The organism is Streptomyces huiliensis (assembly GCF_020037025.1).
Classification (GTDB): domain Bacteria; phylum Actinomycetota; class Actinomycetes; order Streptomycetales; family Streptomycetaceae; genus Streptomyces; species Streptomyces huiliensis.
This window is the reverse complement of the sequence record NZ_JAIQLH010000121.1, coordinates 1-43,394: the sequence shown is the minus strand read 5'-3', so window position 1 is coordinate 43,394 and position 43,394 is coordinate 1. Positions and strand designations below refer to the sequence as shown.

Genomic DNA, 43,394 nt, shown 5'->3' with positions numbered 1-43,394 from the left:
CCGGGTGCGTACGAGCCGTACCCGGCCGCTCCCTGGGCACGAACCGGCCGCCGGCGGTGAGCACGACCTCGTCCTCGTGGCCGGGCGCGAGGAGTTCGCGCGCCCGGCGTTCGGCGTCGGCGGTCGGATCGCCGGTGCGCGTCAGGGCGATCCGGCGGGTGTCCAGGTCCGGGTGCTCGTTGGCGAGGGTGCGGGCGGCGCCCCAGAGGGCGGCGGCGGCCGGGTCGGGATCCGCACCGGGCCGGGGAGCGCGTCGTGCGGGTGGGTGACCAGCCACGGCTTCGGCCCGGGGCCGAAGTCCCGGCGTCCGCGGGCGGCGGCCAGGGCGCCGAGCGACGTGATCGTCCGGGCGGCGTGGGCGGCCGGGGCGGCCGGGCCGGTGCCGGGCGCGCGGCCGACGAGGACGACGACGTGCCGCATCGACGCGTCGCCCGGCGGCGCGGCGTCGAGCAGCGCCGACCACTCCTCCGCCGTGCCGCCCGCGCGGAGCCCGCCGGTGAGTACGCCGCCGAAGGAGACGGGGAGGCCGGCGCCCGGCGGGCCCATATTCATTCTTCGCCCGGAAGAGGTCGCCAAGCCGCTCGCGAAGGGCGTTCATCCTTCCGGATGAAATGGCGTCAAATGCCGTGACGAACAAGCGCGTTGCCAAGGGTGATGCATGGCAGGGGACCCGCCCTCGTGACCGGCGCACCGGCCACCCCGCGGTGCCCGGCATCGTGAGACACGCCGGCACTCGGGGACGACGGACCTCCGGAAGGACGTCACCCATGCCCGTGCTCGTCACCGGTGGTACGGATTCACCGGCAGCAGGCTGCTCCCGCCTCCTGACCCAGGACGACGACACCCCCGTCGTCGTCCTCGGGGACGGCGGCAGCCCGGAGCGGAGGAACGCCTGGGCAGGTCAGCGGGTCCGCCGGGTGCCGCCGCTCGTACGCGGCCATGCCCGCGCCCAGAAGCCGCCCCGGTCCGGGCGCGGTCCAGAGGAAGCGGTGTCGGAGACACGGTGACCTCCTTCCGATGTCGAGGGAAGTGTCCCGGCCCGCCGCCCCGCAGACAGGAGGGTGCCGGGCAGTGCCGCGGGGCCGTGAGACGATCCGTCCGCCCGGCACCGGGCACCCGACCGCGGAAGGTGACGATGTACGCGATACCCCTGGGCGACGAGGGCGCCGCACTCGGCCCCCTCGAACCCTGGCAGGCCGACGAGTTCCTCGCCCACATGGACCGGGGGAGGGAGTTCATCGGCCAGCACAACGGACTGCCCGACGTCGTCACCGACCTGGAGTCGAGCCGGGCGTTCCTGCGTACGTACGCGGAGCGGGCCGCCGCCGACACGGGACGCATCTGGGGCATCAGGACGGACGGCGTCCTCGTCGGCGCCGTCATCTTCCGGAGCTTCGACGTCCGCCAGGGCACGGCGGAGGCCGGCTGCTGGCTCGAACCGGCGGGGGTGGGCCGGGGGTTGGTGACCCGGGCCGTGCGCGCGATCGTCGACTGGGCCGTCGAGGAGCGCGGCATCCACCGCGTCGAGTGGTGGGTCTCCGCGGAGAACGCGCCGAGCATCGCCGTGGCCCGCCGGCTCGGGATGACGCGGGAGGCCGTGCTGCGGCAGAGCTTCGCCTACCGGGGGGAGCGGCACGACGAGGAGATCTGGTCGGTGCTGGCGCCGGAGTGGCGGGCGATCAAGGAGGCGGTCAAGGAGGCGGCCCGGGCGGGGGAGTGAGGCCGGACCGGACCGCCCGCGCCGGTTCGTTCCCGCCCGGTGGCCGGCCCGGTGCCGCTCGTCCGGTCGGTCACCGGCCCGGTGCGGTTCCTGCGGCTCCCGCCCGGTCCGCTTTCCGACGGGCCCCGGCTGTCCGGCCGTCCGGCCGCCCTCAGCCCGTCGCCGCCGCCCCCGTCCCCGCCGCGAAGATCCGCTCCAGGTGGTAGTCCACCGTGCGCCGCACGTCGGCCACGCCGCGGCGCCCGTGCAGGACGTCGATGCCCAGCCCGATGACGCCGGACACCAGCAGGTCGGCCTCCCGCCGCGGGTCGACCGGGGGCAGGCCGGCCGAGCCGGCGGGGAGCCGGGCGAGGAGCGCGGTGACCATGTCCTCCAAGGGCTGGGCGTCGTGGAGGAAGACCGCGGCGAGCGCCGGGTCGGTGAGGCTGCGCGCGTAGTAGGCGGCGTGGACGCGCAGGGCGACGCGGCGCCACTCGTCCAGCGGCAGGAACTCGTCGAGGACGGCCCGCAGCAGCGCCCGCGGGTCCGACGGCCGGCGCAGCGCCCGGACCCGCGCGTCGGCCTGCCGCGCGCTCTCCTCGTGCAGCATGCGCAGCGCGGCGACGAGCAGGTCGTGCTTGCCGGCGAAGTGGTACTGGACGACGCGCAGGGACACCCCGGCCTCGGCGGCGATCTCCCGCATGCTCGCCGCGTGCAGCCCCCGCTCGGCGGCGACGCGCCAGACCGCCTCGGCGATCTGCCGCCGCCGCCCCGACGGTACGGCCGGGCGCGCGCTCTCCGGCGCGGGCTCGGGCGGGTCCTTCCGCCGCCGGTAGGCCCGCGCCTGGCAGCCGCGGGAGCAGTACACGGGCGGCCGGCCCCGGCCGGCCGGGGCCAGCGGGGTCCGGCACACCCGGCACGTCGACACCTGCTTTTCGTCACGCACGCACTCAGGATAGCTTCAAGAAAGTGTGCGGTAATGTCTGATTGACCTGCGGGAACCCGGGTTTCCCGGTCGAGGCGCGGATACGCTCGTAACGTACGCACGGAAAAGCGAGACGCGGGAGCGGCGATGGACGAGGGTTGGTACCGGCTGGGCATGGTGGTGGCGTTCACGCTCGGCCTCTGGGAAGGCGTGATCGCGATCGTCTACCGCGCCTTCACCGACAAGGAGGCCGGCGTGATGACCGCGGTCAACCACCTCCCGAGCCCGTGGTGTTACGCGGCCGGCGCGGTGGTCGCCGTGGTCGCCGTCGTCGTCGTGGGGGCGCTGGACCGGGGCCGCAAGCGGCTCCTGGAGCGCCGGAACGCCCCGAGCGGCGTCTGACCCGTCGGGGCGGGTGGTCCGCGTCAGCGCAGGCGCCGGACGCGCAGGACGTGGTCCACGCGGTGGCCCGCCTCGCCGTCCGGCCCGGTCGCCTCCGTGCGCACCGGCTCGCGGACCTCGACCCGCCAGTCGGGCGACGGCAGGCCCATCGCCGCGAGGAGTTCGTCGGCGGTCGGGAGGTGCACCTCCGCGTGGGCGTCCCGCTTCCACGACGGGCTCTCGCTGTGGCCCACGAAGAGGAGGTCGCCGCCGGGCGCCACCGCCGCCGTGGCGGAGCGGAGGATCCGCCCGACCGGCAGGCCCAGGGGGGAGTGCAGGAACTGGAGGGAGACCAGGCCGTAGCCGCCCTCGGGGCGGGCGGGGAACGACACGCCCAGGTCGTGCCGCTGCCAGGTGATCCGGTCCGCGACTCCCGCCTGGGCGGCGTGCCCGGCCGCCCGTTCCAGCGCGGTCGCCGAGACGTCGACGGCGGTGACCTGCCAGCCGCGCTCGGCGAGCCAGATCGCGTCGGCCCCCTCGCCGCACCCGAGGTCCAAGGCCGTGCCCGGCGCGAGCCCGGCCGCCTCCCGGACCAGCAGTGGGTTGGGCCGGCCGCTCCACACGCGGTCGCCGCGCCCGTAGAACTCCTCCCAGAAGACCTCGGGAGTGGGCTTCGGCCGAGTGTCCGACATACGGGGTCCTTCCCTTCTCGTCACGTCGCCGGCGCCCTCACCGCGCCCGCGTGCCGCCATGGTCGGCGCCCGCCGGACCACCGGGCAAACCTTGTTGCGGAAACGGCAAAACCCGCGGCGGGCGCACCGCCGGTTCCATAACCGTGGCTTCTCCCAGGTATCCCCATCAGCTCTTGGACGCATGGCCGGGGAGGCCGCCATCGTGGTGGGCATGCAGATCACGACGCGGCCTGCCGCCTCCCCGAGCCCCACCGGCCTCACCGGCCCCGTCTTCCGCCCCGGCGACCCCGGCTACGCCGAGGAGGTCGCGGGCTTCCAGACCGGTTACGTCCACCGGCCGGACCTGGTCGTGGGAGCCGCCGACGCCGAGGACGTCCGCCGGACCGTCCGGTACGCGGCCCGGCACGGCCTGCCGGTGGCGGTGCAGGCGACCGGGCACGGGCGCTCGGTGCCCGCCGAGGGCGGCGTCCTGATCAGCACCCGCCGGATGGCGCGCGTCGCCGTCGACCCGGCGGCCCGGACCGTACGGTTCGGGGCCGGGGCGCGCTGGGGCGCCGTCGTCGAGGCCGCCGCCCGGCACGGACTCGCCCCGCTCAACGGCTCGGCACCGTCCGTCGGCGCCGTCGGCTACCACCTCGGCGGCGGCATCGGACTGCTCGCCCGCCGGTACGGCTACGCCGCCGACCACGTCCGCGCCGTCGAACTCGTCACCGCCGACGGCCGCCGGCGGCGGACCGTCCCCGGCGACGACCTCTTCGCCGCCGTGCTCGGCACCGACGGCAACTTCGGCGTCGTCACCGCCATGGAGACGGCCCTCTTCCCCGTCCGCACCGTCTACGGCGGGCAGCTCGCCTTCGACACCGCCCTCGCCGGCGAGGTCCTGGAGACCTGGCGGACCTGGACCGCCGGCGTACCCGAGGAACTGACCTCGGCCGTCACGCTGATCCCCTTCCCCGACCTCCCCGAACTGCCCGCCCCGCTGCGCGGCCGATACGTCGCCACCGTCCGGATCGCCTTCGAGGGGTCCGCCGAGGAGGGCGAGCGCCTCGTCGCCCCGCTGCGCGCGGTCGGCGCCCGGATCAGCGACGACCTGCGGGAGATGCCGTACCGCGACTCCGCCGCCATCCACCGCGATCCCGAGGAGCCGCACGCCTACGCCGCCGTCGGCGCCATGCTCCGCGAACTGCCCGCGCGCGGGGTGCGCGCCATGCTGGCCGCCGCCGGCCCGGACTCGCCCGTGCCGTGCGTGCTGAGCGTCCGCCACCTGGGCGGCGCCCTGCGCCGGCCCGGCCCCGCCGGGATCGCGGTCGACCACCGGGACGCCGAGTTCCTCGTCCAGGCCATCTCCGAGTACCGCCCCGAGGGCGCCGGGGGCGGGGGCGACGCCGCGACCCGCGCACGGCACGGCCTGCTGTGCGCGGCCCTCGCCCCCTGGACTCTCGGCCAGAACCCCAACTTCCTCTACGGCGACGGCCCGTACGCCGACGAGCGGCGGGTCCGCGAGCTCTACGCGCCCCTCACCCACAAGCGCCTCACCGCCCTCAAGGCCGTCCACGACCCGGCCAACATGTTCCGCTTCAACCGCAACCTGCGCCCCGAGTGAACCTGCCGCCGGACGCCGCCGCGGTCGCCCCCTGCCGGGCCGCGGCGGTGCCTGGTAACTTCTGGGAAGTTGATCACCCGTATGTCCTTCGAACGCAAGAACGTACGGGTATCAACCGTTTGCGAACGGATCCCCGACTCCCCAGTCCGAAGGACGCTCCCTTGCTCCGCCGTTTACACCGCCTCACCCGCCGCGCGACCGTCTCCGCCACCCTCCTCGCCCTCCTGCCGGCCGGCCCGGCGCTCGCCGCCGGGGACGCGCCCGGCACCCCGCACCTCGACGCCGTCGAGCGGACCCTGCGCCAGGTGTCCCCCGGCCTGGAGGGCGACGTCTGGCAGCGCACCGCGGGCAACAAGCTCGACGCCTCCGCCGCCGACTCCTCCGACTGGCTGCTGCAGACCCCCGGCTGCTGGGGCGACGCCGGCTGCGCCGAGCGCCCCGGAACCAAGCGGCTGCTCGCCAAGATGACCGAGAACATCTCCCGGGCCCGGCGGACGGTCGACATCTCCACCCTCGCGCCGTTCCCCGACGGCGCCTTCCAGGACGCCATCGCCGCCGGCCTCAAGGCGTCGGTCGCCGCGGGCCACCAGCCCCGGGTCCGCGTCCTCGTCGGCGCCGCCCCGATCTACCACCTCAACGTGCGGCCCTCGGCGTACTACGACGATCTCCGCGCGCGGCTCGGCCCCGCGGCCGGCGCCGTCACGCTGAACGTCGCCTCGATGACCACCTCCAAGACCGCCTTCTCCTGGAACCACTCCAAACTGCTGGTCGTGGACGGCGAGTCGGCGATCACCGGCGGCATCAACGACTGGAAGAACGACTACGTCGACACCACCCACCCGGTGACCGACGTCGACCTGGCACTGACCGGCCCCGCCGCTTCCACCGCCGGCCGCTACCTGGACACCCTCTGGGGCTGGACCTGCCGCAACAAGGGCAACATCGCGAGCGTCTGGTACGCCGCCTCCGAGGGCGCGTCCTGCATGGCCGACCTGGAGAAGGAGGCCAACCCCAAGCCCGCCGCCCCCACCGGTGACGTCCCGGTGATCGCCGTCGGCGGCCTCGGCGTCGGCATCAAGGACCGGGACGACACCTCCGCGTACCGGCCCGAGCTGCCGTCCGCCCCCGACACCAAGTGCGTCGTCGGCGTGCACGACAACACCAACGCCGACCGCGACTACGACACGGTCAACCCGGAGGAGAGCGCCCTGCGCGCACTGGTGGGCAGCGCGGAGAAGCACGTCGAGATCTCCCAGCAGGACCTCAACGCCACCTGCCCGCCCATCGCCAAGTACGACGTCCGGCTCTACGACACGCTCGCCGCGAAGATCGCGTCCGGCGTGAAGGTCCGGATCGTCGTCAGCGACCCGGCCAACCGGGGCACGGTCGGCAGCGGCGGCTACTCGCAGATCAAGTCCCTGACGGAGATCAGCGACGTCCTCCGCAACCGGCTCGCCCTCGTCACCGGCGGGCAGGACCAGGCGAAGAAGGCCCTCTGCTCCAACGTCCAGCTGGCGAGCTTCCGGAGCGCGAAGAGCGCCAAGTGGGCCGACGGGCACGCCTACCCGCTGCACCACAAGCTGGTGTCCGTGGACGGCTCGGCGTTCTACGTCGGGTCGAAGAACCTCTACCCGTCGTGGCTCCAGGACTTCGGCTACATCGTCGAGGACCGGACGGCCGCCGGGCAGCTCGACGCGAAGCTGCTGGCCCCCGAGTGGGAGTACTCCCGGGACACGGCGACCGTCGACTACCAGCGCGGCGTCTGCTCGCTCTGAGGCCCCCGCCGTCCAACTCGCCTTCCCCGGCCACCCGTTCGGCAAGCGAACGGGTGGCCGCACCCTTTCCTCACCCGTTCGTGGCGCGATTTCCCGTCGCGCGCCGCGGGGTGCGACCATGCGCTCCTCCCGAACCGATCAGTGAGCAATCCTGGAGTTTCCATGGCACGACATGGGGGAAGCGCGGTCCGCCGCTGGACGGCGGTGCTCGCCGCGTCCGGCGCGGCCCTGACCGTCGCACTCCCGACCGCGTCCCACGCCGCCGACGGCCCCACGGGCGTCGGCGCCAAGGGCGCGTTCCTGCTCGACAGCGGCGCCGGAAAGGCGCTGTGGAGCAAGGCGGCCGACGTCCGGCGGCCGATCGCCAGCACCACCAAGATCATGACGGCGGTGGTGGCCCTCGACGGGCGCCCCGCCGACCTCGACAAGCAGGTCACCGTCAAGCAGTCCTACCGGGACTACGTGACCCGCCACGGAGCCAGCACCGCCGACCTGCGCACCGGCGACAAGCTGACCGTGCGGCAGCTCCTCTACGCCCTGATGCTGCCCTCCGGGTGCGACGCCGCCTACGCCCTGGCGGACGCCCTCGGCAGCGGACCCGACGAGGCCGCCCGGACCAGGTCGTTCGTGGCCAGGATGAACGCCAAGGCGGCCCGGCTCGGCCTGCGGAACACCAAGTTCGACTCGTTCGACGGCATCACCGCGGGCGGCGGCTACTCGACCCCCCGCGACCTGGCCGCGCTCACCCGGCACGCCCTGGGGAACAGCACGTTCACCACGGTCACCAAGGCGATGAGCACCCAGCAGAAGGCGCTCAACGTCAACCGCCGGTACACCTGGTACAACACCAACAAGCTCCTCGGCTCCTATGAGGGCGTGTTCGGCGTCAAGACCGGCTCCACCCGCGCCTCCGGGCCCTGCCTGGTCTTCTCGGCCCGGCGGGACGGCCGGACGGTCGTCGGGGTCGTCCTCGACGACGCGGCGAGCCGCTACCCGGACGCGGCGCGGATGCTCGACTACGCGTACCACAAGCACACCCCGCTGAAGCTGCGGCGGCTGCCCGCGGCGGCACACGAGGACTGAGCGCCCGGCGCCCGGAACGGCGAGCGGTCCGGCGCCCCGAGGGGGGACGCCGGACCGCTCGTCCGTACGCGTACGCCCGGCGCTACCCGCCGGCCCGGGGCGCGGGGAGCGGGGCCCACGCTCCGGAGGCCCGGCTCCGGTGCCCGAGGTGCTCCACCGGGTGGCAGTAGTCCAGGCCGGTCAGCGGCTCCCCGCCGAAGAAGCGCAGCAGCAGGTCGACGATCTCCGTGGGACGCTCCAGGTGCACGAGGTGGTCCGCGTCCTTGAAGGCGGTGAACCGGGCGTCCGCGCACCGGGCGGACACCTCGCGGCTGAGCGCCGGCGTGGTCAGCGGGTCGTGCTCACCCGTCGTCACCAGCACCGGGACCTCCACCGCCGGGCCGCCGGGCGGCTCGGCGTGGGCCAGCAACCGCCGTGAGTTCTCCCGGTACTTGTCCATCCCCTCGGCGGTCAGCTGGTTCAGGGCCTGGGTGAGGCAGCGGATCACGGCCGGCCGACGGGCGACCGTGATCCGGGGGTCCCGGCACACCATGGTGCCGATGACCTGGTCCACGAACTCCGCGTGGCTGCCCCGGTCCAGCATCCGGATGGTGAGCTCCACCTTGGCCCGCACGTGGTCCGTCAGCCGGGACATGGTGCCCACCAGGGCCAGCCGCTCGGCCCGCCCGGGGTTCCGGCGCACCCACTCGTGGGCCACCGCGCTCCCGTAGGAGGCGCCCACCATGTTGACCGGATAGGGAGCGATCTTCGAGAGGAGCCCGTCGAGGGCGCCGGCGAGGAAGTCGATGCCGTGGTGGGCCGGCAGGCGGTCGGAGGTGCCCCAGCCCGGCAGGTCCACGGTGATGACGCTGGCGGCCTCCAGGAGCCTCCGCTCCAGCCTGCCCCAGCCGCCCTGGTGCTGGAAGGCGCCGCCGACCAGGACGATGGGCGCCATCCTCGGCTCCGGGTGGTGGACGATCCGGCCGCTGTACCCGAAACCGCCGTATGTAAGCGGAATGACCTCTTCCGAGAGTGCGGTAGGCGTCATCAGAGCCGGTCTCCGTTTCACGATCGTCGCCGCGCGTCGGGAACGTCCCCGCGACCCGCGCGGCCGGGATCTCGTGGGTGCCATCACCAGTGCAATGGGTGTCTTCACCAGAGGAACGAGAGCCGATGGGAGGACGTTACTCCTGACGGGCGTCCCATGGCCGGTACGACCCGGCCGGTCACCGGCCCAGTCCGCGGATCTCGTCCCGGAGGAGGGCGGCGAGCCGTCCGGCGAGCGCGCGGCGGCCGTGGTCGGTGATCACGGCCAGCGTGGCACCCGCCGTGTCCCGCGTCATGGTCAGCGCCAGCGGATGCCCCGGGCTCAGCGGCGGCAGCAGCGAAAGCCCCGTCAGCCCGGCCGCGCCCAGGGCCAGCGGCCCCGACCGCTCCGCCAGGCTGCTGCACAGGACCGACGCGTACAGCGGCGAGTCCACGTAGCGGCCGAGCGCGTCGGTGACCGGGCCGTGCCGCCGCGGCGCCGCCGCGACCGCGAGCGCCTGCGCCCGGGCCCGTTCGCGTAGCGCCGCCCGCCGGGTGAAGCCGTCGGTCGCGGCCAGCCGCCGCCGCGGCCCGCCGGCCACCGGCAGCGGGACGCGGACCGTCGCGTAGTGGTTGCCGAGCACCGCGGCCTCCCCGGGCGGCCGGACGTCCACGGGCACCATCGCGCAGACGCCCGGCAGCGACGGCAGCCGCCCGGTCGCCTCCGCCGCCCGCAGCGCCCCGGCCGCGCCCGCCAGGAAGACGGCGTTGGCGGACGCGCGCCCCGAGGGCAGCGCGTTCCGGGCGGCGTCCAGCTCCGCGCCGGTGACGCGTCGCCAGGCGACGGCCCGGTGGGTGTCCACCGGCCCGTGGAACGGCAGCGGACGCGCCCGGGGCAGCAGGTCGGAGAGGGCGTGCAGGCGCCGGCGGCGCGCGGGGCCGACGGTTCCGTACGCGGGCGGGGGGACCGGACCGACCGGGCCGTCGAGCAGGTCCCGGACGAGGGCGAGCAGCGACCGGCCGTCGAGGAGGGCGTGGTGGGCGCGGAGCAGCAGCGCGAACCCGTCCTCGCCGCCCGCCCCGGGCAGCAGGTGCAGCCGCCACGGCGGCCGCTCGGGGCCGAGCGGCCGGGCCAGCAGCCGGGCGACGCGCTCCTCGGCCGGGCCGTCCTGCGCGCCTTCTTCCGGCCCCACGACGTGCCGGACCGGGTCCGGCCACACCCCGGACGTCCACCGCGGCCACGCCGGATGCGCCGCGCCGCCGACGGTGAGCCGCAGCCGGTCGTAACCCGACCAGCGCTTCTCCACGAGCGACCGGAGCCCGTCCGGCGTGGGCGCGGGCCCCGCGAAACGGGCGAGCAGCGCCACGGTCATGCAGACGGCCCCGCTGCTCTGGTGCCGGTGCAGCCAGGCGTCGAGCGGGGGCATGGGCACGCAGTCCCGTACGGCCGTCGCCCCCCTCACGGCGCCATCGCCGCCACCGCCCGCGCCACCGCGCCCGCGCCGTCCTCCCGGGCCAGCCGCCCCGCCAGCTCCGACGCCCGCGCGGCGAACCGGGGTTCGCCGGTCGCGCGGGAGAGCGCGTCCGCCAGCCCCCCGGCCGTCAGCCCGGACAGCGGCAGCGCCCCCGGGCTGACGCCCAGCCGCACCAGGCGCGACGCCCACCAGGGCTGGTCGGTCAGGTGGGGCACCGGGACGGCCGGTACGCCGGCCCGCAGCCCGGCCGCCGTCGTCCCGGCGCCCGCGTGGTGCACCACGGCGGCCGTCCGGGGGAGCAGCCAGCCGTGCGGCAGCGGCCCGACCGTGATCACGTCGTCGCCGGCCACGGAGAGCCCGGCCCAGCCGGCCTGCACGACGCCGCGCAGCCCGGCCTTGCGCAGGGCGCGGGCCGTGACGTCCCCGAGCCGCTCCGGATCGCCGGGCATCATGCTGCCGAACCCCACGAACACCGGCGGGGGACCGGCGTCGAGGAAGTCCGTGATCAGGGAGGGGGGTTGCCAGGACGGGCACTCGTGCGGCCACCAGTAACCGGCCACCCGCAGCCCGGGACGCCAGTCCGGCGGCCGGGGGACGACCGCCCGGCTGTAGCCGTGCCAGATCGGCCAGCGGCTCTTCTCCCGCTCCCGGCGCAGCAGATGGACGCTCCGGCAGGTCAGGCCGAGCCGCGCGTGCAGCCGCCGGTTGGCCGCCGCGTAGAGGGCGTCGGTCACGGCGTTGACCGCCCGCGCCCGCAGCCGGTTGGCGTACCCGGGCGGCTGCCAGGGCAGCACGCAGGGGGGGAACGCCGAGGTGGGGGCGTCGGGTTGGAGGAAGACGCCCATGCTGCGCACCCGGTGGTAGCGGGCCACCACCCGGCCGATGGGCGCGGCCAGGGTGGACAGCAGGACGAGGTCGGCCTTGGGGTCGACGGCCGTGAGCATCCCGTCCACCAGCCGCACGGCGGCCTGTTCGGTGGCGCGAGCGAGGTCGCGCAGCGCGCGCGGTGAACGTCGGGCGCCCTGGAACGTGTTGTGGGCGGCGAGCAGCTCCTCGAACGGATCCGGCTCCAGGGGCCGGGTGCGGAGTCCGCAACAGGTCACCGTGTCGGCGAATTTCGCGTGGGTGACGAGCTCCACCTCGTGCCCTTCGGCGACGAGCCGGTGCCCGAGGCCGGTGTACGGGATGACGGACCCCGTCGTGCCCGCGGTGATGATGTCGATGCGCAATGTTCCGGCCTTCCGTGCTTCCGGGCCCTCCCCGGCCGCCGGGACCGTCCGGCGTGTCACGAGGCGTGTGCCTGCCGGAACAACGACGCGGCACCCGGCCGGATACGGCACGGGTGCCACCCTGGGCGCAGATGTGCGGTTTTCGCGCGCCGGGGCGGTCCGGCGGGCGCCCGCGGACCTGACACACCACGGCCCGAGTGCCGTCGGCCGCGTATGCGTCCCCGTCACACCCGCCGGCCGTCGAGCACCCCGCCGAGCATCCCGTCGAGCAGCCGCGACAGCGCCCAGGAGAAGTCGGCGCGGGGGTCGTCGGCCGCCGGGCGGTGCGCACCGCTGGTGTGGCCGGTGGGGTGTGCGTTGAGGAGGTGGCCGAGGAGCAGGTTCCACAGGACGCGGTAGGCGCGGGCGGCGTCGTCCGGCGGGAGCCCCGCCGCGGCGAGGGCCGCGAGGGCGCCGTCGGCGAACGGCGCGGCGGCGTCGACCGCGTGCTCGCCGTCGGCGATGATCCGGGCGGCCCAGGGGTGCCGGGCCAGGTGGTCGTGGGCCGCCAGCCAGTGCTCCCGGAGACGTTCCCGGGGTCCGCCTTCGTCGCCCTGGCGCGGCAGCCGGACGGCCACGTCCTCGGCCAGCAGGGCCAGCAGCTGGCCCCGGTCGGTGATGTGCCGGTACAGGGACGCCTGGCCGGTGCCGAGCCGTTGCGCGACCTGACGGACCGTCAGGGCGCCGAGGCCGTCCTTGTCGGCGATGCGGCGCGCGGTGGCGACGATCAGGGCCCGGGAGAGCGGACGCCGTCGGCCGGGGGCTGGTGATGTCACACCGTCACCTTACACAGCGGAGGGTGACGGTCCCGAGGTCGCGACTGCTTGCGGGCGACATCTACTTAACTTAGCCTTGCCTAACGCGAACGATGTTCGCATGGGCTCGAACTCACCTGTCCCTTACCGTCGCCCGAACCGTCGGCGGCGCCGTCGGCAGCCAGCTCGCCGCGGCCATCCTGGCCTCGCGGACCGTGTCGCACAGCACCGTCCCCGCCGCCCACGGCTACACCGTCTCGTTCTGGACGGCGGCCGGCGTCGCCGTCGCGGGGGCGCTGCTCCTGCTCGCCGGACGACGTCCGGGCGGCACCGGACTCGCCCCGGCGGCGGCGGACCGGACTCGGCGCCTGGCCGGGCCGTCCACCGTCCCGGGCCCCGCGGCGTGCTCCCCGCGCCCACCGGCCTCGCGCCCCGGCGACGGCCGGCCGGCCCCGGGGTGTGGGCCGACGGTGCGCCGGGACCCGCCACCCCGGCCGCCGGGGCTCAGTGCGCGGGCGGAGAGCCCGACCGCCCCAGCCCGTACACCCGCCGAGCGTTCCCCGCGCCGATCAGTTCCGCCACCCGCGCCGCGTCCGACGCCGACCAGGCGCCGTCGCCCACCCAGCCGGCCAGCAGCCGGTCCAGGCCGCGCCGGAACAGGGCGGCGCCCACCACGTACAGCTCGGGGAGGCCGTACGCGTCGGTCGAGAACATCAACTTGCCGAAGGGGGCCAGCTCCAGGGCCTCCGCGAGGACCGCCTCGGCCCGGGCGCCGCTGTACGACAGGGCCAGTCCGAGGTCGGCGTAGACGTGCGGGAAGGCGTGGGCGAGGTAGGCCGCGCCGCGGTGGTACGGGTAGCAGTGGAGCAGCACCAGGGCGGAGCCCGTGGGGCGGACGGCCCGGGCGAAGTCGGTGAGCAGGGACGGGTCGCAGCGGTGCAGGCGCAGGTCCGGGTCGCCGAAGCCGGTGTGCAACTGGAGCGGCAGGCCCGTCTCGGCCGCGGACCACAGCAGGTGGCGGAGGAGCACCGGGTCGGACACCCGGCCGCCCGGGGCCCGGTGGGCCAGCCACCGGTCGGCCGCCAGGCGCACCTCCGTCCGGCCGGGCGGGTTGGGCTCGAAGTCCAGCCCGTAGCGGTACGCGGCCACCGACTTGAAGGCGACGGCCCGACCGGCGGCCGCCTCCACCGCGTCGGCGAGGCCGGTGAGGAAGCCCGCCGGGCCGTCCGCCGTGTCGGCGACGTGCTCGGCCAGCCGCTCGAGGCGCACCACCTCGTGCCAGACGGCACCGCCCATGCGGGCCAGCTCCTGAGGGGACGTCAGATCGCCGGGGATGCCGGTGTCCACCACGTAGTCCGTGATCCCGGTGGCGCCGAGCAGCCGCCGGGCCGCCTCCGCCGGGCCCAGCTCGCGCCGTCGCTCCAGGTACTCGGCGGGCGCGCAGTGCGGGTCGAGGCCCAGCAGCGGCGGGCACCAGCGGCGGACGGCGTAGCCGAGCTGGCTGTCGAAGAAGCTGGTGCCGGGCGCGGCGGGCGCGTCCGACTCGCTGAGGAAGGAGACGAACGCGTCCGGGCCGAGGTCGGACCGGGCCACACCGTGGCAGTGGTGATCGACCAGGGCGGGCAGGGCGAGCGGCGGAACGGCGGTGCTCATGTCAGTACCGCCCCCTGGTCGCCGCGGGGAGCTCCTCGGCCGTCGCCCCTTCGTACCGCTCGATCTCGCCGCGGCGGACGGCGGCGACGGCTCCGAAGAGGGGGTCGCCGAGCGCCTCGCGGAGCACCTCGGAGCGGGTGAAGCGGTCCAGCGCGGCGGCCGGCGAGTCCGGCAGCCGCTCGTGCCCGCCGCCGAGCGCCGGATCGCCCGCGACCGGCGGCGGCAGCGTCGCCCCGGCCGCGATCCCGGCGAGCCCGGCGGCGATCACCGCGCCGGTCACGAGGTACGGGTTGGCGGCGCCGTCGAAGCACTTCACCTCGGCGTTGGCCTGGTCCTCGGCCTCCGGCGGCCCCGGGACGAACCGCAGGGCGGCCTCCCGGTTCTCCGGCCCCCAGCAGGCGTACGCCCCGGCCCAGTGCGAGGGACGCAGCCGGAGGTGGCTGGCGGGGGAGGGGGCGCCCAGGGCCAGCAGCGCGGGGAGTTCGCGGAGCACGCCGGCGAGGAACGCCGCGCACTCCGCCGTCATCCCGCAGGGGCCGTCGCCGCCCCGGCACAGGTCGCGTTCCTCGCGCAGCAGGCTCAGGTGCAGGTGCGCGCCGTTGCCGACGGTGTCGGGGGCGACGACGGGCCCGAACAGCGCGTCGAACCCGTGCGCGAGGGACACCGCGCGGACCGTCTCCCGGACGAGCACCGCCAGGTCGGCCGCGCCGACGGGATCGGCGGGGGCCACGGACACCTCGAACTGGCCGGGCGTGTACTCCGGATGGAGCTGGAGCACCTCGACGCGCTGGGCGGTGAGCGCGTCCAGCACGTCCCGGAGGTAGTCGGACAGCTCGACCACCCGGGCCATGCCGTACGCCGGCCCCGCGCCGGGCGGCGGGCCGCCGGAGCCCGGCCCGGCGCGGCCGGCGACCACCCACTCGGTCTCGAACCCCATCCGCAGCCGCAACCCCCGCTCGGCCGCCCGCGCGGCCATCCGGCGGGCGAACCGCCGCTGGCAGGCCGCGTACGGGCGCCCGTCCTGCTCGAACCGGTCGACGGGCGCCCAGGCCCAGCCGCGCTGGGCGGCCAGCACGGTCAGCCGGTCGAGGTCGGGGAAGAGGCGCAGATCGCCGTCGGGGCCGCCGATGTGGGGGCTGGTGACGCTGGAGTCGTCGGTGAGGTAGACGTCGAAGACGGGCGACATCCCGACACCCCACCGCGCCGCGTGCGCGAGCCGGGCGGTGGGGACGGCCTTGACGCGGGTGATGCCGGCGTTGTCCACCCAGGTGAGCGCGACGGCCTGCACCCCGAGCGCGGTGAGCCGCGCGGCCTCCTGCCGGGCGGCCGACTCCGCGCGTTCCCGTTCCGGCCTCTGCATGTTGGGCTCCTCCGCCGGCGTAAGGGGTGGGGGGCGACGGCGCCCGGGTGGCCCGCCGTCCGTCGCCTGGATCCTCGGCCGGATTCTTCCGTATTTCACCTCGGAAGGGGGCCGTTCGGGGGAAGCGGACGGGGTGTGGCGGCCGGTCCGCCACCGGCCTCCGGCCCGGCGGTCTCCGCCGGTCGGCGGGGGTCGGCGATGGTCGATATCGGACGTGACCTGCCCGCCGCGACGATCGGAACTGGTCGCCGCGCTCGCGGATCCCTCCGGGACCGGCCCCCGAATCCCCGTCCGCCCGCCCGGACCTGAGGCCGCGACGGCTCCCGCGCCCCGGACGGACCGGACGGCGGACCCATCGGTTGCGGGACCGGATACCTGCCCTGAGGCTGGAGCCAAGATCACCGATCCAGCTCGGGTGCCTGTCCCCGGGGCGGGCTTCGCCGCGCCCGCGGGCACCGGGCGTGAGGTGCCGGACCGGCCGCCCGCCGCCGGGCCGCACCGTTGAGGAGTCAGCATGTCGGAAATCCGTGGCGTCCTCCGGCGCGGCCGCGGACGCCACCGGCGCCGCAAGAGGGTGCCGCTGAAGACGGCCGCCGCCGCGGCCGTGCTGGTGGCAGGATCGGCCTTCGCGGTGAACGCGGTGGACGACCGCCCGGAGTGCGAGCCCCAGGCCAGGCCGGGCGGCGCGCACGACGACCACCGGCACGGCACGGCCATGGGCACCTGCGGCACGCGTCCCGCCGCCGCGCACGACCGGCCGGTGGGCCAGGGCGCCCCCGAGGGCGCCGACCACCACCCGGCAGGCGGCCGGCAGGCCCAGGCCCTGGTCCCCGACCCCGCGGCCGGCTACGACCGGGAACGCTGCGGCAACACCTCCGGCCGGGTGCTCCTCTCCCTCGACGACTGGGCCTACAGCGACCCCGAACGCGCCACCCGCATCGGCGCCCAGCTCCAGGCGCAGGGCGTCCGCGCCGCGTTCTTCCTCATCAACAAGTACGCCTCCCAGTACCCGCAGATCACGACCACCCTCCGGCAGCAGGGCCACTGGGTCGGCAGCCACACCTGGTCGCACCGTCAGCTCACCCGGCTGACGGACCAGGAGCTCCAGGACGAGCTGCGCAACGGGCTCCCCGGCAACTTCCTGCGCCCGCCCTACGGCGACGTCGGCCCGCGCGAGACGGAGGTCGCCGCCGGCCTCGGGCAGCGCGTCTGCAACTGGACGATCGACACCTACGACTGGCAGCAGTCCGACGGCGCGTTCCGGGACGCCGAGGCCATCCGGACCACCGTCCGCGAGGCCACCCCGGAGGAGAAGAACAACGGGGTCATCCTCGGCCACCTCTTCAGCAGCTTCCCCGACGCCCTCCCCGGCATCATCAGCGACCTCCGCGAACAGGGCTACCAGATGTGCCGCAACACCGGCCCCACCACCGAACAGGTCCCGTACCCCCTCCAGTGCTGACGCGGCACCAAGCCTGTCACGCGGAGGCCCGTCACGCGGACGACAACAGCAGGGCGCGCAGCGGCCCCCTGCGCGCCCGCGCCACCCAGGGCGCGCCCCGCGCGGCCGACACGGTCAGCGGCGCGGCCAGGGCGACGCCGACCAGGGCGCCCGCCGCCACGTCGTGCGGGTAGTGGACGCCCACCCAGACCCGCGAGGCGGCCATCACCACCGCGGCCGGGACGGCGCCCGCCGCCAGCACCCGGTCCACGACCCAGAGCGCCGCCGCCGCGGCGAAGGCGACGACCGCGTGGTCGCTGGGGAACGACCAGTCGCCCGGCGCGGGACACGCCTCCAGCGCGAAGCGGCCGGGCAGCGACCGGCACGGCCGGTCCTCCCGCACCAGCTCCTTGAGCGCGAGGCTCACGCCGTACGCCAGCGCCACGATCAGCGGCACGGCCAGCGCCCGCGCCATCACCGGCGCGTCCGCCCGGCGCGCCCGCCACCAGGCCGCCGTCATCAGCGCCGCGAACGCCGCGAGACCCAGCGCCGACCAGGCGGAGGCGGTGTCGTTGAGCAGCCAGGGGGCCTCACGTGCCGCCCGGGTGACGGCCGTGTAGAGGCCGCCGTCGATCCCGGATCCGTCGAAGGCCAGTGGAGTGACCGTCATGTCCCCCCTCCCCGTAGTGGCTCCCGCCGTCCGTCCGCTCCCACCCGCCTACCCGCGCCCGTCGCCGCCGCGCCGGCCGGCCGCCGCCCGGCGGCGGGCGCGCAGCAGCTCCACGGCGAACGGCAGCAGCGAGAGCACCACCACCGCCGCCACCAGCGGCAGCAGGTACCGGTCGACGTCCGGCACGACCGACCCCAGCGCGTACCCGGCCAGCACCAGCCCGGCGGTCCACAGCAGCCCGCCCGCCACCTGCCACGCCAGGAACGTCCGCCGCGGCACCGCGAGGGCGCCGGCCAGCGGGTTGAGCACGGTGCGCACCACGGGGACGAACCGGGCCAGCACGACCGCCCGGGCGTGTCCGTACCGGCCGAGCAGCTCCTCGGCCCGCGCCGCGCCGTCGAGCAGCCGCCGGTTGCGGGAGCGGGCCAGCAGCGGCCGCCCGCCGCGCCGCCCGATCAGATAGCCGCACTGCGCCCCGGCCAGCGCCCCGGCCGCCGCGCACACCAGCACCTCGGCGAGGTCCAGGTGCGGCCCGGAGCGTGTCCCGGGCCGGCAGAGCAGGCCGGCGGTGAACAGCAGGGAGTCCCCGGGCAGGAAGAAGCCGACCAGCAGGCCGGTCTCGGCGAACAGGACGACCGCCACCCCGACCGCCCCGAAGGACGACAGCAGGGAGGAGGCGTCGAGGAGGTCGACGGCGAGGGCGGCGGGCGGAGCGGGCGCGAGCAACACGGCTGAGCGGCCTCCGGCGGTCGAGGGCGGTGGCCCGCCCGCGACGACGGTACGGGCCGGACGTCTCCACAGCGGTGGACGGTCCACCGGAGGTGGACGGTCTAGGGGGTGTCTGATGGATCTCCGTGGGGAAGGAGCGGCGTCCGGTGCGGCGAGAGCACGTGCCGGGCGTCGCGACGCCGCGGAGATCCATCAGGCACCCCCTACGCGACTGTAGACGATCCGGACCGGCCGACGGGTGCCTTGACCGACTCCATAGGTGTCGCGGCCGCCTCCGCGCGGGCGTGGGCCACCGCGCCGCGAGACCCCACATCGTCCCGCGCGCCCCACCGGAGAACGGTGCGCCCTCAGGGGAACGGCACGGGGCCCGCCGGCCGTCCGGCGGGCCCCGCGTACCGGACGACGCGTCAGCCGAGCGCGATGTCGTCCGCGAGGACGGCACCCTGCCCGAACCAGCCGTGTACGTAGACCGTCACCCGCCCGGTGGAGTCGGTCGTGAAGGGAACGGACAGCCGGGTCCAGTCGCCGGCGGACGCCCAGCGGCTCGCGTTCGCCCCGCCGGAGACGCCGAGGAACGCGTAGTCGCCCCGCACCCAGCCGGTGAGCGTGTACGAGGTGGCGGGGGAGAGGGTCAGGGTCTGCCGGCACTCGCCGGTCCCGCCGCCCGCCGGCGCGGTCCGCAGCGCGTAAGAGCCGCCGTGCACCGGGCTCTTGACCACCGAGGCGCCGCCGTCGCACGTCCACGGCCCGGTGCCGCCCGACTCGAAGTCGCCGTTGACCACCCGGCCCGGCGTGCCGCCGCCGGTGACGGTCAGGGCGAACGCTGCCGTGTGACTCCCGGAGGGCGCGGTGCCGGTCACCGTCAACGGGTAGGTGCCGGGCGCCGCGTCCTTGGCGACGGTGAACGTGAGCCGCGCCGACTCGCCGGCGGTCACCGACGACGGGCTGAACTCCGCCGTCACGCCCTTCGGCAGACCGCTCGCCGCGAGTCGCACGGTCTGCGCGGGCCCGGACACCGCGCGCGTGGCCACGGTCGCGCCGGCGGTACCGCCCGGCGGGACGGAGGCGGCACCGGGTGAGACGGCGATCGAGAAGTCCTGCTCCGTCGACCCGCCGCCGGTGAACGGCGCGAAGGTGTGGGTGAAGTACCAGGTGTCCTGGACGATCCCCGAGCACGTGTCGGAACCCTTGGTACCGGGGCAGCCGCCGTTGTCGCGCTGGAGCGCCCAGAACGAGAGGGTGTTGATGCCCTTGCCGACGGCCCAGTCGTAGACCTTGACCGCGTCCTGGGTGGTGAACGTCTCGGCCGGCCCGTAGTCGTCGATGCCCGGCATCTCGGTGACGCCGACCATCGCCCACCGCTGGGCGTCGCTCTTCCCCGGGTACAGGGCGCCGAGTTGGGTGTGCAGGCCCTCGGCGGCGGTGACGGTGTCGGCGGCCATGTCGTGCTGCGCCCCGTCGTAGTAGTCGAACGTCATGATGTTGACGACGTCCACCCGGGCGCCGTTGTCGACGGCGTTGCGGAGGACGGCGAGTCCGCTGTCCGCGAGGCCCCGGGTGGTGGTCGGCAGGGTGTAGGCGATCTGCACGGTCCGACCGTTGGCGGCGGCCCAGTCCTGGACCTTCTTGATCGCCTTGTTGCGGCGGTCGATCCCGGCGGTGTTGGTCAGCGAGTTGTCCTCGATGTCGAGGTCGAGCCGGGTGACGTCGTAGGTGGTGATCACCTTTTCGAACGCCTCGGCTATGCGGTCGACGTCGGTACAGCTGTCGGCGAGTTCGGTGCCGCCGTTGTCGGCCGCGTACCCGCCGAAGGACGGTATGACGTCCCCGCCGCGGGCGCGGATGGCCGTGATGTCGGAGCCGAAGACCGACGGGTCCACCGGCTTGCCGGTGTCGCCGTTCCAGTAGGGCGTGCAGGACCCCTTGGCCTCGGTCTGGAGGAAGGCGAGGGTGAGGTGCTTGGCTCCCGACTTCTCGGCGAGCGCGGCCGGGCTGTCGGAGCCGTACGTCTCGAAGTAGGGCGCGAAGACCCGTGGGGGTAAGGGGACGGCGGCGGGGGCGGCGGTCGCCGTGCCGGCGCCGCCGAGTGCGAGTCCCGCGCCGGCGAGCGCGGTGGCCAGCGCGGCCACCACGGCGCGGAAGGGCTGGCGTCGTCTCAACGGATACTCCCGGTGGCTGAGTGGTGCACGGGGTGGGGGCGGTTGCGCGCTGAACATCGTTGGACTGGACCAGAGTTGCGTCAAGGGGCCAGGGCCCGGGAATTCCCGTCCGCCCGGCGGAGGGGGAACCGCGGCCGGACCGGAAATAGGCGTGCCCCCGGCCGGGGGCACGAAAAAAAGAATCCCCCCGGCCCGGCACGAGTGCCGGACCGGGGGGAATCCCCTGGGACCGCGGGGCTTTCGTCAGCCCTTGTGGTAGCCACCCTTGTCGTAGCCGCCGTTGGCGGAGCCGTTGCCCGACAGGATCGGCAGTTCGTCGAGGATGTGCGACAGCGGGTCGTCGCCGTCGCTGATCGTCGAGTTGTCGGCGCACACCTGCTCCTGCTCCGACGACAGGATCGGGATGTCCTGGAGGCCGATGTTGATCAGGGCCACGATGTTCTGGACGTTGACCCTGCCGAAGCCGAGGCAGAGCTTGTTGAGCGAGCCCTGGATCAGGCTCATCTGCGGGCTTTCCTTGCCACCGGTGTGGGTGTTGCCGTAACCGACCTTGGCGCCGTTCGCGTTGGCGGTGTCCTGCTCGTCGGCGCCGACTGCCATCGCGGGAGTGGCCATGACGCCGATTGCGGATGCCGTGACCGCGGCCGTGGCGATTGCCTTCTTGAGCACGTCTATGCCTTTCGATCGAAGAGGTTCTTTCCCGCTGGGAAGCGAACTGAGTAACTGTGACCTTTTGGGGAAGTTCCGGCATTTCACTCGTTCGCCCCATTGCCGTCTTTCGGCCTACCGGGAGCGGAACCGGCGGCGGCCGCGTGCTCACCCGGTCGGGGGCTCCGCCCGCGTGTCCGGTCACCGGGGGACGCCTGTGGGTGAAGCCGTCCGGACGCTGTGCGTCCGGCTGGTAGCGTGCGGTGCGCGGCGGGTCTTCCGGCCGTCGGCCCGCTCGGACGGCGCCCCCACGCGACGCGCCGGGCGGGCCTGCCGTACGTTTCCCGGCCCTCGGGGCGGTCCGCGCCCGCGATCACTTTCCGTGTCGGCCGACGGGTGTGACGAGGGGGACACCGCGGACCGGCCGGTGGTCGTATACCCTCGTTCGTGTGAATCTGCTTGTAAAGCGACGCCACGTGGACTTCCTGCGCGTCACGAGCATGTCCTGTCGCCTCTCCGGCTGACCCGCGCCCGCCGCCGCCCGTCCTTCTCGACCGGGCCGGGGCGCTCTCCGCGCTGATCTCGCGCGTTTTTCGTATCGCTTTTCGTACCGCTCGCACTTCGCACCGGGCACTCACCCGCTCCGACCGCGCGCGCCCCGCTCCGCCCTGCCCGTATCCGGGCGGCGGTGCGGGGTGCGCGGGGCCCCCGGGCGTACCCGGGCCCTCACGCTGTGGACATCTCATGAACGACAAGCTCCCCGTCATCGACCTCTCCGCCGCCTCCGGCACCCCCGAGGACCGCGCCCGCCTCCACGAGGCGCTGCACTCCGCCGCCCGGGACGTCGGCTTCTTCCACCTGACGGGCCACGGCATCGGCGACGACGAGACCGCCGCCCTGCTGCGCACCATGCGCGAGTTCTTCGCCCTGCCGGAGGCCGACCGGCTCGCCATCAGCAACCTCAACTCCCCCCACTTCCGCGGCTACACACGCATCGGCGACGAGCGCACCGGCGGCAGCCGGGACTGGCGGGACCAGCTCGACATCGGGGCCGAGCGCGCCCCGCGCGTCCCCGCCGCCGACGAGCCCGGCTACTGGTGGCTGGACGGCCCCAACCAGTGGCCCGCCGCCCTCCCCGAGCTGCGCACCGCCGCCCTGCACTGGATCGACCGCCTCAGCGCGGTGGCCGAGCGGCTGCTGCACGAGCTCCTCACCGCCATCGGCGCCCCCGCCGACTTCTACGACGACGCCTTCGCCGACCGTCCCCACCTGCACCTCAAGCTCGTCCGCTACCCCGGCAGCGCCCCCGACGGCTCCGGCCAGGGCGTCGGCGCGCACAAGGACTACGGCTTCCTCACCCTGCTCCTCCAGGACGAGGTCGGCGGGCTCCAAGTGGAGGGCCCCGACGGGGACTTCCTCGACGTCCCGCCGCTGCCCGGCGCCTTCGTCGTCAACCTCGGGGAGCTCCTGGAAGTGGCCACCAACGGCTACCTCAAGGCCACCAACCACCGCGTCGTCAGCCCGCCCGGCGCCCGTGAGCGCTACTCCGTGCCCTTCTTCTACAACCCGCGGCTGGACGCCCGCATCGAGCCCGTACCCTTCCCGCACGCGCACCGCGCCCCCGGCGTCACGCAGGACACGACCAACCCGCTGTTCGCCGAGTACGGCCGCAACGAGATCAAGGGCTGGCTCCGGGCCCACCCGGGCGTCGCCCGGCGCCACCACCCCGACCTGCTGGCCCCCGTGCCCGTGGGGTGATCTGGATCACTCCATGGCCCCCTCGCGTTCCGCCCGACGATTTATAAGGTGAGCGGGCGGAATCACCCGGGGTCCTAAGGCCCCGGGCGCTTGGGGGTGGGGATCATGGATGTTGTGGGGATCAGGCATGCCCCGGGGGTCACGGATGTCCCGGGAGCCATGGGTATCCCGGGGGCCATGGATGTCCCAAGGGCCATGGGTGGCCCGGGGATCACGGAGGCTCCGGGGACGCTGGGGACGGGGATCGGCTGGCGGCCGGAGATCGCGGACGACATCGCGGAGCTGCCGGGTGTCGACTGGGTCGAGGTGGTGGCCGAGAACCTGTGCCCCGGCCACCTGCCCGAGCCGCTGCGCCGGCTGCGCACCCGCGGCCTGCCGGTCGTACCGCACGGCGTCTCGCTCGGCCTGGGCGGCGCCGAGCGGCCCGACCTCGCCCGGCTCGCCGCCCTCGCCGACCTCGCGGAGGCCCTCGGCTCGCCGCTGGTGAGCGAGCACATCGCCTTCGTGCGCTCCGGCGGCGGGCTCCTCCCGTCGCACCGCCTGGAGGCCGGGCACCTGCTGCCCGTCCCGCGCACCCGCGACGCCCTCGACGTCCTCTGCGCCAACGTCCGGCTGGCCCAGGAGGCCCTGCCGGTCCCGCTCGCGCTGGAGAACATCGCCGGTTATCTGTCCTGGCCCGACGAGGAGTTCACCGAGGGCGCGTTCCTCGCCGAGCTCGTCGAGCGGACCGGGGTCCGGCTCCTCGTCGACGTCGCCAACCTGCACACCAACCACGTCAACCGCGGCGAGGACCCCGCCCGCGCGCTCGACGAGCTGCCGGTGGAGGCCATCGCCTATGTCCACGTGGCCGGCGGCCACGAACGCGACGGCGTGTGGCACGACACCCACGCCCACCCCGTCGGCCCGCCCGTTCTCGAGGTCCTCGCCGACCTGTGCTCCCGCGTCACCCCGCCCGGCGTGCTGCTGGAACGGGACGACGACTTCCCCTCGGCGGACGGCCTGGCCGCCGAACTCGACGCCGTCCGCGCCGTGACCGCCCGGACGGCCTGCCGTGCCGGATGACCTCGACGCCGCCCGTCGGCGGCTCGCCCGCGCCCAGCACGACCTGCTCTCCGCCCTCGTCGAGGGCACCCCGCCGCCGCCCGGCTTCGACCCGGACCGGCTGGCGGTGCAGCGCGACGTCCTGCTGGCCAAGCGCCTCCGCGTCGTCGCCAAGACCGCGCCGGAACTCACGGGCATCCTCGGCGGCCGGTACCGGCCGCTGTTCCTCGCCTACGCCGCCGGCCGGCCCATGGAACACGGATACCGCGCGGACGCCCGGGACTTCGCCCGCCATCTGCTGCGCACCGCCGCGGTCTCCGGCGAGCCGGCCCGCCGGCTGACGGAGTGGGCGGCCGCGACGGAGGAGACCACCCGGCCCGGGCCGCTGCGCCGGCTCACGACGGCCCTGACCCGCTCGCGTACGAAAGGCGGCGACCGATGATCCTTCTGCTGCTGGTGACCGTGCTGACCGTCGTCGCCCCCACGGTCTGGCTGCTGCGGCTGTGGTACCTGGGCCAGGGTGACCTCACGCCCGGGGCCGGGCTCGACCGGTTCGACCTGGCCTATCTCACGGGCGGCGCGGGCCGCGTCGCCGACACCGTGATCACCGCCATGCACCAGGACGGGCGCGTCACCGTGGACGGCGGCCGGGTCACGGTCGTCAGCCCCGCCTCGCGGGACACCATGGAACGCGCGGTCCTGCGGCACTGCGGCAACGACTGGACGCGTTCGCTGTGGCGGCTCCGCCGCGACCTGCGCGAGGACCCGGCGGTGGCGGACCTGCACCGGTCGCTGGTCGAAAGGGGAGTGCTGCTGCGGCCGGACGTCCGAAGCTGGTGGCCCCGGGCGATGTGGGTCCAGCTGCCCGGGCTGCCGCTCACGGCCGTCCTCGCCTTCGCGCTGGCCCGGCCCGCCTCGGTGGCGGCCCTCATCCTGGTGGTGCTGGGTACCGTGGCGCGGTTCGCGTGCCGGCCGGAGAAGACGCTGATGCCCTTCACCAAGGAAGGACGCCGGGCGGCGCGGGAGCGGATCCAGGCGGCTCCCTGGAACGAGGCCGACCCGGCCCGTCACCCGGAGGGCGCCGCGGGCGTGGTCGCCGTCGGCGGGACCGGCGCGCTGCCCGAGGGCGGGCTGCGCCGGGAGTTCGAGGCGGTGGCCGAGCGGGAGCCGGTGTCCTCCCGGCGGCGGCGGAACGGCCGCGTCCGGGAGAGCTCCACCGACTCCGGGACGGCATCGTCCTCCTCGTCCCCCTCCTCCTCGTACGCCTGCGGCGCGGTGTTCGTCGTCGGCGCCTCCTGCGACAGCGGCACCACCCGCGACTTCGGCGGCTCGGCGGGGCACACCGGCGGGTTCGTCTGCTCGTCCGACTCCGGGTCGAGCTGCTCGTCGAGCGGTTGCTCGTCCTCGTCGTCGAGTTGCAGCAGCAGTTCGTCGTCGAGCTGCGGCGGCGGCAGCAGCTGCTCCTGAGGCGCCGGGGTCACGGCCGTCGGCCGGCCGCAGCCACCGCCCCGCAGGTCAGCGCCGCGAGGACCGAGCCGGCGCCGAGCAGAACCGGGGTGCCGAAGGTACCGGACAGCAGGGTGACGGTGTAGGGGGCGGCCATGCCGAGGTAGGCGGCCGTCCAGAAGCGGGAGGTGAGCCGGGCCAGCCGGTCCGGCGGGGCCAAGGCCGCGACCTCGGTGAGCCCGAAGGTCAGGCACAGGCCGTAGCCGGCGCCGAGGACCGCCGCCGCGACCAGGCAGAGGACCGCGTGCCCGGAGGCGGCGGCCGGTACGGCCAAGGCGAGGCCCGCGGCGACCGCCGTGAGACCGGCCACGGCCGTGGCCGACCGGTGCCGCGCGGCCAGGAGCCGGGCCGGCTGCTGGACCAGGAGCCCGGCCGCCGGGACGACCGCCGTCGCCACCCCCGCGTAGACCGTGTGCCAGCCCGACACCCCGGTCACCAGGCCGGGCAGCGTGACGAAACCGATCGTCGGGGCGGCGAAGACCCAGGGGGCGAGCGGCAGGACGACCCGCCGGAAGCGCCGCCGGGCGGGCGCCGCGAACGGGACCGGCGGGCCCGCGGCGCGTACCCGCCGGGTCTCCGGCGCCCGCCACGCGAGCAGCCACGCGGCCGAGGCCAGCAGCAGGTGCGGCACGTACGCCGTCACCATCGGGTGCGGCGCCCACTGGGCGATCAGCGCCGACGCCAGGCCGCCGGAGGCGAAGCCCGCCGAGACGAACAGCCCGGACCGGCGGGCCGCGGCGCCCGGGCCGGCCTCGGCGGCGAACGGCGGCGCGGACAGCTCCTTCACCCACGCGCTGCCCGCGGCCAGCAGGGCGCCCGCGCCGAGCCCGGTGAGCAGCCGCCCGGGCAGCAGCCACCAGGTGGCGGCCGCCCCCGCCATCAGCACGCCGGTCGACGCCAGGTTGACGGCCAGCGCGGCCAGCGCGACCGGCCGGCGGCCCAGCCGGTCGGCCAGCGGCCCGCCCGCCAGCAGCCCCGGGACCAGCCCGAGGACGTAGACGGCGAGCAGGCCGGTGGCGGCGGACTCGGTGAGGCCGAGCTCCGAGCGGTAGGCGCCGAGGAGGGAGGAGAACTGGTTGGCGCTCCAGCCCGAGGCCGTCATCATCCACCCCGCCCGCAGACCGTGGCGGGGGCGGGACGGCGGCGCGGCGGCCGGGGCGTACGGGGTCGTGGTGGTGCTCATGGCGGCAGTTGTACGGTCCCGCGGCCGGCCCGCGCCGTACGCGTTCACGAATCGTGAACGCCGGTCCGGGCACGGCGCCGGCGCGCGTACGCTGGCGGGCATGGATCTCCGTCTGCTGTCGTCCTTCCTGGCCGTGGCGGAGGAAGGACACTTCGGGCGGGCCGCCGCGCGCCTCTTCCTGTCCCCGCCCGCCGTCACCCAGCACGTCCGGCGGCTGGAGGCCGACCTCGGCACCCGGCTGCTGCACCGCTCCCCGGTCGCCCTCACCCCGGCCGGCGAGCGGCTGGCGGCGCACGCCCGGACCCTGCTCGCCCTCGCGGACGCCGCGCTCCGGGACGTACGGGACGCGGCGGAGGCCGCCGGGCGGCGTCCGGCCGCGCGCCCGCTGCGGGTGGGGATCATGGGACACGGCTCCGCCGAGCTCACCCCGGCCGCGATCAACGCCTACCGGCGGGCCCGCCCCGAGGTTCCCGTCGAGACCTTCCAGCTGGACTACACCGAGCACGTCAGCGCGCTGGCCGGCGGCCGGGTGGACGTGGCGTTCGTCCGGCCGGCCCCGGACGACGAACGGATCGGCAGCGACGTGCTGACCACCGAGCAGCGCATCGTGGCCGTGCCGGAGAGCTCGCCGCTGGCCGACGCCCGGGACACCGGAGTGGGCCTGGCCGACATCGCCGAGCTGCCCTTCCCCCGGCTGCCCGACCACACCCCGCGCGTCTTCGCCGACTACCTCTACTTCGGCGGCGAGGCCGCGCGGCGCGGCGGGATGACGGCGCTCACCCCGCACGACGTGGTCACCGGCGTGGTCACCGGCCGGGCCGCCGGCAGCGGACTGCGGTCCTTCTCGCGGTACTACGCCTGGCCGGGGGCCGTCTACGTACCGGTGCTCGACGCGCCGTGGGAGAGCAGCCACCTCGCCGTCCGGGCGGGCGACCCCGACCCCGAGGTCGCGATCTTCCGCGCGCTGGCCCTGGCGCTCGCCCGCGACCCGGGGCCGCTGCTCGCCTCCTGACGGGCGGCCGCGGTCACAGGATTCGGTACGCCTCGTCCCGGACGTCCGTGACGAGCATGTGCCCGGGCGCGTGCGTGATCGCGAAGGGCGGCGCGGAGGCCGTCAGGGCGGCCTGCGGGGTGACGCCGCAGGCCCAGAAGACGGGCACGTCCCCCTCGTGGGGGGCACGGGTCGCCGAAGTCCGGCCGCGCCAGGTCGGCGATCCCGAGCTCGGCCGGGTCGCCCGCGTGCACGGGCGCGCCGTGCACGGCGGGCATCAGGGCGGTCAGCCGGTGCGCGGTGGCGACCAGGCCGGCGGGGACCGGGCGCATGGACACCACGAGCGGCCCGCGGAGCCGGCCGGCCGGGCGGCACTGACGGCCCGTCACGTACATGGCCACGTTGCGGCCCTGCTCGACGTGGCGCAGCGGTACGCCCGCCGCGCGCAGGGCGCCCTCGAAGGTGAAGCTGCACCCGATGAGGAACGCGACGAGGTCGTCCCGCCAGACGTCGGTGACGTCGGTGGGCTCGGCCACCGGCCGGCCGTCGCGCCAGACGCGGTACCTGGGCAGGTCGGTCCGCAGGTCGGCGCCCCGGGGCGAGCGGGGTGGTGACGCCGCCGGGCCCGGTGACGTCGAGGACCGGGCAGGGCCGCGGGTTGCGCTGGGCGAACAGGAGCACGTCGTAGGCCCAGTCCGCCGGGACGGCGATCAGGTTGGCCTGCGTGTGGCCGTCCGCCCAGCCCGCGGTGGGCTCGGCGCGGCCGGAGCGGAACGCGGCCCGGGCCGCGGCGGGGGTGGTGGCGTGCGGGGGCGTGCGCATGGGCACCTCGCCGGGTGTGGAGGGGCGGTGCGGTGTCCGACGATAGGGATTGTTGAACAACGTGGCAAGAGGGCGTGCGGAAGCAAGAGGGCGCGCGACAAAGGGAGTTGGCGTCAGCGGCGGATCAGGCGCGTCTCCTGCTCGTCCACCCCGGCCGCCGCCGGGTCCGGGTCCGGCCGGCGGGCCGCGTCGCTGATCTTGAGCAGGATGCCGACGAGCACCCAGGTGGCGACCTGGGAGGAGCCGCCGGCGGCGAGGAACGGCAGGGCCTTGCCGGTGAGCGGGATCAGCCCGGTGACCCCGCCGCCGACCACGAACACCTGGAGCGCGAGGGCGCCCGTCAGCCCGGTGGCGAGGAGGGTGCCGAACGCGTCGCGGGCGCCGAGGGCCGTACGGAAGCCGCGCTCGACGAGGAGGGCGTAGAGCAGGAGCACGGCCATCAGGCCGGCGAGGCCCAACTCCTCGCCGACCGTGGTGAGGATGAAGTCGCTGCGGCCGGCGAAGCCGATGAGGTCGGGGTGGCCCCCACCGAGCCCGGTGCCCAGGACGCCGCCGCTGCCGAAGCCGAACAAGGCCTGGGCGGACTGGTCGGAGACGATGCCGGGCGGGCGCGGCGTGTCCCAGTAGGACATCGGGTGCAGCCAGGCGGAGACGCGCCCCTTCACGTGCGGTTCGAGGCTGCCGACCACCGCGGCGCCCGCGGCGAACATCAGCAGGCCGGACACCACCCAGCCGCCGCGCTCGGTGGCCGCGTACAGCATGATCACGAACAGCCCGAAGAAGATCAGTGAAGTGCCCAGGTCCCGTTCGAAGACGAGGACCAGCAGGCTCAGCAGCCACACGGCGGCGATCGGCCCGAACTGGCGGCCCCGGGGCAGCGGGAAGCCCAGGACGCGGCGGCCGGTCAGGGCCAGGGCGTCCTTGTGCTGGGTCAGGTAACCGGCGAAGAAGACGGCGATGCCGATCTTGACGAACTCGCCCGGCTGGAAGGAGAGCGCGCCCAGCCGGATCCAGCGCTTGGCGCCGTAGGTGTCCGCGCCGAAGAAGGCCGGGGCCATCAGCAGCACCAGCGCGCCGAACACCAGCACGTAGGTGTACCGCCGCAGATGGCGGTGGTCCTTGAGCAGCGCGGGCACGGCCACGCACACGGCGAGGCCGATCACGCTCCACAGCCGCTGGTTCCCCTCGGTCGGGGCGGCGTGGAACCGGATGGCGTACGCGAGGTCGAGGCGCCGCAGCAGGACCAGCCCCAGCCCGCTCAGGGCCACCGCCAGCGGCAGGATCAGCGGATCGGCGTACGGCGCGAACCGGCGGACCACCAGGTGCCCGGCCCCGGCGGCGGCCGACAGCCCGGCCGCGTAGGGGAGCAGGTCGTCCGGCAGGCGGTCCGCGGTGGCGAGCCCCACGCAGGCGTGGCCGGACAGGGTCAGGAGCACCGCGAAGGCAAGCAGCAGCAGTTCGGCGCGGCGCGCCGGCGGCGCCTCCGGCCTCGTCGGCCCGGTCGTTCGCCTGCCCGTCGCGCCCATGCGTCCCTCGGTTCCCGTGCGGCCGTCGTCCCGGGGTACGGCGGTGCCGCGCCCTCCAAGAAGAGGCCGACGGGCCTCGAACGGTTGCGCGGGGTCAGGGCAGTTGGAGGTTCCGGGGGGTACGGGCGAGGGGCGGTGATTTACGGCCGTTGTGTGCGGAGGCCAGGTACGTGCCCGTGGTCTGTGCCGGTGGCGGGTGCCCGCTCGGGGTGTGGGGTGTGACCTCCGTGAAGGGTGGGTGCGGGTGCGGTACGGGGGGCCGGGCGCCGGGCCGTGGGGCGGCCGAGGGGAGGGGTCGGGGGTGACCGAAACCCCTTGCGTCCCAGGGGTGTCGGTGAACGCCGTACCTTGTAGGCGGACGGCGGCGGTCCGATACTCGGCTCACGTTTGGCATGGACGCGACGACCGGGCCCCGGTGGGACGCCGCCGTCGCTCCACGCCTTCACCTGCCTCCGGGCCCGCCGCCACGGCGGGCACACCCCCCTCACAGGAGGTCGAGTTGACCACACGACGGACACGCGCGCGCCGCGCCGCCCTCGCCGCGACCGCTGCGGCGGTCATGACCGCCACCGCCCTCGGCGCCCAGGGCGCGGGCGCGGCACCCCCGCCGGACCCCACCCCGCTGACGGACGCCCAGGCGGGCGCCCTCGCCGAGCGGATCACCCACGACCTCGGCGACCGCACCGCCGGCGCCTACTACGACGCCGCCGCCCGGAAACTGGTCGTCAACGTCGTCGACGCCAGGACCGCCGCGGCGGTACGGGCGTCCGGCGCCGAACCGCGTACGGTCGCCCGCTCGGCCGGGCAGCTCGCCGCGGCCGTGAGAACCCTGGACGACCAGGCCCGCATCCCCGGCACGGCCTGGTCGGTCGACCCGCGCACCGACCGGGTCGTCGTCAAGGCCGACAGCACCGTGCGCGGCGAACGGCTGGCGCGCCTCGAAAAGACCGTCGCCTCCCTCGGCGACACCGCGACCCTCCGGCGGGTCCCCGGCGCCTTCCGGCCGACCCTCGCCGGCGGCGACGCCATCTACGCCTCGCGGGCCCGCTGCTCGCTGGGCTTCAACGTCACCAAGAACGGACAGCCGCACTTCCTCACCGCGGGCCACTGCGGCAACATCTCGTCCACCTGGTCCGACCGGCAGGGCGGCGCCGCCATCGGCCGGGTGGTGAAGTCCGTCTTCCCGCGCCGCGACTACGCCCTCGTCCAGTACACCGCGAACATCGCCCACCCGAGCGCGGTCAACCTCTACAACGGCGGGCAGCAGACCATCACCGCCGCCGCCGAGGCCACCGTGGGCCAGCGGGTGCAGCGCAGCGGCAGCACCACGCGGCTGCACGGCGGTCAGGTCACCGGCCTGAACGCCACCGTGAACTACGCGGAGGGCACGGTCACCGGGCTGATCGACACCACCGTCTGCGCCGAGCCCGGCGACAGCGGCGGCGCCCTCTTCGCCGGGACCTCCGCCCTCGGCATCACCTCCGGCGGCAGCGGCAACTGCTCGTCCGGCGGCGAGACGTTCTTCCAGCCGGTCACCAGCGCCCTGCGGGACACGGGGGCGCAGCTGCCCTGACCGTTCCGTGCGCCGAGTGGCCCCCGGGTGTCCTTCCGGGGGCCACTCGGCGCGGTGCGCGGTGGCCGTCAGATGGTGGCCGTGTCGATGACGAACCGGAAGCGGACGTCACCGGCCAGCACCCGCTCGTACGCCTCGTTGACGCGCGCGGCCTCGATCACCTCGACCTCGGCGGCGATGCCGTGCTCGGCGCAGAAGTCCAGCGTCTCCTGGGTCTCGGGGATGCCGCCGATCATCGAGCCGGCGAGCGACTTGCGGTGCGTGATCAGGGCGAACGGCGAGACGGCGAGCGGCTTCTCGGGACCGCCGAGCTGGACCATGGTGCCGCCCGGCCGCAGCAGGCCCAGGTAGGCGTCCAGGTCCAGGTCGGCCGAGACGGTGTTGACGATCAGGTCGAAGGTGCCGGCCAGCTCCTCGAAGGTCGCCGGGTCGGAGGTGGCCCGGTAGTGGTCCGCGCCCAGCCGCAGGCCGTCCTCCTTCTTGCGCAGCGACTGGCTGAGGACGGTGACCTCGGCGCCCATCGCGTCCGCGATCCGCACCCCGAGGTGGCCGAGGCCGCCCAGACCGACGATCGCGACCTTCTTGCCGGGGCCTGCCTGCCAGTGGGCGAGCGGGGAGTAGAGGGTCACGCCGGCGCAGAGCAGCGGGGCGGCGGTGTCCAGCGGGATGGCGTCGGGGATCCGGAGGACGTACTCCTCGTCCACGACGACGTGGGTCGAGTAGCCGCCCTGCGTCTGCTCGCCGTCCCGGCCGGTGGCGGCGTAGGTGCCGATCATGCCCGTCTCGCCGGTGCAGTACTGCTGGAGCCCGGCCCGGCAGTTCTCGCAGGTGCGGCAGGAGTCCACGAAGCAGCCCACGCCGACGCGGTCGCCGACGGCGTACCGGGTGACCTCGGCGCCGACCGCGGCGACGACGCCGGCGATCTCGTGGCCGGGGACGATCGGGTAGACGCGGTCGCCCCAGTCGCCCTGGACGGTGTGGATGTCGGAGTGGCAGATGCCCGCGTACTTGATGTCGATGAGGATGTCGTGCGCGCCCAGGGCGCGGCGGTTGATGGTGGTCTTGACGAGCGGGGCCTTGGGGGCCGGTGCGGCGTACGCGGCGACGGTCATGCTGTTCATGCCCTCGATCATGCGAGCCGGCCGGGCGGCCAGCCAGGGCCCCGTTCAACGTAGGTTCGCGGTGCCTACCACTGGCAGGACCACCTTGGGCGGGGGCTACCGGTAGGTGGCCGTGGCCCGGACGCCCTGGGCCGCGGGGCCCACGTCCGCGAGAGGGTGCGAGGAAGAGCGCGGGGGCGCGGGCGCGGCGGAGCACCGTCCCCCGCGATCGCACCCGTTGTCGAACACGACCGCCCGCCAGGTGACCTCTGCGGGGAGCCCCGCGACCCGCCAGCGGACCGTCCAGCGGCCCGCCTTGTCCACGGCGGCCGAAGGGGAGACGAGCCAGCCCCCGCCGGCCGGGCGGGCCGTCGGGCCGGGGGAGGAGCCGGGGCCGGCCGGCCGGGGAAGATCGGGGTCGGGGTTCTCCACCAGCACGTACACGTTCCAGTGCTCCGGCAGCCCGGACACGCGCCCGACGAACTCGACCTCGCGGGTGTCGGGGCCGACCGTCCGCTCGGTGACCGAGACGATGCCGAGAGAGAGCGCCGGAGTGCTCTCGCGGACCACGGGTGACGCGTCGGCCCGCGGTTCCGCGGGACCACCGCCGGGGGAGGAGTCGATGAGGGTCCCGATCAGGGCCAGGACCGCGGTGACGACCGCGGCGGCGAGCGTCTGCCATGGACGCAGGCGTCGTAGGTACGACCTGATCTCCACCCCGCCGCCCTCCCCGGGTTCGCGGACCGTCGGCATCAGGGTGCTGCATGGCCGAAACACGCCGGGGCCTCTCCACGGGATCCGCACAAGGTGAACGCCGGTGACTACCCTCCGTAAACCCCTGGCTCTGGCTAGGGTGGACGGGTGGCGACCAAAGTGACAGAGATCAGCGAATTTCTCCGCTCCCGACGGGCCCGGCTGCGACCCGAGGACGTCGGGCTGACGCCCTTCGGCGGGCGGCGGCGCGTGCCCGGGCTGCGGCGCGAGGAGCTGGCCCAGGTCGCGGGGGTGAGCGTCGCGTACTACACCCGGCTCGAACAGGGCCGGGGGCAGAACGTGTCGGCGTCGGTGCTGGACGCCGTCGCCGACGCGCTCCGGCTGGACGCGGCCGAACGGCACCACCTGCACAAGCTGGCCCGCCCCGGCAACCGGCCGCGCCGCCCGGCCGACCGGCCGCAGCGCGTCCGGCCCGCCGTGCAGGACCTGCTGGACTCGATGGAGAACGTGCCGGCGCACGTGCTCGGCCGGCGGCTGGACATCCTCGCCTGGAACCGGATGAACACCGCGCTGCTCGGCGACTTCGCCGCCCTGCCCCCGCGGCGGCGCAACATGGCCTGGATGGTCTTCCTCGACCCGGCGACCCGGGAGCTCTACGCCGACTGGGACGGCAAGGCGGCCGACATCGTCGCGTTGCTGCGCACGCACGCCGGCTGCTACCCCGACGACCCCGCCCTGGCCTCGTTGATCGGGGAGCTGTCCATGAAGAGCCCGGAGTTCCGGGGGCTGTGGGCCGCGCACGACGTCCGCGACAAGTGCTTCGGGATCAAGGAGCTGCGCCACCCCGTCGTCGGCCCGCTGACCCTGGCCTGCGAGACGCTGGTGCTGCCCGTGGACCAGGACCAGCGCCTGGTGACGTACCACGCGGAGCCGGGGTCGGCGTCCGCCGAGTCGCTGCGGCTGCTGGCGAGCTGGACGCTGGAGGCGGCCGGCGGCACGGCGGCGCCCGCCGAGGGGCGCGACGCCGTGGCCGGCGAGCACTGACGGGCCGGTCTGCGTCGGGTCAGCCGGCCCACTTGCCGGAGGCGAAGACCAGGGTGAGGACGGTCGCCAAGGGGGCCGCCACCGTCAGGTAGGCGGCGCGGACCCACGGCCGGCGGACGCTCGCCACCGCGAGCGTGACCCAGAGCGGCCACCACAGCAGGGTGGCCCGGGGGACGGACATGTACCAGTACGAGGTGCCCAGCGCCCACAGGCTCAGCCCGACGTACACCGCCTCCGGCCACTGCCGCCGCCCCACCAGCCAGGCCAGCAGCAGCACCCCGACCACCATGGCGAGCAGCTCCGCCTGGAACATCGCGGCGTAGCTCGTGGGGTGGGCGTGCGAGAAGGCGCCGTCCCAGGTGTGCAGCCAGGACTCCCACGGCGTGTGGAACTGCCGGTACCAGCCGCGCTCCTGCGCGTGCTTCCAGGCCATCCAGTCGCCGGTGTGGGCCTGGAGGTACCAGCTGTAGGCCAGGGCGGGCAGGGCGGGGAACGCCAGCCAGCCGGCCGAGCGCCACCGCCGGTGCTCCCGTCCGTGCTCCCGCCCGTGCTCCCGCGCGGCCACCAGGAACCGGACGACGAGGGCCGCCGCGAGGAACAGGCCGCTGACGCGGACGGTCGTGGCCAGGGCGCCCAGCACGGCGGCGAGCGCCCAGCGGTTCCGCTGGGCGGCCAGCCAGGCCGGCAGGGCGAAGGCGAGGAACAGGGCCTCCGTGTAGCCGACGGCCAGGAACACCGCGCACGGCGACACCAGCAGGAACAGCGCCGCCCGCGGGCCCGCCCGCTCCCCGGCCTCCGCCGGGAGGTGCAGCCGCGCGATCCGGGAGAGGGCCACGGCGGCCACCGCGCCGGCGGCGAAGGAGATCAGCAGCCCGGCCAGCGGCCAGCTGGGCACCACGGTGTGCACGGCCCGCAGGGCCATCGGCAGGCCGGGGAAGAACGCCTCCCGGTTGTCCGGGTGCGCCGAGCCGGGGGCGCCGGGTTCGGCGAAGTAGCCGTGCTCGGCGATGCGCCGGAAGAAGTCCCAGTCCCAGCGGGCCCACAGCGACAGGAACGAGGGCGCCTCCCGCCCCTCGGGGTCGCCGGCGAACAGCCAGGCCGCGCAGTACCCGGTGATCAGGACGGCGACCCTGGTCAGGGCGTAGAACCCGAGCGCGGCCCGGTCCCCGGCGTCGAGCCGGTCGAGCCGCAGGAACCGGACGACGGCGGCCGGCGCGGCGGGCAGGCGTCCCGGCCCGCGCCCCTCGGGGGGCCGGCCCGCCGCCGCCTCCGTGGGGCACCGCCCCCCGGACGGTGCCTTGGCTATCGGTATCCGGGCCATGCTGGGGCGCCTCCTGGCGAACGGGATCGAGCAAACGGAACGCCACAGCACACCACAACCGCCCCACCCCTCCCAACCCGCGGGCCTGCCCCTTACGACTCCGGCCCGGCCTCCCGCAGTCCACCCAGGCCGTCCAGCAGCCGGGCCAGCCCGAACTCGAAGCGGCTGTCCATGTCCGGCCCGGTGAGCTCTCCGGCGAGCGCGACGAGGTGCGGATACCGCTCGACGGACAACCCGGCCAGCCGCTCCCGCGTCTCCTCGACGGCCTCGGCGGCCGTCGCCCCCCGCTCCTCGGCGGCCGACATGGGCACGGCCTCGTGCAGCACGAACCCCTGCACCCAGATCATGACCGTGTAGGCGCCCATCGCCGTGTCCGCCGGCCCGAAGCCGAGCCGGCGCAGCATCCCGAACGTCTCCTCCAACGGCCCGAGCGCCCGCCCCCCGGGCGCGAACCGCCCGGCGAGCACCCGCACGGCGGACGCGTGCGCCAGCAGGTGCGCCCGCAGCCGGCGGGCGGCGGTGGCGACGCAGTGGCGCCACTCGGCGGGCGCGGCGACGAGGTCGGGCGGCAACGGGACGTAGCCCTCCCAGAGGGCGTCGGCCGCGAGGTCGAGCAGCTCCTCCTTGTTCTGGACGTGCCAGTAGAGGGAGGCCGCCTGGACGCCGACGTCGGCGGCCACCTTCCGCATCGTCAGCCCCTTGGGGCCCTCGCGCTCCAGCAGCCGCAGTGCGGCGTCCGCCAGGTCCTCCCTGGTCAGCGTGGTGTTTCCGGCCGTCCGGCGCGCTGCCATGGTCCTCGCCCTCCCACGGGTTCCGCTCGACGGCTTGCAATCTAACACCGTTAGGCCGACACTAACGCCGTTAGGGAAGCAACTAACGCTGTTAGGGGAGTGGTGTGGGTACGGCACCTCCGGTCCGCGCTCGGCTCGTGCTGCTGACGCTCTGTTCCGGCCTCTTCATGGCCATGCTCGACAACCTCGTCGTCATCACGGCCCTGCCCGCCATCGGCGCGGAGCTGCGGACCGGGACGGCCGGACTCCAGTGGGTGGTGGAGGGCTACGCCCTGGTGTACGCCGCCCTGCTGCTCGGCGGCGGGGCGCTGGGCGACCGGTGGGGGAGGAAGCCGGTCTATCTGGCGGGGCTCGCCCTGTTCACCGGCGGCTCCGCGCTCTGCGCGCTCGCCGGGAGCCTGGGGGCCCTCGTCGCGGGGCGGGCGGTGCAGGGGCTCGGGGCGGCCCTGCTGACCCCGGGCTCGCTCGCCATCGTGCGGCACGTCTTCACCGGGGACGCCGAACGCGCCCGCGCCATCGGCGTCTGGAGCGGGGTCTCCGGCTCGGGGCTGGCCCTCGGCCCCGTCGTGGGCGGCCCCCTGGTCGACCACTTCGGATGGGCGAGCGTCTTCTGGGTCAACGTCCCGGTCGGGGCCGCCGGCCTGGTGCTCGCGTTCCGGGTGCTGCCCCGCGTCCCCCGCTCCGCGGCCCGCGCCGACCCGGCCGGTCAGGCGACCGTGGCGCTCGGGCTCGGCGCCTTGGTGTACGCGCTGGTCGAGGGGCCCGTCCGAGGCTGGGGCGACGCCCGGGTGGCGGGTGCCGGCGCCGTCGCGCTGCTCGGCCTGGCCGCGTTCGCGGCGGTCGAGCGGCGGGCCGCGGCGCCGATGGCGGACCTGCGCCTGCTGGCGGACCGGGGCGCCGGCCCCGCCGTATGGGCCGGATTCGCCGTCAGTTTCGGCTTCTTCGGCCTCGGGACGTTCCTCACCCTCCACTTCCAGTACGTCCTCGGTCTGTCGCCCACCGAGGCGGGCTGGGCCATGGCGCCCTGCACGCTGGCGACCGCCGTCGTCTCGGTCGTCGCGGGGCGGTTGTGTGCCCGGCACGGGCCGCGTCCGCCGCTCGTCGCGGGGCTTCTTCTGGTCGCGGTGGCCCTCGCCGCGTTCGCCGGGTACGGGACCGACGCCCGGTTCGCCGACTTCGGTTGGCTCATGGCCGTCCTCGGTGCCGGCCTCGGTCTCGTCTTCACGCCGGTCTCCGTCGCCGTGCTGGGCGCGGTTCCGCCGGAGCGGGCCGGGGTGGCCTCGGCCACGGCGGGCATGGCCCGGGAGGTGGGCGGGGTGGCCGGAGTCGCCGTCATGGGTGCGGTGCTGACGGCGCGTTTCGAGGCGGTGCTGCGGGACCGGCTGCCCCCGGGGAGCGGGTCCGACGCGACGGCCCTGGTCCATGCCGTGACGGCCGGCGGCGGGCGCGGTCTCGGGCGGGCCGGGGAGGCAGGGGCGGCAGGGGAACGGATCGGACGGGTCGTCAATCAGTCCTACGTCGCCGGACTGCACCTCGCCGCACTGGTGTCGGCGGGTCTCCTGGCCGGTGTCGCGGTGGTCGTCCTGGTGGTGATGCGGGGGTCGCGGGGTGACATCGGGGGCTGAGCGGCCGGGGCGCTGGTGCGTCGGTCCTGGCGGCCCGCTAATGTTCCCCGAACGGAAGCCGGAACCACACGCGTTCACCCCTTCTTCGGGGCCGCGGGAGAGAACGAGTGGGTACCGGACGCGGCGGAGGGAACCCTCAGCGGGGGAACCCCCTCTCCCCAACCGGAATCGTGCAGAGGTGGACACAACCCGAATGCGGGGACAGTTGATGACAGAGAGAGTCGCACAGCGGCGGTCGTCGGGCGTGCGGAAGGCGGCGGTGGTCCTGGCGGCCGGGGCCGTGCTCGCGGGGACCGGGTGGTCGGCCGAGGCAGCTCCGGCGGCGCGGACCGCGCCGGCCGCACCCGACTGCGGCGGGTTCCGCGCGTCCGCCGCACCGGCGGTGCCCGCCGCCGACCAGGGCCAGGTGCCGGAGGTGCCGCCCACCGTGGCCGGCAGCGGCGCGCTCTCCTACTCCGTCGCCTCGGCCCAGGCGCCCATCGGCCTGTGGTCCAAGGCCGGGCTGACCCTGCGCACCCCCGTCGCCAAGGGCGTCGCGCGCCTCGACGTCAGCAGCCGCGGCTTCAGCACCGACTCGGTGACGGTCCAGCGCTACGAGCCCGCCAAGCGCGCCTGGGTGGACCTCGACAGCCGTTCCGGCGGCGGCAGCTGGCCGCACCGCGGGACGTTCAGCTTCCCGGTCTCCGCCCCCAAGGCGAGCGCCAAGCACCCGTACGCCGTCGCCCTGCGGTTCCAGGACCTCGACCGGCCCGGCACCCTGACCGTGAACGCGTCCGTCGCCGACGGCCGGGGCCACACCTTCCGGGCGCCGGCCCGCACCGTGACCGCCACCCGGCCGCAGGTCGCCGTCACCGGCTGGGCGAGCGGCGGCGCGAAGCTGACGCGCGGCGGCGCGGCGCAGCCCTTCACCATCACCGTGCGCAACACCACCAACCGCGCCTACCCGGCGCTGAACGTCAACTACTTCGCCTACGGCGCCGGCAAGCGGCACGCACTGACCCCGAAGGACCTGGTCCTCCAGCAGTACCGGCCGGGCCACGGCTGGGAGAAGGTCGCCCTGACGGCCGGCGGCTGCGACCCGGGCATGGGCGCCACGCTGCGTCCGAACCGGACCGCCCTCGCCTCCGGTGCCAAGGCCGTCTACCGGCTGCGGCTGGCCGTCGCCGGTTCCGCGCCCAAGGACGTGGTCACGGCGGACAGCGGGTTCTCGGTGAGCAACGGCGACCAGTCGTTCGCGAACAAGCGGCTGCCCTTCACCATCCGCGCCGGCAAGTAGCGCGGGGGACGGCAGCGGTTTCGACGGCCGTCGAGGAGCCGCCCGGGGGTGCCCCGGGCGGCTCCGCCGGTTTTCGGCGGGCAAAAGGTAGCGTTCGGAGCGTCACGTCCGAAATGTCCGAACCTCGGGAACCGGTCATGCTCAAGGGATTCAAGAACTTCGTCATGCGCGGCGACATCGTCGTCGTCGCCGTCGGCCTGATCATCGCGCTGGCGCTGAGCACCCTCATCAAGGCGTTCACCGACTCCGTGATCAACCCGATCATCACCAGCCTGCAGGGCGACCACGCGCTGGGCCTCGGCTGGCAGCTCGGCCGGGCCGGGAACAAGGCCACCTACCTCGACCTCGGCGCCTTCATCTCCGCGCTCGTCTACTTCCTCATCTTCATGGCCGTCGTCTACTTCCTCATCGTCCTGCCGTACCGGCACATCCAGAACCGGCGCGGCGTCGTCGTCTTCGGTGAACCGGGGCCCCTGCGGACCTGCCCGGCCTGCCTCTCCGAGGATCTGCCCGCGGCCGCCACCCGGTGCCACCACTGCTGCGCCGACCTCCCCGCGGCGGGGGGCCGGGCACACGTCTGAGGTGAGCGGCGCCCGCCCCGGCCGGGACGAAGACGCCGGCCGGACGCCGCCGGACCGCCCTCGCCCGATCGGCCGAGCGGGATTCCCGGAAACCGGCGGCCGCCCCGCACGGACGCTTAACCGCCGCGGCCGCCGGGAACACTCAGTCCGGCCTCGGTCCGGCGGACCGCGAGAACCGCCGGACCGCACCGAGCAACGGGATGAATCCGCATGGACACGAACGCCGCACCGGACGCTCCGGGGCCGCCGCCGGAGGACGGGGCCGACCTGGGGCGGTGGGCGCTGGCCCAGTTCCCCATCGCGATCGCCGTCTACGACCGGGACAACCGGCTGGTGACCGCCAACGACGAGATGGTCCGGCTGAGCGGCCTCGACCGCGCCGGACTCGTCGGCCGGCGCCTCGACGAACTGCTCCCCGTACCGCCCTTCGAGGAGTTCGCCCGCATCGGTGACGAGGTCCTGCGCACCGGCCGGGCGGTCCGCGCGGACAACTACTTCGTGTCCCCGGGCGACGGCCGCGAACGCGCCTGGGCCAGCTTCTTCACCCCGGTGAAGGACGCCGACGGCCGCACCCGCGGCCTCTCCCTCGCCGCCCTGGACGTCACCGCCGAGTACCGCGCCCGGCAGCGGCTCGCCCTCGTCAACGACGCCGGCGCCCGCATCGGCACCACCCTGGACATGGACCGCACCGCCGCGGAGCTCGCCGAGTCCACGGTCGGCCGGTTCGCCGACTTCGTCGCCGTCGACCTGCTCCCCGACGGCCCCGGATCCGACGGGGAGACCGGCCGGCCCGGCGCCGGCGAGGCCGTCGAACTGCGCCGCACCGCCCGGCGATGGGCGGTCCCCGAGGACCCGTCCACCCCCGCCCCCGCTCCCCTGAACGACACCTACCGCTGCCCGCCGCACTCGCCGCCCGCCCTCGCCCTCGCCACCGGCAAGGCCGCCCGCCACCGGGGCGACGAACCCGCCGTCCGCTCCTGGGCCGAGGACACCCCCGCGCTGCCGCCCGCCGTCCGCGACCGCGGCGTCGGCTCCCTCCTCACCGTGCCGCTGGCCGCGCACGACACCGTCTCCGGGCTGGCCCTGTTCGTCCGGCACCCGGACACCGAGCCGTTCGACGACCACGACCTGCTGCTCGCCGAGGAGATCACCGCCCGCGCCGCCGTGTGCGTCGAGAACGCCCGGCGGTACGCCCGCGAACGCGCCGTCGCCCTGACCCTCCAGCGCAGCCTGCTGCCCGCGCGGCTGCCCGGCCACGCGGCCGTCGAGGTCACCTCCCGCTACCTGCCCGCCACCGCCCAGGCCGGCATCGGCGGCGACTGGTACGACGTGATCCCGCTGTCCGGGGCCCGGGTCGCGCTGGTCGTCGGCGACGTCGTCGGGCACGGGCTCCAGGCGTCCGCCACCATGGGCCGGCTGCGCGCGGCCGTCCGCACCCTGGCCGACATCGACCTGCCCCCCGACGAGCTCCTCACCCACCTCGACGACCTCGTCGTCCAGCTCTCCCAGGACCGCGCGGCCCAGGCGCGGGACGGCGACGCCGGCGACGAGGCGGGGGAGACGGACGCCTCCTGCCTCTACGCGGTGTACGACCCGGTCTCCCGCCGCCTCGTCGCCGCGAGCGCCGACCACCCGCCGCCCGTCCTGGTGACGCCCGACGGCACCGCCCGTTTCCTGGAACTCCCCGCCGGCCCGCCGCTCGGCGTCGGCGGGCTGCCGTTCGAGGCGCTGGAGCTGGAGGTGCCGGAAGGCAGCCTGATCGCGCTCTACACCGACGGACTCGTCGAGGGGAACGGCGCCGGATCCGGCGAGGAGGGCGCCCGGCTGCTGCGCCGGACCCTGTCCGGGCCCGTCGGCGGGCTGGAGCGCGCCTGCGACGACGTCCTCGCCACCCTCCTCCCGGAGCGCCCGGCGGACGACGTCGCCCTGCTGCTGGCCCGCACCCGGGCGCTGGACGCCGAGCGGGTGGGCTCCTGGGAGCTGACGGACCACCCGGCGTCCGTGGCCGACGCCCGCAAGCGCGTCACCGCCCAGCTGGCCGCGTGGGGGCTGGACGAGCTCGCGTTCACCACGGAACTCGTCGTCAGCGAGCTGGTCACCAACGCCATCCGGCACGCCGCGCCGCCCATCCGGCTGCGGCTGATCCGGGACAGCGCGCTGATCTGCGAGGTGTCCGACGGCAGCAGCACCTCGCCGCGGATGCGCCGGGCCCGGGCCTTCGACGAGGGCGGCCGGGGGCTGCTGCTGGTCGCCCAGCTCTGCCGGCGGTGGGGCACCCGGTTCACCGCCGGGGGAAAGACGATCTGGGCGGAGCAGCCGCTGCCGGCGGCGGCCTGAGCCTGGTGAGGGGCCGCGGCCCCGGGCGTGCGGCGCCCGCCGGGCGGCGGAGTGTGCCTCGCGGGCGCCCGCGACGCAGGGACGGGCACGGGACGCGCCGCGGACGGTCCGGCGGGCCGTCGGATGCCCGCGCCGCGCCCGCGTGGTTCCCGGCGGTCCGGTCAGTGCCGGACGACCCGGTAACTGAGCGCCGGGTACGGGAAGTTGGCCCAGTGCAGGCTGCCGAGCGCGTAGGAGAGGTCGCTCGGGTGCCCGGGGCGGCCGGTGCGGCAGTCACGGTCGAAGTACACCTGGATGTCGGCGACGGTGAGGTTGACCGCCGACAGCGCCGGTTCGGCGAGGTTGCGGCACGTTGTATCCGTGATGTCGACCGGGGCCTGTCTGCCGGTCAGGTCCTTGCCGGCGGCGAAGTACGCCACCGGGGCGTTCGGGAAGTCGACGGCCGCGGCCGGCTGGGCGAGGCCCGCGCCCAGCAGCAGCGCGGCGCCGGAGAGGGCGGCGGCGCCACCGGTCAGCAGCTTCTTCCGTGACAGGGGCATGGATGCACTCCGTTTCGGGTTGCGGGCACGTTCGCGGCGCCGCCGCGGACCTTCCGTCCGCGGCCGGGCGCCCCTTGGTCATTGCATCTTCAAATGGTTCGCTTCGGGGCGTCAACAGTCATCTGACCGAAGTCCGTTCGGCGCGCGGCATCCGGCCAGAATGGACCCGTGCGGCCGGTACAGCCGATGCCGCGCGCGTCCCGCCGACCCGCGGCGGGCGAGGAGGGAGAGCACGTGCCGACGTACGAGACCAGCAGGCGGCGCCCCACGGGCCCCGGACGGCGCACGGTGGTGGCCGCCGCCCTGTCGGCCGCCGTCGCCGTACCGGCGGCGCGGGCCGCCGCG

The 43,394-nt window shown here is 75.3% G+C and carries 36 protein-coding genes and 2 pseudogenes; 17 read left to right on the top strand and 21 right to left on the bottom strand.

Going from position 1 to position 43,394, the window contains the following annotated elements:
- Positions 1-141: 141 nt before the first annotated feature.
- On the bottom strand, positions 142-546 hold the full coding sequence (locus tag JNW98_RS21370; RefSeq protein ID WP_223769872.1) for a hypothetical protein: 405 nt from the start codon (positions 544-546) through the stop codon (positions 142-144).
- A gap of 221 nt (positions 547-767) precedes the next feature.
- On the opposite strand from JNW98_RS21370, the gene JNW98_RS21365 reads away from it, so the two are divergent.
- Together JNW98_RS21365 and JNW98_RS21360 are read left to right on the top strand one after the other, a co-directional pair.
- On the top strand, positions 768-1,007 hold the full coding sequence (locus tag JNW98_RS21365) for a hypothetical protein (protein ID WP_223769871.1): 240 nt from the start codon (positions 768-770) through the stop codon (positions 1,005-1,007).
- 128 nt (positions 1,008-1,135) lie between these two features.
- Entirely contained in the window at positions 1,136-1,720 is a 585-nt protein-coding gene (locus JNW98_RS21360) for a GNAT family N-acetyltransferase (protein ID WP_223769870.1), read from the top strand.
- A gap of 151 nt (positions 1,721-1,871) precedes the next feature.
- Here the strand turns inward: JNW98_RS21360 and JNW98_RS21355 are convergent, their stop codons facing one another.
- Positions 1,872-2,645 carry a TetR/AcrR family transcriptional regulator gene (locus JNW98_RS21355; protein WP_223769869.1) on the bottom strand — a complete coding sequence of 258 codons (774 nt, stop codon included), beginning with the start codon at positions 2,643-2,645 and terminating at the stop codon, positions 1,872-1,874.
- 126 nt (positions 2,646-2,771) lie between these two features.
- Here JNW98_RS21355 and JNW98_RS21350 point away from each other — a divergent pair, with 126 nt between their 5' ends.
- The gene (locus JNW98_RS21350) at positions 2,772-3,026 is read left to right on the top strand and encodes a hypothetical protein (RefSeq protein ID WP_223769868.1); all 255 of its coding nucleotides are present in this window, start codon (positions 2,772-2,774) and stop codon (positions 3,024-3,026) included.
- A 23-nt stretch (positions 3,027-3,049) separates the two neighbouring features.
- Here JNW98_RS21350 and JNW98_RS21345 read toward each other — a convergent pair whose 3' ends face one another.
- Positions 3,050-3,697, bottom strand: a complete 648-nt coding sequence (locus JNW98_RS21345) for a class I SAM-dependent methyltransferase (protein WP_223769867.1) — start codon at positions 3,695-3,697, stop codon at positions 3,050-3,052.
- 211 nt (positions 3,698-3,908) lie between these two features.
- Here JNW98_RS21345 and JNW98_RS21340 point away from each other — a divergent pair, with 211 nt between their 5' ends.
- The 3 genes from JNW98_RS21340 to JNW98_RS21330 all read left to right on the top strand — a co-directional run bounded on the left by JNW98_RS21340 (position 3,909) and on the right by JNW98_RS21330 (position 8,158).
- On the top strand, positions 3,909-5,300 hold the full coding sequence (locus tag JNW98_RS21340) for an FAD-binding oxidoreductase (RefSeq protein ID WP_223769866.1): 1,392 nt from the start codon (positions 3,909-3,911) through the stop codon (positions 5,298-5,300).
- A 161-nt stretch (positions 5,301-5,461) separates the two neighbouring features.
- Entirely contained in the window at positions 5,462-7,075 is a 1,614-nt protein-coding gene (locus JNW98_RS21335) for a phospholipase D-like domain-containing protein (protein WP_223769865.1), read from the top strand.
- Between the two features lie 162 nt (positions 7,076-7,237).
- The gene (locus tag JNW98_RS21330) at positions 7,238-8,158 is read left to right on the top strand and encodes a D-alanyl-D-alanine carboxypeptidase family protein (protein ID WP_223769864.1); all 921 of its coding nucleotides are present in this window, start codon (positions 7,238-7,240) and stop codon (positions 8,156-8,158) included.
- An 82-nt stretch (positions 8,159-8,240) separates the two neighbouring features.
- Here JNW98_RS21330 and JNW98_RS21325 read toward each other — a convergent pair whose 3' ends face one another.
- The 6 genes from JNW98_RS21325 to JNW98_RS21300 all read right to left on the bottom strand — a co-directional run bounded on the left by JNW98_RS21325 (position 8,241) and on the right by JNW98_RS21300 (position 15,674).
- Positions 8,241-9,185 (bottom strand): alpha/beta fold hydrolase, encoded by a 945-nt coding sequence (locus JNW98_RS21325; RefSeq protein WP_223769863.1) that lies wholly within the window; start codon positions 9,183-9,185, stop codon positions 8,241-8,243.
- 178 nt (positions 9,186-9,363) lie between these two features.
- Complete coding sequence (locus tag JNW98_RS21320; protein ID WP_223769862.1) at positions 9,364-10,626, bottom strand: wax ester/triacylglycerol synthase domain-containing protein; 1,263 nt, start codon at positions 10,624-10,626, stop codon at positions 9,364-9,366.
- The gene (locus JNW98_RS21315; RefSeq protein ID WP_223769861.1) at positions 10,623-11,867 is read right to left on the bottom strand and encodes a glycosyltransferase; all 1,245 of its coding nucleotides are present in this window, start codon (positions 11,865-11,867) and stop codon (positions 10,623-10,625) included. The genes JNW98_RS21320 and JNW98_RS21315 overlap by 4 nt, the downstream gene beginning before the upstream one ends.
- A gap of 224 nt (positions 11,868-12,091) precedes the next feature.
- Positions 12,092-12,682 (bottom strand): TetR/AcrR family transcriptional regulator, encoded by a 591-nt coding sequence (locus tag JNW98_RS21310; protein WP_223769860.1) that lies wholly within the window; start codon positions 12,680-12,682, stop codon positions 12,092-12,094.
- Positions 12,683-13,165: 483 nt separating this feature from the next.
- Positions 13,166-14,314, bottom strand: a complete 1,149-nt coding sequence (locus JNW98_RS21305; protein WP_223769859.1) for an amidohydrolase family protein — start codon at positions 14,312-14,314, stop codon at positions 13,166-13,168.
- A 1-nt stretch (position 14,315) separates the two neighbouring features.
- Positions 14,316-15,674 (bottom strand): type I glutamate--ammonia ligase, encoded by a 1,359-nt coding sequence (locus JNW98_RS21300; protein ID WP_223769858.1) that lies wholly within the window; start codon positions 15,672-15,674, stop codon positions 14,316-14,318.
- A 514-nt stretch (positions 15,675-16,188) separates the two neighbouring features.
- Here JNW98_RS21300 and JNW98_RS21295 point away from each other — a divergent pair.
- On the top strand, positions 16,189-17,136 hold the full coding sequence (locus tag JNW98_RS21295) for a polysaccharide deacetylase family protein (protein WP_223769857.1): 948 nt from the start codon (positions 16,189-16,191) through the stop codon (positions 17,134-17,136).
- 31 nt (positions 17,137-17,167) lie between these two features.
- Here the strand turns inward: JNW98_RS21295 and JNW98_RS21290 are convergent, their stop codons facing one another.
- The 4 genes from JNW98_RS21290 to JNW98_RS21275 all read right to left on the bottom strand — a co-directional run bounded on the left by JNW98_RS21290 (position 17,168) and on the right by JNW98_RS21275 (position 21,342).
- The gene (locus JNW98_RS21290; protein WP_223769856.1) at positions 17,168-17,785 is read right to left on the bottom strand and encodes a phosphatase PAP2 family protein; all 618 of its coding nucleotides are present in this window, start codon (positions 17,783-17,785) and stop codon (positions 17,168-17,170) included.
- 48 nt (positions 17,786-17,833) lie between these two features.
- Entirely contained in the window at positions 17,834-18,514 is a 681-nt protein-coding gene (locus tag JNW98_RS21285) for a DedA family protein (protein WP_223769855.1), read from the bottom strand.
- 407 nt (positions 18,515-18,921) lie between these two features.
- The gene (locus JNW98_RS21280) at positions 18,922-20,673 is read right to left on the bottom strand and encodes a carbohydrate binding domain-containing protein (protein ID WP_223769854.1); all 1,752 of its coding nucleotides are present in this window, start codon (positions 20,671-20,673) and stop codon (positions 18,922-18,924) included.
- A gap of 243 nt (positions 20,674-20,916) precedes the next feature.
- Positions 20,917-21,342 (bottom strand): rodlin, encoded by a 426-nt coding sequence (locus tag JNW98_RS21275; RefSeq protein WP_223769853.1) that lies wholly within the window; start codon positions 21,340-21,342, stop codon positions 20,917-20,919.
- 723 nt (positions 21,343-22,065) lie between these two features.
- Here JNW98_RS21275 and JNW98_RS21270 point away from each other — a divergent pair.
- The 3 genes and pseudogenes from JNW98_RS21270 to JNW98_RS21260 all read left to right on the top strand — a co-directional run bounded on the left by JNW98_RS21270 (position 22,066) and on the right by JNW98_RS21260 (position 25,587).
- Positions 22,066-23,079: an isopenicillin N synthase family dioxygenase gene (locus tag JNW98_RS21270; protein ID WP_223769852.1), complete on the top strand. Its 1,014-nt coding sequence runs from the start codon at positions 22,066-22,068 to the stop codon at positions 23,077-23,079.
- A gap of 195 nt (positions 23,080-23,274) precedes the next feature.
- A pseudogene (locus JNW98_RS21265) lies at positions 23,275-24,562 on the top strand (MbnB/TglH/ChrH family RiPP precursor modification enzyme).
- Positions 24,559-25,587, top strand: a complete 1,029-nt coding sequence (locus JNW98_RS21260; protein ID WP_223769851.1) for a TIGR04222 domain-containing membrane protein — start codon at positions 24,559-24,561, stop codon at positions 25,585-25,587. The pseudogene JNW98_RS21265 and the gene JNW98_RS21260 overlap by 4 nt, the downstream one beginning before the upstream one ends.
- 10 nt (positions 25,588-25,597) lie before the next feature.
- Here JNW98_RS21260 and JNW98_RS21255 read toward each other — a convergent pair whose 3' ends face one another.
- The gene (locus tag JNW98_RS21255; RefSeq protein WP_223769850.1) at positions 25,598-26,809 is read right to left on the bottom strand and encodes an MFS transporter; all 1,212 of its coding nucleotides are present in this window, start codon (positions 26,807-26,809) and stop codon (positions 25,598-25,600) included.
- Between the two features lie 100 nt (positions 26,810-26,909).
- Between JNW98_RS21255 and JNW98_RS21250 the strand changes: the two genes are divergently transcribed.
- Positions 26,910-27,821: a LysR family transcriptional regulator gene (locus JNW98_RS21250; protein WP_223769849.1), complete on the top strand. Its 912-nt coding sequence runs from the start codon at positions 26,910-26,912 to the stop codon at positions 27,819-27,821.
- 13 nt (positions 27,822-27,834) lie between these two features.
- On the opposite strand, the pseudogene JNW98_RS21245 reads toward JNW98_RS21250, so the two are convergent.
- Together JNW98_RS21245 and JNW98_RS21240 are read right to left on the bottom strand one after the other, a co-directional pair.
- A pseudogene (locus JNW98_RS21245) lies at positions 27,835-28,622 on the bottom strand (putative hydro-lyase).
- A gap of 113 nt (positions 28,623-28,735) precedes the next feature.
- Positions 28,736-30,148 carry an FtsW/RodA/SpoVE family cell cycle protein gene (locus tag JNW98_RS21240; protein WP_223769848.1) on the bottom strand — a complete coding sequence of 471 codons (1,413 nt, stop codon included), beginning with the start codon at positions 30,146-30,148 and terminating at the stop codon, positions 28,736-28,738.
- A gap of 499 nt (positions 30,149-30,647) precedes the next feature.
- On the opposite strand from JNW98_RS21240, the gene JNW98_RS21235 reads away from it, so the two are divergent.
- On the top strand, positions 30,648-31,721 hold the full coding sequence (locus JNW98_RS21235) for a S1 family peptidase (RefSeq protein ID WP_223769847.1): 1,074 nt from the start codon (positions 30,648-30,650) through the stop codon (positions 31,719-31,721).
- A 68-nt stretch (positions 31,722-31,789) separates the two neighbouring features.
- Here the strand turns inward: JNW98_RS21235 and JNW98_RS21230 are convergent, their stop codons facing one another.
- Together JNW98_RS21230 and JNW98_RS21225 are read right to left on the bottom strand one after the other, a co-directional pair.
- Complete coding sequence (locus tag JNW98_RS21230) at positions 31,790-32,842, bottom strand: NAD(P)-dependent alcohol dehydrogenase (protein WP_308015641.1); 1,053 nt, start codon at positions 32,840-32,842, stop codon at positions 31,790-31,792.
- 96 nt (positions 32,843-32,938) lie between these two features.
- Complete coding sequence (locus tag JNW98_RS21225) at positions 32,939-33,574, bottom strand: hypothetical protein (RefSeq protein ID WP_223769846.1); 636 nt, start codon at positions 33,572-33,574, stop codon at positions 32,939-32,941.
- Positions 33,575-33,682: 108 nt separating this feature from the next.
- Between JNW98_RS21225 and JNW98_RS21220 the strand changes: the two genes are divergently transcribed.
- The gene (locus JNW98_RS21220) at positions 33,683-34,579 is read left to right on the top strand and encodes a helix-turn-helix transcriptional regulator (RefSeq protein ID WP_223769845.1); all 897 of its coding nucleotides are present in this window, start codon (positions 33,683-33,685) and stop codon (positions 34,577-34,579) included.
- A gap of 19 nt (positions 34,580-34,598) precedes the next feature.
- On the opposite strand, the gene JNW98_RS21215 is transcribed toward JNW98_RS21220, so the two are convergent.
- Positions 34,599-35,900, bottom strand: a complete 1,302-nt coding sequence (locus tag JNW98_RS21215) for a mannosyltransferase family protein (protein WP_223769844.1) — start codon at positions 35,898-35,900, stop codon at positions 34,599-34,601.
- Positions 35,901-35,992: 92 nt separating this feature from the next.
- The gene (locus tag JNW98_RS21210; RefSeq protein WP_223769843.1) at positions 35,993-36,691 is read right to left on the bottom strand and encodes a TetR/AcrR family transcriptional regulator; all 699 of its coding nucleotides are present in this window, start codon (positions 36,689-36,691) and stop codon (positions 35,993-35,995) included.
- Between the two features lie 104 nt (positions 36,692-36,795).
- On the opposite strand from JNW98_RS21210, the gene JNW98_RS21205 reads away from it, so the two are divergent.
- The 4 genes from JNW98_RS21205 to JNW98_RS21190 all read left to right on the top strand — a co-directional run bounded on the left by JNW98_RS21205 (position 36,796) and on the right by JNW98_RS21190 (position 42,510).
- Positions 36,796-38,316, top strand: coding sequence for an MFS transporter (locus JNW98_RS21205; protein WP_223769842.1), 1,521 nt, complete (start codon positions 36,796-36,798; stop codon positions 38,314-38,316).
- 208 nt (positions 38,317-38,524) lie between these two features.
- The gene (locus tag JNW98_RS21200; protein ID WP_223769841.1) at positions 38,525-39,592 is read left to right on the top strand and encodes a hypothetical protein; all 1,068 of its coding nucleotides are present in this window, start codon (positions 38,525-38,527) and stop codon (positions 39,590-39,592) included.
- Between the two features lie 137 nt (positions 39,593-39,729).
- Positions 39,730-40,173 (top strand): large conductance mechanosensitive channel protein MscL, encoded by a 444-nt coding sequence (locus JNW98_RS21195; RefSeq protein ID WP_223769840.1) that lies wholly within the window; start codon positions 39,730-39,732, stop codon positions 40,171-40,173.
- Positions 40,174-40,383: 210 nt separating this feature from the next.
- Positions 40,384-42,510: an ATP-binding SpoIIE family protein phosphatase gene (locus JNW98_RS21190; RefSeq protein ID WP_223769839.1), complete on the top strand. Its 2,127-nt coding sequence runs from the start codon at positions 40,384-40,386 to the stop codon at positions 42,508-42,510.
- Positions 42,511-42,671: 161 nt separating this feature from the next.
- Here JNW98_RS21190 and JNW98_RS21185 read toward each other — a convergent pair whose 3' ends face one another.
- Complete coding sequence (locus JNW98_RS21185; protein ID WP_223769838.1) at positions 42,672-43,049, bottom strand: hypothetical protein; 378 nt, start codon at positions 43,047-43,049, stop codon at positions 42,672-42,674.
- Between the last annotated feature and the right edge of the window lie 345 nt (positions 43,050-43,394).

Coding starts and splice junctions, on each gene's coding strand:
- JNW98_RS21370 (WP_223769872.1), bottom strand. CDS start 546: ATGGGCCCGCCGGGCGCCGGCCTCCCCGTCTCCTTCGGCGGCGTACTC.
- JNW98_RS21365 (WP_223769871.1), top strand. CDS start 768: ATGCCCGTGCTCGTCACCGGTGGTACGGATTCACCGGCAGCAGGCTGC.
- JNW98_RS21360 (WP_223769870.1), top strand. CDS start 1,136: ATGTACGCGATACCCCTGGGCGACGAGGGCGCCGCACTCGGCCCCCTC.
- JNW98_RS21350 (WP_223769868.1), top strand. CDS start 2,772: ATGGACGAGGGTTGGTACCGGCTGGGCATGGTGGTGGCGTTCACGCTC.
- JNW98_RS21345 (WP_223769867.1), bottom strand. CDS start 3,697: ATGTCGGACACTCGGCCGAAGCCCACTCCCGAGGTCTTCTGGGAGGAG.
- JNW98_RS21340 (WP_223769866.1), top strand. CDS start 3,909: ATGCAGATCACGACGCGGCCTGCCGCCTCCCCGAGCCCCACCGGCCTC.
- JNW98_RS21330 (WP_223769864.1), top strand. CDS start 7,238: ATGGCACGACATGGGGGAAGCGCGGTCCGCCGCTGGACGGCGGTGCTC.
- JNW98_RS21325 (WP_223769863.1), bottom strand. CDS start 9,185: ATGACGCCTACCGCACTCTCGGAAGAGGTCATTCCGCTTACATACGGC.
- JNW98_RS21305 (WP_223769859.1), bottom strand. CDS start 14,314: ATGAGCACCGCCGTTCCGCCGCTCGCCCTGCCCGCCCTGGTCGATCAC.
- JNW98_RS21300 (WP_223769858.1), bottom strand. CDS start 15,674: ATGCAGAGGCCGGAACGGGAACGCGCGGAGTCGGCCGCCCGGCAGGAG.
- JNW98_RS21295 (WP_223769857.1), top strand. CDS start 16,189: ATGTCGGAAATCCGTGGCGTCCTCCGGCGCGGCCGCGGACGCCACCGG.
- JNW98_RS21290 (WP_223769856.1), bottom strand. CDS start 17,785: ATGACGGTCACTCCACTGGCCTTCGACGGATCCGGGATCGACGGCGGC.
- JNW98_RS21270 (WP_223769852.1), top strand. CDS start 22,066: ATGAACGACAAGCTCCCCGTCATCGACCTCTCCGCCGCCTCCGGCACC.
- JNW98_RS21260 (WP_223769851.1), top strand. CDS start 24,559: ATGATCCTTCTGCTGCTGGTGACCGTGCTGACCGTCGTCGCCCCCACG.
- JNW98_RS21255 (WP_223769850.1), bottom strand. CDS start 26,809: ATGAGCACCACCACGACCCCGTACGCCCCGGCCGCCGCGCCGCCGTCC.
- JNW98_RS21250 (WP_223769849.1), top strand. CDS start 26,910: ATGGATCTCCGTCTGCTGTCGTCCTTCCTGGCCGTGGCGGAGGAAGGA.
- JNW98_RS21240 (WP_223769848.1), bottom strand. CDS start 30,148: ATGGGCGCGACGGGCAGGCGAACGACCGGGCCGACGAGGCCGGAGGCG.
- JNW98_RS21230 (WP_308015641.1), bottom strand. CDS start 32,842: ATGAACAGCATGACCGTCGCCGCGTACGCCGCACCGGCCCCCAAGGCC.
- JNW98_RS21225 (WP_223769846.1), bottom strand. CDS start 33,574: ATGCCGACGGTCCGCGAACCCGGGGAGGGCGGCGGGGTGGAGATCAGG.
- JNW98_RS21215 (WP_223769844.1), bottom strand. CDS start 35,900: ATGGCCCGGATACCGATAGCCAAGGCACCGTCCGGGGGGCGGTGCCCC.
- JNW98_RS21210 (WP_223769843.1), bottom strand. CDS start 36,691: ATGGCAGCGCGCCGGACGGCCGGAAACACCACGCTGACCAGGGAGGAC.
- JNW98_RS21200 (WP_223769841.1), top strand. CDS start 38,525: ATGACAGAGAGAGTCGCACAGCGGCGGTCGTCGGGCGTGCGGAAGGCG.
- JNW98_RS21195 (WP_223769840.1), top strand. CDS start 39,730: ATGCTCAAGGGATTCAAGAACTTCGTCATGCGCGGCGACATCGTCGTC.
- JNW98_RS21190 (WP_223769839.1), top strand. CDS start 40,384: ATGGACACGAACGCCGCACCGGACGCTCCGGGGCCGCCGCCGGAGGAC.
- JNW98_RS21185 (WP_223769838.1), bottom strand. CDS start 43,049: ATGCCCCTGTCACGGAAGAAGCTGCTGACCGGTGGCGCCGCCGCCCTC.